Source organism: Paenibacillus sp. FSL H7-0716 (assembly GCF_038002705.1).
Taxonomy (GTDB): Bacteria; Bacillota; Bacilli; order Paenibacillales; family Paenibacillaceae; genus Paenibacillus_AQ; species Paenibacillus_AQ odorifer.
This window is the reverse complement of the sequence record NZ_JBBODA010000020.1, coordinates 57,672-115,342: the sequence shown is the minus strand read 5'-3', so window position 1 is coordinate 115,342 and position 57,671 is coordinate 57,672. Positions and strand designations below refer to the sequence as shown.

Below are 57,671 nucleotides of genomic sequence, written 5' to 3'. Positions count from 1 at the left end.
CTCAAAGTTGAACTTTGACAAGGAAAACCGGAAGGAAGATCTTGTTACCCCTGTGGATACAGAGAACATGAAGGGGATTGAGATCAGTTCACAAATAATTAGTAATTCGTATTCGGGTCAAGGTAACACGACTGGCGGAGTGGCTGGCACTGGTTCTCAAGATGTTACGGGCTATCCTTCTAATGCGGGTGCGGATACTTCTACCTCGGAGGAATCTTCAGAAACGAGGAACTTCGAAGTTAACCGAATTACTAAAGATGTTATTGCTAGTCCGTATACTGTTAAAGACTTAACCATAAATGTTGCAGTTGAACCACCTTCAGGAGAAAAAAGTTTAGATGATGCAACATCAGCTGCAATTCAAAATATTTTGGTGAATATTGTTCGCGCTTCTCTTGCAGATTCAGGTACTACATATACAGACGCTGATTTGACCAAAAAGGTTTCGGTCTACTCGCAACAATTTGGTGGCACCGATGCCAACACCGTTAAAGGTGGTCTCGCTTCTTGGATGATATGGGCTATCGGAGCAGCAGCATTGCTGGTTGGAGCAGGTGGAGGATATCTAATCTACCGGAGTCGTAAACAGACTGTGGAAGAGGAAGATGAAGACATTCCATTGCAGGTTCCTACTGAATTTCCTTCTATTAACTTGGAGAGCGTGACGAATGAAAGTCAAGTTCGTAAGCAATTGGAAAGTTTGGCCAAGAAGAAGCCAGACGAATTCGTAAATCTGCTGCGTACATGGCTTGCAGACGAACAGAGGTGAACTAATGGCAAAGGCTAGCCAGCAGGGACTTAGTGGCCGTCAAAAAGCTGCGATCCTGCTTATCACACTAGGGCCCGAGGTATCGGCGCAAATTTTTAAACATTTAAGAGACGAGGAGATTGAACAGCTGACTCTTGAAATTGCTAATGTTCGCAAAGTGGACAGCGGTGAAAAAGAGTCGATCATGTCTGAATTCCATCAGATATGCCTCGCCCAGGAATATATATCACAAGGCGGTATTAACTACGCTAAGGAAATTCTGGAGAAAGCGCTTGGGTCAACAAAAGCAATGGAGGTCATTAATCGTCTGACTGCAACATTGCAAGTAAGACCTTTCGATTTTGCACGAAAAGCGGATCCTAATCAGATTCTCAACTTTATCCAGAATGAAAATGTACAGACTATTGCACTTGTATTGTCTTATCTGCAATTTGAACAAGCTGCCGCAATCCTTTCCTCGCTTCCTCAAGAGAAACAGGCAGAGGTGGCTAGAAGAATTGCTGTGATGGACAGTACCTCTCCAGAGGTAATTACGCAAATTGAACGTGTGCTGGAGCAGAAGCTTTCCGCTACAGTAACCCAGGATTATACAAATGCTGGTGGTATCGAATCAATTGTACAAATCTTGAATGGGGTTGACCGGGGGACAGAGCGTACGATTCTGGATTCTCTCGAAATTCAAGATCCAGAGCTTGCCGAAGAGATCAAAAAACGGATGTTCGTATTTGAAGATATTGTTAATGTGGACAATCGTTCAATACAGCGCATTGTTCGTGATATCGATAATGCGGATTTACAGCTTGCACTCAAGGTTGCCAGCGAAGAAGTACGGGATGTTATTTTCAGAAATATGTCCAAGCGTATGGCAGAAACGTTCCGAGAAGAAATGGAATACATGGGTCCTGTGCGGCTGCGTGATGTTGAAGAAGCACAGACTCGTATTGTAGGCACGATCCGCAGACTCGAAGAGTCTGGTGAAATTATCATCGCTCGTGGCGGAGGAGATGACATCATTGTCTAAGCTGATCAAACACTCCCAGTATGTTCCGGTTGATGTCTTTAAAAGATTGGAACAGGCCCGGCAATATGCGGGCCTAACTGAGGAGCCCGTTCCCGAGGAGACTTTAAGCGAGACTGACTATCATGATCCCGCACGTGAAGAGGCAGAAGAGACGCGTAAGCAAATGCTTAAGGACGCTCAGGATTTTGCTGAAGAGCAGGTTCGGAATGCATCTCTTGAAGCGGAACAGATTGTAGAGTCCTCGAAAGCGGAGGCTGAAGAGTGGTGGAAACAACGGCGTGAGCAGGATGAACATCTGATCGAAGCTATCAAAGCTGAAGCTCATCAGCAAGGTTATGAGGAAGGTGTTTCTCAGGCTGAGGAAGAGATGAAGCATAAGATCGCAGAGATGATGGAAGAAGCGCGTGCTGTTTTGACTGAGGCGTATAAAGCAAGAGAAGTGATTATTCAGGAAGCGGAGCCTTTTTTAGTAGAGTTAAGCTGTGATATTGCAGAGAAAATTGTGGACAAGCAGTTAACGTTAGAACCACAATTCGCAATGGACTTAATCCGCAAAAATCTGGCTCGTAAGCGAGAACAGGGTTTGATCTCACTTTGTGTATCCCCAGCGCAGTTCGCTTTTGTGAATGCTGCCCGGGAAGAATTATCACTAGCTGTTGATTCACAGGCTGAACTGCAAATCTTGCCCGACTCAACGGTAAAAGACCAAGGATGTGTTATCCGCTCTTCCTTTGGCAGCATTGATGCTCGAATCGACACTCAGCTCGCAGAGATCAAGAAAGAGCTGGTAAGAATTGCGCTGGACACCGATGAGCAGAGAAATGGGGAAGACGATGCTTAATAGCAACCGTTATAAGGAGCAACTTCGTAATCTCGATCCGGTGAGGATCAATGGGAAAGTGACGCAGGTAATCGGTCTAATGGTTGAATCGGAAGGCCCTGACGCAAGTATAGGTGATGTATGCTACATCTACCCTTCCAAAGGAAACAAACCGCTGCAAGCTGAGGTCGTTGGTTTCCGTGATAACAAGGTACTATTGATGCCACTTGGTGAACTGCAGGCGATTGGACCTGGTTGTGATGTAGTGGGCACTGGTAAGCCGCTTAGCGTGCAAGTAGGTTCTGAATTATTAGGAAAAGTACTGGATGGTCTGGGGCAGCCGCTTGATGGCTCTCTCATTCCAGCACGAATGCCACATAGCTCTACCTTTAATATTCCTTCCAATCCACTTAATAGACCGCGGGTGCAGGAACCCATCAGTATTGGTGTGAGAGCGATTGACGGTTTGCTAACGATTGGCAAGGGACAGCGGGTCGGTATTTTTGCTGGCTCGGGGGTCGGCAAGAGTACTTTGATGGGGATGATTGCCCGGAATACATCGGCTGATGTAAATGTTATTGCTCTGATTGGTGAGCGTGGCAGAGAAGTATTGGATTTCATTGAACGAGATTTAGGACCAGAGGGCTTGCAGCGATCCGTAGTAATTGTTGCTACCTCAGACCAACCTGCTTTGATTCGCATAAAAGGTGCGCTTATCGCTACAACGATTGCCGAGTATTTCCGCGATCGTGGCCTTAATGTAATGCTGATGATGGATTCGGTCACCCGTTATGCCATGGCCCAACGTGAAGTTGGACTTGCAGTTGGAGAGCCGCCAGCCATGCGGGGATATACACCTTCGGTGTTTGCCAGCTTACCCAAACTGCTGGAACGTGCCGGTACAGGTCCTACAGGCTCTATAACAGCCTTCTACACGGTACTGGTTGATGGTGATGACATGAACGAGCCCATCGCAGATGCAGTCAGAGGAATACTTGACGGACATATCGTACTCAATCGAAATATTGCGAACAAAGGACACTTTCCAGCAATAGATGTTCTTTCCAGCATAAGCCGAGTGATGAAGGATATTGCTCCAGAAGAACAGATTGCAGCAGCGGAGAATGTGAAGCGCCTTATGGCCGTTTACAAGGATTCAGAGGATTTGATTAATATTGGAGCTTATCAGAGAGGCTCTAATGCTCAAATCGACGAGTCGATGGAATTTATCGACAGTATATGGGATTTCACCAAACAAAAGGTGAATGAAAAAGTTACGCTGGCTGAAGTTCAACAGTCTTTAATTTCACAGTTCTCAAGGAGTTGATTCGGTATTATGAGGTTTCATTATACTTTTCAAAAAGTCGTTGACTTGAAGGGCAATGAGAAGACACAGGCAGAATGGATGCTCTCAAGCGCGCTTGGAGAATTGCAGGCACAGGAAAGAAGCCTGGATGAACTCATCTTTCAGCGGAGTGCTATCATGCTATCCTTACAAAATGCCGCAGAGCAAAAGACACCTATGGTTAAGATTCGTGAAATGCAAGAGTATGTGGAATATCTGGATAAATGCATTGCCCGTAAGCATACGGACATTAGCCGTGCACATCAAGAAGTCCAGAAGAAACAAGATCAGTTAAGTACTAAGGTTTTAGATGAAAAAGTATGGTTGAAGGCAAAAGACAAGGCTGAGACATTGTTTCAGCAAAGTATGATTTTACGGGAACAAAACGAACTGGATGAGATGGCAACCGTCCGCTTCGCGATGAAATCCCTCTAACCCGGGAGGTTTCCGCTAGTGGCTAATATTGATAATGATATGGAACTTGAAAATGAAGGGTCAGCGGGGAAATTTGAGCGGTTCTTATTCTTAATGATACCGATTATCTTCACGCTAGTACTGCTTGGAGTACTGTTGACGCTTTTTAATATGGACATTCGTAATAATGTGCTTGAAGTTGCGAATAAAATTCCTATCCTGGAAAAATGGGTTCCTGATCCGCCAGCAGATCCTTCCAAACCGAAGGAAGAAAGCAAAAAGCAGGAAGTGAGCTCAGCGACAACGATTAAGGAGCTTAAGGCTCAGCTCGCCCAGCAGGAAGAAAACCTGAAGAAGGTTACAGATGAAAAAACAGCCCAGGATACCAAGGTTCAGGCGCTAGAGTCACAGATTGAGGGTATGAAGAAGGAAGCTGAGACCGCAGAGGCAAGCACAGATGAAACAGAAGATCCTTATCAGAAACAGGTTTCTGATTTGGCTAAGCTGTATGCGGGCATGAAAGCTTCGAAGGCTGCACCGATCATGGAGAATTTAACTACAGAAGAAATGGTACAGATCTTCAGTGTCATGAATAAAGCGAGTAAAACTGCAATTTTGGAAAAAATGGATCCGCAAAAGGCTGCAGATGTAACGATTAAGTTAAAAGAAACTACATCTTCGAGTGACATGGCGATCGCAGCCCTTCAATCTAGATTGAAGAAAGATGCCGGCACAACAGCAACAGCAACAACCAGTAAGAATTTGGATAAGGAAAAGTTGAATCAGACCTTCAGCACAATGACTCCTGCTAATGCAGCATCGTTACTAGGAGAAATGTACAAGATTAGCCCTGATAAGGTCGTGACGATTATGAATACCGTAAGTGATAGTGTTCGTTCATCTATTTTGGGAGAAATGACTAAAAATGATAGCGCGCAAACTGCGAAAATTGTTAATCGTCTGATGGGTGCTAAATAGATAGGGAAAGGAGGTGAAAAATAAATGAGTTTAGTCGTTCAATCGCTTGTGAGTGCAAACGCAACGGCAGTAAACGGGAGTTCATCGACTACAACTGGTACAACAACGACGGGTGCACCATTTGCTCAAACCCTGGTACAAACCATGGGAGGCAATGCCAACACCTCGTCGACTCCAGCTGAACCCCTATTGGGAAATCTAGCTTCTTTGCTGCAAGGCCTGTTAAAGGAAGTGCAGCCGACTGGAGAAGAGCAAGCAGGGCAAGACACTCAGAAGGGTGAGCTCCTTGAAAAACTTGCTGCTGATGTTGAGAAGCTGGATGAAAGTATCAGTAGTGATCCAGCTCTGTTGGTAGCCTTGCAAGCTTGGATTCTTCAGGTATCTGCACTTCTATCTGGAAGCCATGCTGCAGAGGATGGTACTACTACAACGGAAGCAGAAGTGGCTGGAAGCTTGTCACCATTGGCACAGAATGCTGATACATTAAGATTTGCAGTTCAAGATGACTTGCAAAGTTTAGTTTCTATGATTCAAGAAGCTGCAGTGAGTGGCAATGAGGAAGTTGCAACAAAGGGAATCAGTTTATTGAATAATTTCACAGCGCTTTTAGAAGAGTCCTCCTCTAACACTAATAAGGGGAAGGGAAAGACCAGCAATGTGAGTGTTAATTCTGATGCTTCCTTACAACAGCCCGTTATTACTGAAAGCAAAAATAATCAAACGGATAAAACAATTCAGAATGTAAGCAATCGTTCCGGAGAAGCTGTTGTAGTGAAAAATGATACGGTTGTAAGCTCGCCTGTGATATCAGGAACTGTGCAAGAAGCTGAAGCAGAGACTGCGAACACGCCGTTAATCAAGACAGGCGTAATCGGGGAAACGAAGACAACAGAATCTGCTCAAGATTCCACGCTGGGAATTACAGCTAACGAAGGGGATCATGAGGTTGTTACTGCGGGGCAATTATCTCTGCGCGGAGGAATTACTGCACCGCTGAAGGCTGAAGTGCCAGCAGCACCTGTTCCGGTTCAGCAATTTGCTCAGGAAATGACAGGTTTCATTACAGGCAAATTAGAGATTGTGCAAAAAGGTGGGATCGCTGAAGCGACTATATCCCTTTTTCCAGAAAATCTCGGACAAGTTGATGTTAAGATCACAATGCAAAATGGTCATTTAGTTGCCCAGTTCATGACTGAACATACCGGCGCTAAAGATATGCTGGAACAACAAATGAACCAGCTTCGCGCTGCATTGCAATCTCAAGGTCTTCAAGTGGAGAAGCTGGAAGTTACGCAAAATAATACCCCACTCAATTCGCAATGGGGGCAGGAAGGACGCCAACCTAATTCCGGAAGTGGGCAGCAGGGTAGACGTTCCAAAGAAAGCAGAGAGGAAGCCAGTGATGCTGTTCTAGCCGCAGAGCTGAATGGTGAATGGAAAGACTGGGTTTCAAATGCGGGACAAGAAGATCAGTCCCAAGGTGGATCTTTTTCTGCTAAGGCTTAACTTTAATAACAAAGGAAAGAGAGGTGAGTGGTTATGGCGACAACAGTTCCGGTCTCTACTAAAGATCAGTGGAATTATACAACTCCCGACTCTAGTGCACGGACAACAGGTAATTCTACTTTAGGTAAGGATCAGTTTTTGAAGATTTTGATTACTCAGCTGCAAAATCAAGATCCGATGCAACCGATGGAAGATAAAGAATTTATTGCGCAAATGGCCCAGTTTACATCCGTGGAGCAATTGATGAATATCTCTACTCAGCTTAATGCTATGAATCAGTCCCTTGGATCTGTATCCGGGTTGATTGGTAAAGATATTACTTGGACAGACACCGCCACAAAGCTGCCTAAGACAGGTAATGTTGAATCTATCGTTGTTAGCAATGGTATTCAATATGCGGTTGTGGGAAAAGACAGAATTGCTTTAACCGATATTACACAAATTCAGAATGCCGCAGCAACGCCAGAAAGCGGTTCTGGTACAGATAGTAATACTCCGGAGAATAGCGGAGGAAGCGGGGCGAGCATATGAGTGACAGGCTTACTATAGGCCAACTGTATCCTGCGTCCCTGCATTCTACAACGTTACAACGATCTTCGCTGCCTAAGCAGTCTGTGGCGGGGGAAGCTTCTTTTGAGAGTTTACTGCAACAGAAACTATTAAAATTCAGCAATCATGCTGCTAAGCGCCTAGAACAAAGAGGGATAGAGCTTGGAAGCGGTCAGCTGGATCAAATTTCATCTGCTGTGGACAAAGCTGCTGCTAAGGGAAGTAAAGAATCCTTGATTTTAATGAAGGATTTGGCGTTCATCGTTAGCGTTCCTAATCGCACAGTAGTTACTGCTATGGATGGTAACTCGATCAAAGATAATGTATTTACACAAATCGATAGTGCAATAGTGATTTCATAATAGGCTGGTCCTAACGGAAAGCCGAGGCGGCCGCTGACCGACTGACGCGGTCCCAATTCACTTGGAAAGTTATTAGGACTCTATAATCTGGGAGGACATTAAACATGTTAAGATCAATGTATTCAGGGGTTTCAGGAATGAGAGGCTTTCAAACTAAGCTTGATGTAATCGGTAATAATATTGCTAACGTAAACACTATCGGGTTTAAATCCGGACGTGTTATGTTCAAGGATATTATGAGCCAAACCGTTTCTGGTGTTACTGCACCGGGCGAGGATGGTCAAGGTGGGGTAAATGCGAAACAAGTTGGACTAGGTGTTAGTATTGCTTCTATAGATACCCTACATTTGGCTGGTAGTGCTCAAACCACCAACAACCCAACAGATTTACGGATCGATGGAGATGGTTTTTTCCTGGTTAAGCTAACTGAGGATCAAGAAACTGCGTTTTTGACCCGAGCCGGAGATTTCCACATTGACGCTGCGCGTAATCTTGTTACTGCTGATGGACTTCATGTTTTAGATTCCGACGGTGGGCTCATTCAATTAGGTGACGATGTAACGGCGTTTTCTATCTCTAATGATGGAACAATTGTACAGACCATGGCGGATGGAACGACTGAAGCTGGGGTGAAGATTGGTGTAGCCAAGGTTACTAACCCATCTGGTCTGGAGAAAATCGGAGGCAATCTGTATCGTATGACACTTAATGCGAATGCAGAAGGCGAGCTAGTTCCGACTACAGCGAACAATACAGAAGATGGCACCGGGGCAATCATCTCTGGACAGCTGGAAATGTCCAATGTGGATCTTACCAATGAATTTACAGAAATGATCGTATCACAGCGTGGATTCCAGGCGAATTCCCGTATCATCACAACTTCTGATGAAGTGCTGCAGGAAGTAGTAAACCTGAAGCGTTAATTTAATCAATAAATTCTATATTTTCTTAAATGGTTCATGCGGAGTCGTGGGGGAGTTACTCCTCCCCCTATTTTGTTAGGAGGCCTGTTATGATATCGGTAACAAGATTAAATGGAACACCGATGTGGATCAATGCCCTACTGGTCGAAATGGTAGAAGAAAGCCCGGATACATATATTACGCTCGTAACCGGAAAAAGACTGATCGTTCTCGAAAAAGCCGATGAGGTTATTACGAAGATCCGGGATTATAACAGGGACATAGGCACATATGCTGCCACCATTAAAATCCAGTCAATGGAGGAGCTAACATGAAAAAGATGATGCCGTGGCTCATCACGATATTACTAGCGATTACTCTGATCGTGGTCGCCGCATTTTTACTAATGGACAGGATCTTTCCGAAAGATACGAACGAGGTAAGTGCTGCTGTTCAAAATGTGGAAACAAAACATTTAACTGCAGATGAAATCGTCGAATTGACGGCAGAGATCATTGATATCAAAACAAATCTTGCTGATCCCGATTTTATCCTTCAAGTAGATTTCGCCTTCCAACTGAGTTCTGCGAAATCAAAGGAAGAATTCGAAAAAATAAAAGAGATCAAAATCAAACCAATAATTATCAAGACGCTTGCAGATACCAAACCTGAGGACCTTAATGGAGCGAATGGAAAAGATCAGCTTAGCAGTAAGCTTATTAATCTGATCAATAAGACATTGACTGAGGGCCAAATTACTCAGATCGAAATCACCAAATTCCTTTTGGCTTCTGTGTAGCTTTATTCCTGATAATTCTTTGATGGGGGGGTGATTGAATTGGTTGATGTACTATCACAAAACGAAATTGATGCTCTACTTGCTGCACTTTCTTCAGGTGAGATGGACGCCGATGAACTTAAAAAGGAAGAAACTCAGAAGAAAATCCGCTCTTATGACTTTAAACGGGCTGTCCGCTTTTCCAAAGATCATATCCGCAGTCTTACACGGATACATGACAATTTCGCCCGTTATCTTACAACGTATTTTTCAGCCCAATTGCGCACCTTCGTTCAGATTAATGTCGTTCAAGTAGAGCAGCTCCCTTATGATGAATTTATTCGCTCCATACCGAAAATGACGATATTGAACATTTTTGAAGCAGAACCTTTAGAGGGCCGCATGGTAATGGAAGTTCATCCTAACATTGCTTTTGCTATGCTGGACAGGTTGCTTGGAGGCTTTGGAACTGCACCTTCTAAGATTAATGCGCTAACTGAGATCGAAACAACGATTATGGAGCGTATCTTTAGTAGATGTTTTGAGAGTCTGCAGGAGGCTTGGAAAACGGTGCTGGATATTCATCCGCGGATGGAAGCTCTTGAGACGAACCCGCAGTTCATGCAGATTGTATCGCCCAATGAGACCATTGCATTAATCTCTCTAAGTACCAAAATTGGAGATACAACAGGCATGATCAATCTTTGTATACCGCATGTCGTTTTAGAGCCTATCATGTCCAGACTTTCTGTTCACCAATGGTTTGTGACAGAGAAGAAGACGCGGGATGAAGATGAGCTACTGGCCATTAGAGCTAGAGTTCATAAAGCGAAGCTGCCGATTGTTGCTGAACTTGGAGAATCGAGCTTATCCATATCTGAATTCCTAGGGCTTAGCGTCGGTGACGTGATTTCTCTCAACAGAAACGTAGATTCTGGACTGTCGATTAAGGTAGGGGAGAAGCTTAAGTTCATCGGAAGTCCCGGAATGGTTAAAGATCGGGTAGCCGTGCAAATAGACGAAATTGTCAATGAAGGAGTTGAAGAATTTGACGAGTAAAGATTATTTATCCCAAGAAGAAATCGACGCCCTTCTGAGACAATCTGCGGAGGGCTCATTAGCTCCTGCGGAGAAAACGGTAGATGACTATCTAACACCGTTTGAACAGGATGCTTTGGGCGAAATTGGTAATATAACGTTTGGCAGTGCAGCAACAGCACTTTCCACTTTACTAGGGAAAAAAGTAGATATTACAACCCCTCAAGTTTCGATCATTACACGCGGGGAGTTTGAAATTGCTTTTCCTAAACCGCATGTAGCTGTTCACGTTCAATATGTGGATGGGTTTCAAGGGATTAACTCACTTGTTATTAAGATTAGGGATGCACAGGTCATTGCCGATCTGATGCTTGGCGGTGCTGGCGAACCTAAGGATGAAGAGTTGAATGAAATTCATATTAGCGCTGTGCAAGAAGCTATGAATCAAATGATGGGTTCTTCTGCTACATCGATGTCTACGATTTTTAATCGTTTTGTTAATATCTCGCCTCCGGGTATAGACATTTTGAATATGTCCAGCGGAGAAGGCGTAGGCAGTCTACCAGACGATGAGACCCTAATTCGTATTTCGTTCCGGCTTAAAATTGGTGATTTGATAGATTCTACTATTATGCAGCTCTTGCCTGTTCAGTTCGCAAAAGATATGGTATCCATGCTTCTTGGTGATGTTAGTCCAGCAGAGGAGGAGGCAGCGGTCACAATGGCTGAAACACCTGCCATGACTAATTCTGCTGAGACACCACCTCCAGCACCTCCAGTGCAACAGGCGCCCTCACAGCCTGCAGGAGGAACGCAACCACCATATCCACCGCAGGGTATGCCAGCGTATCCAGGGATGCCAGAAGGCGGATATTATTACCCTCCAGCGGGTATGCCAGCATACGGAATGCCTGGGATGCCACCATACGGTATGCCACCGCAAGGGATGCCATATGGACAGACACCACCGCTTAATTCTGAGGCAAATCGCAATGTAAATGTACAGCCTGTGCAATTTGCAAATCTGAATGGTGGGGCTTTTGGTCATATTGATGAAAATAATTTAAATTTATTGATGGACATACCGCTTAGAGTAACCGTAGAATTAGGAAGGACCCAGAAGCAGATCAAAGATATTTTAGAAATGTCACAAGGCTCAATTATTGAGCTGGACAAGCTCGCAGGTGAGCCTGTAGATATTTTGGTTAACAACAAGCTTATTGCCAAAGGTGAAGTCGTTGTTATCGATGAAAACTTTGGCGTACGCGTTACGGATATCGTCAGCCAGTGGGACCGAATTCAGAAATTACAATAAGCATACTTAGGGAGGATTTTGTAAAAATGGCTAACCGAATTCTAATCGTGGACGATGCAGCATTTATGAGAATGATGATCCGTGACATTTTGTCGAAAAACGGATTTGAAGTAGTGGGCGAAGCTCAGGACGGTTCTCAAGCGATAGAAAAATTCAAGGAACTGCGTCCGGACCTCATCACGATGGATATTACTATGCCTGAGATGGACGGAATCGCCGCCCTGAAAGAAATCAAAAAAGTAGATCCGGCTGCAAAGGTTATTATGTGTTCAGCCATGGGCCAGCAGGCTATGGTTATCGATGCAATCCAAGCAGGAGCTAAAGACTTTATTGTGAAGCCTTTCCAAGCTGACCGGGTTATCGAAGCTATTAACAAAACGTTGGGCGCGTAGGATAAAGTCATGTTATATTCCGAAACGCTCGGAAGCAGTAACACCCTGCTGAATTTGTTTAAAGTTATTATTGTCCTGGCGATAATCATTGTACTTATAGTGGTGCTGATTCGTTTTCTTGGACGGCGTAATCAGACCTTTATGAGCAACCGTTCTATAAGAACGCTTGGTGCAATAGGGCTTGGACCTAATAAGTCGATGCAGGTTATCGAACTGGGAAGCAGTCTTTACTTAATCGGGATTGGTGAAAATATATCTATTTTGGATAAAGTCACCGATCCGGATGAGGTAGCATTGATCATTGCGGCATTTGAGGATCAGTCCTCTAACCAGAATAATTTCCTCGCACCGCTTATTGCCAAGGTAAAGGTAAAGCTGCGTGGGGAGGTTCCATCTCAGGAAATTGAACTTAGTGAAACATCATCTTTTTACGAGACTCTGCAATCCAAGCTTCGTTCTGCACCAGAGCGTAAAGAGAAAATGGAAGAGCTGCTTCGGGATGATGTTACTAAGGATGAGTCGAGGAATATATGAAAAAGAAGCTAATTCTTGCTATTCTGCTGTTCGGTATTATCAGTGTGGTTATGATGACGCCGATACATGCTGATCCTATACCTAATGTTAATATTCAGGTCGGTAATGAAGGTTCAAGCAGTGGTACCAGTTCCATATCAATTCTTCTTCTTGTTACGGTTCTGAGTATTGCTCCGGCGTTTCTGGTTCTTATGACTAGCTTTACTAGAATTGTAATCGTATTAGGTTTTGTGAGAACCTCGCTGGGTACTCAGGCTATGCCTCCGAACCAGGTGCTGGTAGGACTTGCTCTGTTTCTGACCCTATTCATTATGTCACCAACGCTGGCCACAGTGAATGAAAATGCGTTGCAGCCGTATATGAAGGGGACAATCACCCAGACCGAGGCTTTTGATAAAGCTGCTGATCCGATGAAAGAATTTATGTTTAAACAGACGAACACCAAAGATCTTCTGTTATTTATGAAATACACCGGTTATACCGGATCTACTAAACCGGCTACATACAGTGATATTCCACTGACGGTGATGGTGCCAGCTTTTGCAATTGGCGAATTGAAAAAAGCTTTTACAATGGGCTTCTTAATTTTCATACCATTCCTGATTATTGATATTGTTGTGGCGAGCACACTGATGGCCATGGGGATGATGATGCTTCCCCCGGTTATGATTTCATTACCTTTTAAAATAATGCTCTTTGTACTGGTAGACGGCTGGTACTTAGTCATTAAATCACTACTTCTTAGTTTTAACACCTGACCTAAAGAGGAGGCATGAGGGATGAGTACGGAGTTTATCATCGGGCTAGCAAGCCAAGCCGTATATTTAGTGCTGGAAGTCAGCGCACCCATGCTGATTCTTGGTCTGGTGGTAGGGCTAATAATCAGTATTTTTCAGGCTACGACACAGATTCAGGAACAGACGCTAGCGTTTGTTCCCAAAATCGTCGCAGTGCTGCTGGCTTTATTGCTATTTGGTCCGTGGATCATCACGAAGCTGATTGACTTTACAAGCCAAATTTTGGGTAATCTCTATATGTATATTGGTTAATCAATGAACATGGAGACCATACTGCAAAGTTTACCCGTCTTTTTGCTTATTTTTTGTCGAATAACCGCTTTTTTTGTTGTCGTTCCTGTATTTTCTTCACAAGGGGTCCCGACAACCTTTAAGATTGGCATTTCTTTTTTTGTAGCATTGGTTGTCTTTAGTGCTAATGGAACAGGGCTTACGATCCCGCAGGATTTCAGTTATATTTTGCTGATTGCCAGAGAGGTATTAATCGGATTGTTGCTAGGTTTCGTTGGATATTTGATGTTTATGGCGATTCAGACAGCAGGTTCATTTATTGATATTCAGATTGGCTTCGGTATTGCTAATGTTATCGATCCTATGACTGGAACGTCTGCACCAATTCTTGGTAATTTCAAATATATGATAGCCCTGCTAATGTTTCTGAGCATGAATGGTCATCACCATCTGCTAGATGCTATTGTGTACAGTTATAAATGGGTTCCTATGAATAATGATTTATTTCTAGGCATGATTGACGGTAGTTTGTCAGAGTTTCTGGTTCGAACATTTGCTCAGTCCTTTGTACTCGCTTTTCAAATGTCGGCTCCTTTAGTAACTGCGCTGTTTCTGACTGATGTTGGCCTTGCTTTTTTGGCGAGAACGGCTCCGCAATATAATGTATTTGTTATTGGGGTTCCGCTCAAAATCATTATAGGTCTTGCACTGCTTTTAGTGCTGATGCCTGGTCTGGCTGTGCTGTTTCAGAATCTCTTCGATATCATGTTCGAATCCATGGAGAATTTATTGAATCTCATGGGGAAGAGTCCGTAGGTGACCGTAAGGGGAGCGTATTATGCCTAAGACGAAGCGGTATAGACTGGATCTTCAACAATTCGCCGGTGAAAAGACGGAAAAAGCAACCCCGAAGAAACGGCAAGATGCTCGTAAAAAGGGTCAAGTAGCCAAAAGTGCTGAGCTATCCGGTGCAGTTGTATTGTTATCAGCAGTAGTTAGCTTGATGATGTTTGGTGGTTTTATGAAAGAGCGCTTCATGAAGCTATATATGGACGTATTTCAGAATCAGATGACACTGGAGGTTACTCCGGAGAATATAACACTGCTATTTAATCAATATGGACTACAAATACTGATTTTGCTAGCTCCATTACTTGGAATAGTTTTTGTTATGGCGCTGGTAAGCAATCTGGCGCAGGTGGGCTTTATGACCACGGGAGAAGGGATCACCCCTAAATTCAGCAAGCTTAATCCGATAAAAGGGTTCAAAAATATTTTCTCCATGCGTTCGTTTGTCGAGTTCCTGAAATCCATATTTAAGCTTCTAATTATCGCTTATCTGGTATATAGCACTTTATGGGGAGAAAAGAAGAACTTTGCATCCCTGTCGCATATCAGTGCGGAGGGGATTTTTAAATTTGCGGCCAAGCTGACGATGAGTCTTGGTTTGAAAATCGGGGCTGCCCTATTGGCTATGGCTTTTCTGGACTACATGTATCAGAAGTACGAGCATGAAAAAAGCCTGAAAATGTCCAAGCAGGATATCAAGGATGAATACAAAAAAATGGAGGGTGACCCTCTAATCAAAGGTAAGATCAGGGAACGCCAACGTAGAATGGCCATGCAGCGTATGATGCAGGAAGTTCCAAATGCGGATGTAATCATTACGAATCCTACACACTTTGCGGTTGCGCTTAAATATGACGGTACCAAGATGGAAGCACCGCAGATTATAGCAAAAGGGCAGGATTATGTAGCACTTCGCATCCGGGAGCTGGCTAAAGAGCACGGCGTCGTGACTATGGAAAACAAACCGCTGGCACGGGCATTATTCCAAAGGGCAGAGATTGGAGATGTCGTTCCAAATGATCTGTTCCAGGCTGTGGCTGAAGTGCTGGCATATGTATATAAGCTTAAAGGTAAGAGGAGATAAGGCGGGGGGGTTAGGACATTGAAAGCTAAAGATTTAACAGTTTTGCTAGGCATCATCGGGATCGTGCTTATGATGATTCTGCCTATCCCGTCCTGGCTATTGGACGTTTTGCTTGTTATTAATATCTCAATTGCATTAATTATCATTCTGGTTGCTATGAATACGAAAAATGCACTCGAATTTTCAATTTTCCCTTCATTGCTCCTAGTAACCACACTGTTTCGTCTGTCACTTAACATCTCGACTACAAAACTGATCCTGACTTACGGAGATGCCGGTTCAGTGGTATCTACTTTCGGTAGCTGGATCGCTGGCGGACAAATTGCTGTTGGGTTTATCGTGTTTCTGATCTTGGTAGTCGTTCAGTTTATTGTTATCACCAAAGGTTCAGAGCGCGTAGCTGAGGTAGGCGCTAGATTTACCTTGGATGCGATGCCCGGTAAGCAAATGAGTATTGATGCCGATCTTAACGCAGGCATGATTAACGAAACCCAGGCACGTGAGCGCCGGCGTAACGTAGAACGTGAAGCGGATTTTTTCGGAGCCATGGACGGTGCGAGTAAATTCGTTAAAGGAGACGCGATTGCGAGTATTATCATCTTGCTGATCAATCTCATCGGTGGATTTATCATCGGTATGATGGTTCACGGGATGGACTTTGCTACTGCGTTATCCACGTATTCTGTATTGACCATCGGGGACGGTCTCGTCAGTCAAATTCCAGCTTTGCTGATTTCGACAGCAGCCGGCTTGATTGTTACTAGAGCTTCTTCGGAAGGTAATCTTGCAGAAGAACTGACAGGACAATTGTTGTCCTATCCGAAATTGTTGTATATTGTCGCAGTTACGGTAGCTTTTCTTGGACTCTTTACACCCATACATATGATTACAACGCTCCCATTGGCCGGATTGCTGGCTTTTGCAGCCTACCGTATGGGACAAAATTTAAATAAGAAACAGATTGCCGAAGAGCAACTTGTTGAAGAGAAGCAGATTGAAGAGGTACGAAGTCCGGAAAGTGTCATTAATTTGCTGTCAGTTGATCCCATTGAATTCGAGTTTGGTTATGGTCTTATTCCTTTGGCGGATACAGGTCAGGGTGGCGATCTGCTAGATCGTATCATCATGATTCGACGGCAATGTGCCCTAGAAATGGGTCTTGTAGTACCTGTTATTCGCATTCGCGACAATATTCAACTAAAACCGAATGAATATGTCATAAAAATTAAAGGAAATACAGTCGGCGGTGGTGAATTATTACTTAATCATTACCTTGCAATGAGTCCAGGATATGATGATGAATCTATAAATGGTATTGAGACCATTGAACCATCCTTTGGGCTTCCAGCATTATGGATTGATGAATCGGTTAAAGAGCGGGCTGAATTGTCCGGCTATACTGTAGTAGACCCTCCATCTGTTGTCGCAACACATCTGACGGAGTTAATCAAACGTCATGGACATGAGCTGATAGGAAGACAAGAAACTAAGATGCTGGTGGACAACCTTAGGGATAATTATCCAGTGCTCGTCGACGATCTTATTCCTTCCGTATTGGCGATTGGGGATGTGCAGAAGGTTCTTGCTAAGCTGCTTCGTGAAAAAATATCGATCAGAGATTTGGTTACGATTTTTGAGACATTGGCGGATTATGGGACATACACCAAGGATCCGGATATTCTCACTGAATATGTTCGTCAGTCCTTGTCCAGACAGATTACTCAGCAATTCTCACAAGTAGGGGAGACATTGAAAGTCATCACGGTTGGACCTAATCTTGAAAAGAAAATTTCCGAGAGTGTGCAGCAATCTGAACAGGGAAGTTATTTGGCCCTAGATCCAACTTCGACACAAACGATCTATCAGCGGTTAAGTGAACAGATTAATCGATTGCTGCAGACAGGGCAACAGCCAATAGTGCTCACATCACCAACCATTCGTATGTATTTGCGGCAGGTGATTGAACGAACGATGCAGGATATTCCTGTACTGTCTTATAGCGAGCTAGAGCCTAACATTGAAATACAAAGCGTCGGAGTGGTGAATTTATGAGAGTGAAGCGTTACGTGGTCGATTCGATGCCTGACGCCATGCTTTCCATTCGCAACGAGCTTGGGAGCGAGGCCGTCATTTTAAGTACAAAGGAAATCAAAATCGGCGGATTTTTAGGGTTATTTAAGAAGAAGAAAATAGAAGTTGTAGCAGCAGTAGAAAAGGCAGAGAAGAATAATGTTCCAAAAAAGCCGGCTGCGCCAGCGATGAACATTCCACGGAGTGCAGTACCACAGGCTTATCAAAAAGCGTCATCTGCTTCAACTACATCTTCTATAGCTTCCGTACCTTCTGTTTCATTAGAAAAGCCAGAAGAGTCACGGACGTTTGCGGAGATTGCCGCAGCCTTATCGGAAGCTATCAATGTACAAGAATCGATAGCCAAGCTTCCGGAGCCAGAGCCTGAGCAAAAACTTTCTGAATTAAATCGGGAAGATGCACCTACTATATCAGCGTTGTATGAATCATTGGGATTAGAACAATCGCCAGAGGTTGCCACCGCCCTCGAAAATGATGTTCTTCGAGAGATTAGAGATATGAAGCTCTGGATGGAGCGAATTGCCAGACAATCCTCAGGTGGAAGAGAATTGCCGGACAGTCTGCAGGAGCTACGGGATCTTTTATTAGAGCAAGAAATGGATGCTGTGCTTGTTGAGGAATGGATCAGTAACATCTCGGAACGTTGGGTAGAGGAAGGGCGCACTTGGGGACCAGAGAAGTTTATGGGATCTCTTAAAGAACAGATTGACGGTTTTCTGACAGGACGAATTGCTGATGGAATTGCCCGGGATACTCAAATAGTATATATTGCCGGACCCACTGGAGTTGGAAAGACCACAACCATAGCTAAGCTTGCGGCAGAACAGCTATTTAAGCACGGACGCAAGGTAGGTTTTATCACCTCCGATACGTATAGAATCTCAGCTGTTGAACAGTTGCGAACCTACGCTGCTATCCTCAATGTTCCACTGGAGGTTGTCCAATCGCCAGGAGATTTGCAAAGAGCACTCTTTCGTTTGGAGAGTTGTGATCTAGTATTAATGGATACAGCTGGCCGAAATTATCGCAATGATATGTTAGTTGCAGAACTGCAAAGCTTGCTTGCGAAGGAATTGAGAAGTGAAACCTATCTTGTGCTTAGTTTGACCTCCAAAAGCCGTGATATGAAACTTATTGCAGAGCATTTCGGCAGATATAGACTGGATAAGGTTATTTTCACAAAGCTGGATGAGACGGGGAGTTACGGCCCGCTCTTTAATGTCCTGAATGACTTCCCACTTACCTTGTCTTATATGACCGATGGTCAAAATGTACCTGATGACCTGCTTATGGCTACCAAAGGACAGCTGAGTGAGTTGCTTCTTGGAACAGGTGAAACATGATGGATCAGGCACAATCCTTAAGACAGCTTGTATCCAGTCAGGATTCTAAAGTAGCTGTAAGAGGGGGATCATCCGCCAGGATCATTACGGTGTGTAGTGGTAAAGGGGGCGTTGGTAAGTCGAATTTTACACTTAACTTCGCTTTAACTTTAAAGGCTATGGGCAAACGGGTTTTGCTGTTCGATGCAGATATCGGCATGGCTAATATAGATGTGTTGATGGGCGTATCAGCGAGATATAATCTTTATCATTTGTTAAAAAGAGAAGCGGATATCGAGCAGATTATTCAATACGGTCCGAATTCGCTCCCTTTTATAGCAGGTGGCTCTGGAATGGATGAGCTATTTACTCTTTCAGAGTCTGATCTTGATTATTTCACAAATCAAATAGCACTTATCGCGGACAGCATGGATTATATTTTGTTCGATACTGGTGCTGGATTATCTAAGGAAACGATGAAGTTTATAACTTCTGCCGACGATTGCCTAGTCGTTACTACACCAGAACCAACAGCTATCACAGATGCATACGCATTAATGAAGGTTGTGAATCGTTCCTATCCTGAGACTTCCTTTAAATTGATTGTGAACCAGGCAGGTGATGAAAGGGAAGCCATAGCGACAAGCGACAAGATCCGAATGGCCGCCAGTCGTTTTTTGCAATTAGATATTTCTTATCTTGGTCACATAAGCTCAGATGCCCATGTAGTGCAGGCTGTCAAAAGGCAAACGCCATTCACATTGGCTTTTCCAAACAGTATTGCTGCAAAGGATATACATCGGCTTGCCCTAAGTTATTTGACCATTGATTCTCAAAAGACCACAAAAGTCCAAGGGATTAAAGGCTTTATCCATAAATGGTTAAAGCGAAGTAAATAGTTGTTCTGAATTTGGGACAGAGGTGGAAATGATATGAAGCCATATAAAGTATTGGTTGTTGATGATTCGGCATTTATGCGCAAGATCATTTCCGATTTAATTGAAAATGACGCTGACTTTCAGGTGACGGCAACAGCAAAAAACGGTCGTGAGGCTATCGAAAAAATCAATGAGCTTCGTCCTGATCTGGTTACTATGGATGTAGAAATGCCAGAAATGAACGGCCTGGAAGCGCTGAAAATAATAATGGCCTCAGACCCTCTGCCAGTGATTATGCTGTCAGGGATCAATGAAGAGGGCATGAAGGAAACCATTCTTGCACTGGAATGGGGCGCTTTTGACTTTATTCGTAAACCTTCGATTACCAACTCTCAGGATATCATGGGAGTGGGAGAATCCTTAAGGGAACAAATGAAAGAGGCTATGATGGCCCGGGAGCAGCGCGAAGCACGTGCTTCTGCATTTAAGTTGCCAGACATACCGCCAGTAGAAGTCGCACCGCCAACTGTACCGAGAGTGATAACCGGCAAACCCAAGGTAGAACCTAAAGCTTCACTCAAAAATGAAGTGACCAAAAAACCGCGGGTGAAGCAGCCGTTAGATCATACTTTTCCTAAAAGAGCAGCAAAACCATTAATCTCTACTCCACCACCTTTATCAGAAAAGAGTAATGCAAGGTCAAGAGTGGAGAATAACGCTACCCCACCAAAACCGTTGCCTAAACCTAAAGTGGAAGTGTCTTCGGACGCTCCTGCAAATCCTCAGGTCCGGAAGTATGGGAGTAATGATCTACAAAAGTTGGTTGCCGTGGGGTGCTCTACTGGTGGACCACGTGCTCTAAAGGTATTTCTGGAGAAGATTCCTGCGGATTTTCCAGCACCTATTGTTATTGTGCAACATATGCCGCCTAACTTTACCAAATCACTGGCCCAGCGACTGAATACCTTCAGCCCGCTAGAAGTGATTGAAGCTGAGCAGGGGATGATATTGCAAAAAGGTACTGCTTATATAGCACCTGGAGGCTATCATTTACAAGTTGTCCCATCCTCTAGAGGGCAATATGCGGTTGTACTCACAAAGGAGGAGGCTCGTAATGGCCATCGACCTTCTGTGGATGTTTTATTTGAATCATTGCTGCCGCTCACATCGTTAGAACGTCATTTGTTACTAATGACAGGGATGGGTAGTGATGGGGCAAGAATGATGAAATCCTTATACGACTCTGGGGTAACCTCAACCTTTGCTGAAAGCGAAGAAACTTGTGTCGTATATGGAATGCCGCGATCTGCGGTGGAATTACAGTGCGTCCAGCACGTACTGCCTTTGCAAGAAATTGCTCCAAGGCTGGTGCAAGCTGTTAAATAACAGAAAAGCGAACTCAAAGGGGAGGTGCTCACTGATGGACATGAACCAATATTTATCCATGTTTATTGATGAGTCGAACGATCATCTGCAGTCATTGAACGAGAGCATGATGGGGCTGGAAGCGAATCCTGAGGACATTAGTATTGTGCAGGTAATATTCCGCTCTGCGCATACCTTAAAAGGTATGGCAGCAACTATGGGCTTTGAAGATTTGGCTTCACTCACACACCAAATGGAAAATGTTCTTGATTTGGTACGCAACAACAAACTGCGCATGCAGGATTTCATTTTTGATACGTTGTTCAAAAGTTTGGATGCCTTGGAGTCTATGGTTGAGGATATTACGGGAGGAGGCGAGGGTAAAGCGGATGTTTCGTCTATCGTCTCCTCCTTACAGGCTATAGTCCGGGGAGAGATTCCTGTTGCGGGTGGTGAGGCAGCTTCTGGCTCAGGACCTGCTGCACAAGCGGTTGAAACCCCGATTCATTTAGATGAGTTTCAATTTTCTGTTCTAGAACAGTCGATTCAAGAAGGACATCAAGTATTATATGTGGACGTAACCATTCGCAAGGATTGTCAGCTTAAGGCAGTACGTGCATATATGGTGTTTGATCTTTTGGAGCGTTCAGGTGAAGTGGTTAAATCCTTCCCATCCGTTCAGGATATTGAACAAGAGAAATTTGATCAAAGCTTCTCTCTCTATTACATAACTCAAAAAAGTGCTGATCAAATTCAGGCTATGATACTAAATCTGTCTGAGATTGATAAGGTATCGGCAGTAGCATTGGATCAAGACTCTCTGCAACAGCTGGGTCAAGAAACAGCAGCAGCTGCCTCTGAAGTGGCTGCCACGACTACTGAGGCTCCAGCAGCAGCTGCACCTGCGGCTTCTGCCGCTAAACCCCTGCCAACCAAAGAAGAGGGCAACAAACCTGCAGTTCACAAAACAGGTGGGGCACCATCACGTACCATTCGTGTAGATATTGAACGTTTGGACGTGTTGATGAATTTATTCAGTGAACTTCTTATCGACCGTGTCCGATTGGAACAGCTGGCTTCTGAGGTTCAAAATGGTGATCTTACAGAAACGGTTGAGCATATGGGCCGGGTAAGCGGAGATCTCCAGAATATTGTAATGAAGCTGCGGATGGTTCCGGTAGATACAGTATTTAACCGATTCCCACGTATGATCCGTGATCTAGCCAAGTCACTAGATAAAAAAGTAGATCTTATCATCACAGGAGCAGAAACTGAGCTAGACCGAACGGTCATTGACGAAATCGGGGATCCGCTGGTGCATTTATTGCGTAATGCTGTTGACCATGGGATCGAATCTATTGCGGATCGTGTTGCTGCTGGTAAGCCCGAGACCGGAACGGTCTATTTGCGGGCTTTCCACAGTGGTAATCACGTCTTCATTGAGATCGAAGAAGATGGAACAGGGATTTATCCGGAAAAGGTTCTGAAATCTGCTGTGAAGAAGGGTGTTATAACACAAGAGCAGGCAGCCAGTATGTCGGACGATGAAGCTTTTCAGTTGTTATTTGCCCCAGGCTTCAGTACAGCAGAGGTCATTTCTGATGTTTCAGGCCGCGGGGTAGGGCTGGATGTAGTGAAATCTAAGATTTCTTCTTTAGGCGGCAATGTAACGATTTATTCTGCTCCAGGTAAAGGGACAAATTTCTCAGTGCAGCTGCCTCTAACTCTATCAATCATTGCTGCAATGCTTATCCGATTAGGTTCCGAGAAGTATGCCATTCCTTTGACCTCTATAGTGGAAACGGGAATCGTGAAGCAATCTCAGATCCGTACAATCCATGGCAATAAAATGGTAGAATTCCGTGATTCGCATATTCCTCTGGTTTCTCTAAGTCGCCTCTTTTCTGTACCGGATTATGATGAGAGTACTGAAGAAGAAACAGAAATCGTAGTTGTGCGCAAGGGAGAAAGATTAGTTGCCTTAGCAGTACAGGATTTTATTGGCCAGAACGAGGTTGTGATTAAGAATCTGGGTAAATATTTGCCTGATGTACAAGGAATATCTGGCGCAACCATTCTTGGTGATGGTCAAGTAGCACTTATTATTGATCCGAACGCTTTTATTAAATAACTAGGATAGAACAGGGAGGTTCATTCCATGGCTGAAGATATTAAAGTGATAGTGTTTAAATTAGGCGTAGAGGAATATGGAATTGAAGTTGAAAAGGTACAAACTATTGAGCGCATGATGCCCATTACTCGTGTACCTAAGACCTATTCATTTATTAAAGGTGTAATTAATTTACGTGGTGTTGTTATTCCTGTAATTGATCTACGGGGCCGTTTCGGCATCGAAGAGGCTGAACACACCGATCAGACAAGAATCATCATCGTGTCTGTTAATGAAATGGAAGTAGGCTTCATTGTAGACTCTGCAAATGATGTTATAGATTTGAACAGAGATTCTATTGATACACCTCCTGATGTTGTTGGCGGCATCAAGGCAAAGTATTTGGATGGGGTGGCCAAGATTGGAGACGAGCGCTTACTGATTATGCTTAACTTGTCAGAAGTGCTTAACAAAAGCGAAATCGTTCAATTAGAAAGCCTAGAGGGCTAACCTGTGGAACTATTTAAGCACTATAAGGATTTCAAAATGGATGTGCTTAAGGAAGTTGGGAACATTGGAGCTGGAAATGCAGCCACCGCATTATCACAGCTCTTGAATAAGCCGATAGATATGGCTGTTCCTAAGGTACAGCTCCTTAACTTTGAAGAAATAACAGATAAAGTTGGCGGAGCCGAAGAACTTGTATATGCGGTGTTTCTACGTGTGGAGGGTGAAGCTCCAGGTAACCTGTTTTTCATTCTGTCACCAGAAGCGGCTATGAACTTGCTTAGTCGTATTGCAGGCATTGAGCTATCGAGTGATGAAGAGCTTGGAGAAATGGAGCTTTCTGCACTAAGCGAAATTGGTAATATTTTGGCAGGATCGTATCTTTCTTCTCTAGCAGACTTCACCGCACTTTCTATGTATCCAACGGTGCCGGCCCTTGCTATGGACATGGCTGGCGCTATCCTTAGCTACGGTCTGCTGCAATTCGGGCAGATGGGGGACGATGCTTTGTTGATCGACACTACCTTCTTTGAAGGGAAAAACGAAATTGAAGGGCAATTTTTCCTTATTCCCGATCCGGAATCATTCCCGAAAATCTTCAAATCGCTAGGAGTTCCTTTTGAAAATGATTGAAGAACAAAGCATTATTAAAGTAGGGATGGCGGATCTTAACGTTGGAAGCCAAGACAGTTTAATTCGTACCACAGGTCTTGGCTCTTGCGTGGGATTAACATTGTTTGACCCTGGAAAAAAGCTCGCAGGGATGGCGCATGTGATGCTCCCATCATCTGAGATTGCTAGGGAAGGGCAGTTAAACATCGCTAAGTTTGCAGATACTGCAGTGCCGGAGCTCTTATCCCGTCTGCTAGAGCTTGGGGCGGTTCGGAGCCGGATCGTAGCCAAGATGGCCGGAGGTTCACAAATGTTTGCCTTTGCCGGGGGGAGCGACACCATGAGGATCGGGCCTCGTAATGTTGAATCTTGTAAACTAGCACTTGAAAATTTAAAAATTCCGTTAATCGCAGAAGACACAGGCGGCAATTATGGCCGTACGATAGAAATAGCCTGCAACACTGGTATATTGTTTATTCGCAGTGTGCAAAAAGGCGCTAAGGAACTATAATTATGAATATGATTGGAAACATTTTGATAAACTTGGTGTCGGGTTTGGTAGGTTTCATATTTACCTTTTTTGTAACCTACAGTAACAATGTATTGGGTACTAGTTTATTAAGAAGCCTAATTGCATTTATCATCTGGTTTCTGCTTGCTTTCCTCTTAAGATGGGTATTGGGTTTTATTATGATTCAAACATCGCCTCCAGATGAAGTGGATACTGGTGGTGAAGAACTAGGGGCGAAGCTGGACATCAGCACCCCTAATGAGGATGAAGAATTAATCAATCTACTAAAACCGAAGCCAGGACAAGGAAACGAAAATAGCGAGGGGTTTAAGCCTCTTACACCTCCTAAGCTAGTTTCGATGAAGGATCCTGAAGAATTGGCCAAGGCCGTTCGTCACCTGAAAGAAGAATAAGTGAGGGCTGAGGCGGAATCGGTGATCTTATTGGAAGGTACATTTCGCCGCGAATGCTCGCTGACTAAACTTTGGGAAGGGTGAAAGCTATTGAACGAGCGTAAAGCTTCTCAATTGGAAACTGACGAGCTATGGGAACAGTGGAAAGAACACAGAGACCCTGATGCCAAAAAGAAGCTGATAGAGAGTTATCTCCATATTGTTGATTATGTATCCAGTCGTTTGGCTGTGGGATTACCCAAGAATGTATCCAAAGATGATTTAGCCAGCAATGGGGTTATGGGACTAATTGATGCGATTGAGAAATTCGACTACAAACGAGGATTGCAATTTCAGACCTATGCGTCCTGGCGTGTGCGTGGTGCGATATTAGATTCATTACGCCAAAGTGATTGGGTACCTAGATCCGTTAGGGAAAAAGCTAAAAAAATTGAGGACGCTTATCAGCAGCTGGAGCAGAAGCACTTAAGGTCAGTTAGTGACGAGGAAATGAGCCAATACCTTAATATTAGTGAACTGGAATTTCAAAATATGTTGCAGGATGTGGCTGTGATGTCACTTTGCTCACTGGAAGACCCGATTCGTGAAGAGGAATCAGAGACCCGAATGTCCATACTGGTGGACGATAAAGCTAAGAATCCGGATAGCAAGGTAAATGAATTCTACTTGCGCGAAGCGCTCACCAAAGGTATTGAGAAATTAACGGTGAAAGAAAGGACCGTTGTGTCCCTTTTATATTATGAAGATTTATCTTTAAGTGAGATTGCTGAGGTCATGTCGTTATCTCCTTCAAGAATTTCGCAGTTGCATTCCAAAGCTATTTTGCGGCTGAGGGGAACGCTCGAGAAGAACCGTGATCTCCTTATGCAGAACGATTAACCGTTAGCGGTGACAAGGGGGAGCAAAATTTGATCGGTCAATATGCTTTGAATCAGTACTTGAGTATAACTTTTTCGGAGGACAAAGGGATCGCGTATTTGCAGTTCTCCAAAAAAGATGAGAATTTTTCCTGCTCATCTACAGAACTGGAAGCCTTCCTGCACAGTCACAATATTCGCTACGGTATCAAGAGTGATGTTGTTGAACGTATTTGTAGTCATCCTGAGGAGTTTTTTTGGAGTAAAGTTCCGATTGCTGCAGGTTATCCTGCTGTGCATGGCACGGATGGACGAGTCATGCTTACAGTTGATCTGGAAGAGGACCGCAAACCGCTTGAAAAAGCGGATGGTAAGGTCGACTATAAGGACTTGGTCCGGCTTCAGAATGTGCTTAAAGGAAAGTTAATAGCTAAAATTATCCCTGCCCAGCCTGGAAAGTTAGGGATGACTGTAACTGGCGATGAGCTTGCTTTCAAGGCTGGAAAGGAAGCTCATTTTAAAATCGGGAAAAATGTACTCATTGATAATGAGGGCACTTCAATGTACGCAGCGATTGATGGGCTGGTCACGTTAACTGATAACGGGAAAATCAATGTGTTTCCTGTATATGAAGTGAATGGTGATGTGGATTACAGCACTGGAAATATTGATTTTGTAGGTACGGTCGTCATACGTGGGAATGTCCTTTCAGGCTTCACTGTAAAGTCTGCCGGTGATATTCGGGTTGTAGGCGGCGTTGAAGGTGCAGAGTTAATCTCTGGGGGCTCCATTGAAATTACTGGTGGAATTATCGGATATAACAAAGGCCAAGTTACCGCTGGAAAAAGTGTGAAGGTTTCTTTCATTCAAGATGGAAACGTAACCGCTGGGGAAGATGTAATTGTTTCTCAGAGTATTATGCATTCCAATATACGTGCGGGTAGAGATGTTATCTGTAACGGCTCTAAAGGTTTGATTGTGGGTGGAATCGTTCAGTCTGGAGAAAGAGTTGTAGCAAGAACTATAGGTAACACCATGTCCACTGCGACTGTGATTGAGGTAGGCGTGGTTCCAGAGCTTAGAAATGAGATTAACGAGCTTCGTCAAGAGCTGCGGCAGCTGCTGGAGAACGAGGATAAAACCTCTAAAGCTTTGTATCTATTAAATCAATTGGCTACTAACGGTCAGCTCCCTGCGGATAAAGTGGCGCTTCGCGTCAAATTAAATGCTACTAAACAATCCCATCAACGTGAAGAAAAAAGAATTAAAGAACGGGTACTAGAGATAGAAAGAATGTTAGAAGATACAGGTAGAGCGAGAGTTGAGGTTATCAAAACCATTTATGGCGGTTCAAAGATCATGATTGGCAGATATACCCGATTTGTTAAGGATGCTACGGAACGGGTTGTGTTTATTTATAGTGATGGGGATATATCTTTAACGCCGTACAATTAATCGGGCGGGCAGCATTAGCGGCCGGCCATTACTTGTGAGAGAAGGGTTAAGATGAGCCTAAAACCGGTGGAACTGCAAATTGCTTTGCCTCGCACCACGGAGGCGGGCAAGCTTCAGAATGAATCTCAGCAACGTCCTGCTATCGACCAACATCAATTGGCTGGGCAAAATGTAAAACAAAGTCAGGAATTGGCCATGCGAAGCACAGAAGTGGATGAGTCTTCTGAATCTGCTTTACGTGATGGCGGTGAAAAAGGCAATCAGCATTCAGGTGGCAATTCTTCTTCAGATAAACACTCGAACACGCCTGCAACCCGTGATGCCGAGCATCCTTACAAAGGACAACGAATTGATCTAAGTCTTTAATAAGAATCTACATGAATCTACATCTGATATGTAAAAGGAGATAAGGCACTTGCAACCATGGGTTTATATTGTGCTAGTAGGTGTCGCCGCTATTCTTTATGCCCTTTTACTTCCCGCACGTGTAAAGGAAGGAAAAGCTAATCAGCAAAGCCTCAAAGAAACAGAGGCTGCGCTCGAGCTATATATGGCAGACATAGAGCGCGAGAATGAGGAACTGGTACAATTAGTTAGTAGTATTAAACAACAATCGCAAACTAATCATAATGTACTGCAGGGACGGGTTAATGAATTACAGCGTCAAGTGGTAGAGTTGCAGAACAGCTCTTTAAAGCTAGAAGCACGAGTGGCCGAGGAAGAGAAGGGTTTGAAAGAACTTGCAGTGTCAGTTGAACAAAGTTCTAAGGTTAAAGTTGGTGTTAACGAAGATCCGTCTCTCCCAGCAGAGATGAGTTCAGTGTCGCCAGATGTGAAAGCGAAACCTATTAGTTCGATAAAATTACGTTACCCAAGATTGTTTGAACTGCATGAGCAGGGCAAATCGATAGACTCCATTGCCAAGACGGCTGGACTTCAGCGAGGGGAAGTGCAACTGATTCTGCAACTTGCCAAACAGGAGGAATCGGTATGATTAAGAACCGTTCATTCTTGTTCGGGCTAGGCACAGGACTAATTACTGGCGCTTTATTACTTCAATTAATGATCTCCGGTGGAGCGGCTCCACTTACCAAAGAACAAGTTCTACAGGGTGCGGAGAAATTGAATATGAAAGTCATCGATGAAGCTGCAGAACCTTCCTCGGTGGAAGCTGAGAATGATAATAAAGAGGAAATCACAGAGACCGGGGGGCCGACCGCAGAAAGCAAGGAGAACGTCAGCCCCTCTGCGCCGGCTGCTGCAGCCTCCCCCACGCCGGCAGTGTCACCTACAACGCCTGAGAGCTCTGATAAAGCCATTGCGCCAAACAAGCCATCTACGCCTACTGACGGGAAGGTTGAGCAGCCAAAGATCACTCCAAAAGCTAGTGCCGCTCCAACCGCTGTAGCACCTGTAACGCCTAAAGTCACAGCAAATGCTAGTGTTTCTGTTCGGATTCCATCTGGCAGCACATTGACCGCAACAACAGATATTTTAGCGAAGGCTGGCGTCATTAAAGATAAGTCTACTTTTCTAGAGGCTGCAAACAAACGTAAGATTAATACCAAAATTCAATCCGGTTCTTATAGCTTTAATAAGGGAGAGAGTATTGACTCCATAATAGAGAAATTAATAACTTTAAAGTGATCGTTGCATACAATGAGATAATATGGTATAGTAATTGACGGTGTTAAAACACACGCCGGTTGATTTCGACAAGGGGTGCTTTCTTCTGAAGAAAGTCTTGCTGAAAGATGACGCATGGCGGAGGAGACACACAATAAACCAAACTTAGGAGGTGTGTGAAGATGGCAGTAATCTCCATGAAACAGCTTCTAGAAGCTGGGGTACACTTCGGTCACCAGACTCGTCGTTGGAACCCAAAGATGGATCGTTATATCTTCACTGAAAGAAACGGAATTTACATTATTGACTTGCAAAAAACAGTCAAAAAGGTAGAGGAAGCTTACAACTTTGTAAAAAGCGTCGCTGGTGACAACGGCACAATCCTATTCGTAGGAACAAAGAAACAAGCTCAAGATTCCGTAAAAGAAGAAGCAGAACGTTCCGGTATGTTCTTCATTAACCAACGTTGGTTGGGCGGAACTCTTACCAACTTCCAAACTATTCAAAAGCGTATTGATCGCTTGAAGAAATTGGAATCTTGGGAAGAAGACGGTACTTTTGAAGTACTACCTAAGAAAGAAGTTATCCTTCTTCGCAAAGAAAAAGATCGTCTTGAAAAATTCTTGGGCGGTATCAAAAACATGAAAGGTCTTCCAAGCGCGCTGTTCATCATTGACCCGCGTAAAGAGCGTATTGCAGTTGCAGAAGCTCGCAAATTGGGTATTCCAATCGTAGCTATCGTTGATACTAACTGTGATCCAGACGAAATCGACTACGTAATTCCAGGTAACGACGACGCTATCCGCGCTGTTAAATTGTTGACTGGTAAAATGGCAGACGCTGTTGTTGAAGCTCACCAAGGCGAAGACACAACTACTGCTTAAGTAGCGACTAACACATACAAGAACTTAAATGAAAAGGGTGGTTGGCAGGTGGATAACCTCTCACTGCCCTTTTTTTAGGATAAAGGCCTTGAATAATGTAAGAAAACGACAATTACCTGGAGGGAATAAACAATGGCAGTTGATGCAAAAGCAGTAAAAGAACTTCGTGAAAGAACAGGCGCTGGTATGCTTGATTGTAAAAAAGCGCTTGAAGAAGCTAATAACGATATCACAAAAGCAGCAGAATTGCTTCGTGAAAAAGGTCTGTCCGCAGCAGCAAACAAAGCAGGACGCATTGCTACTGAAGGCGTTGTAGAATCTTACATCCACGCTGGTGGCCGTATCGGTGTACTTGTAGAAATCAACTGCGAAACTGACTTTGTTGGTAAAACAGATTCCTTCAAGGAATTTGCTCGCGATATCGCTATGCAAATCGCTGCAGCAAATCCGCGTTATGTTCGTCGTGAAGAAGTTCCACAAGAAGATGTTGAGAAAGAAAAAGAAATCCTGAAAGCTCAAGCTTTGAACGAAGGTAAGCCTGAGAAAATCATTGAAAAAATGGTTGAAGGACGTATTGGTAAATATTACGAAGAATATTGCTTGCTTGAGCAAACTTTCGTTAAAGACCCTGACAAAACAATCTCCCAATTGTTGAATGAAAAAATCAGCACAATCGGAGAAAACATCTCGATCCGTCGTTTTGCTCGTTTTGAACTAGGCGAAGGTTTGGAAAAGAAAGTGGATAACTTTGTTGAAGAAGTTATGGCACAAGTTAATCAATAATAGTTTGATCATAAGTGTGAAGAATTGAATAAAGGCAAGCATCAGAAGAGCGGAACACGTACACGTAGTGTTCCGTCTTTTGCAGAAAGTGAGGGTATACATTTGGAACAGCCGGTATTTAAGAGAGTAGTCCTTAAGGTAAGTGGAGAGTCTTTGGCAGGACAAAACGGATATGGTATTGATGCCGACATGATTATTTCCATCGCTGAACAGATCAAGGAAGTTGTAGAGCTTGGCGTTCAGGTTGCGATTGTTTGTGGCGGGGGGAACATTTGGCGCGGGATCGCGGGCAGCGCAAGCGGCATAGATCGCGCTACTGCAGATTATATGGGCATGCTAGCAACAGTAATGAACTCACTTGCACTGCAGGATGCATTGGAGCAAATCGATGTGCCAACAAGAGTACAGACTTCGATCTCGATGCAGCAAATTGCTGAACCATACATTCGTCGTCGTGCGATTCGCCACTTGGAGAAGGGCCGTGTTGTTATTTTTGCAGCAGGCACAGGTAATCCATTCTTCTCAACAGATACTACTGCAGCACTTAGAGCGGCAGAGATCGAAGCAGAAGTTATTCTGATGGCGAAAAATAAGGTTGATGGAGTATATTCTGCTGATCCGTTCAAAGATAGTACAGCTGAGAAATTCGAACAGCTTACTTATATGGATGTTCTGAACAAAAACCTCGGTGTTATGGATTCAACAGCTTCATCTTTATGCATGGATAACAATATACCGCTCATTGTATTTGCCATTACAGAACAAGGCAATATCAAACGTGTCGTTCTCGGTGAGAAGATCGGAACGATTGTTAAAGGGAGTGTAGATTAATGCCACAATCGGTCAAAAAAAATGCTGAAGAGCGTATGGAAAAAGCGATTTCATCGCTAAAACGTGACTTGGCGACATTACGTGCAGGACGTGCAACAACATCACTTCTCGATCGTATTCAAGTTGAATATTACGGGGCACCTACTCCAATTAATCAGCTGGCCAACATTAGTACTCCGGATTCCCGGACACTGTTGATTCAGCCGTGGGACAAAACATCGATGTCTGATATTGAACGGGCGATCATGAAATCCGATATCGGATTGACACCTGCCAATGACGGCACCATTATTCGTCTTTCTATCCCTCCGCTGACTGAAGAGCGTCGGACGGACTTGGTTAAGCTGACTAAGAAGTTTGGTGAAGAAGCGAAAGTAGCGATCCGCAATATTCGCCGTGATGCCAACGATGATATTAAAAAGATGGAGAAAAACGGTATCTCTGAAGATGAGTCCCGTGGCCATCAGGAAGACATTCAAAAAACAACGGATAAGTTCATAGCCGAAGTTGACAAAGTGCTTGTTTCCAAAGAAAAAGAGATTATGGAAGTTTAATGATATTCAAGAGACTTAAGGCCCCTCCGTTAATGGTGGGGTTTGTCTCTTTCTGATAAGAGCTTGGAGGAAACGGAAATGATCAAACGGATTCAAGCGTGGCTGAGCCGTAAAGACAGGCAACAGTCAGTCGAGATTTCACCGGATAACATTCCCCGGCATGTGGCTGTGATAATGGATGGAAATGGACGCTGGGCTAAACGGCGCGGCTTACCGCGCGTTATGGGTCATCAGAACGGCATGAAGGCTGTCAAACGTGCTACGATCGCTGCAGACGAATTGGGTATTAAATACTTAACGATGTATGCGTTCTCGACAGAAAACTGGATACGCCCGAAAGAAGAAGTCGATTACTTGATGCGTTTGCCTGGGGAGTTTCTGGCGATTGAGCTTGATGAGCTAATCGAAAAGAATGTTCAAGTACGCATGATGGGTGACGCTGATGCTTTACCTTCATATACCCGTAAGGCTATGGAAGAGGCGGTAGCTCGAACAAAAGAGAATACTGGATTGATCTTAAATTTTGCTCTTAACTATGGTGGACGCAATGAAATAGAAGGCTGTATGCGCAGTTTAGGGAAAGATATCCAAGCTGGTATATTGTCGCCAGAAGAAATTACATCAGAGTTGATTAGCAACAGACTATTAACTGCTGGTTTACCCGATCCTGATTTGCTGATACGTACAAGCGGAGAAATTCGGCTTAGCAATTTTATGTTATGGCAGATTGCCTATAGTGAACTGTGGTTTACTGATGTGTACTGGCCTGAGTTCGACAAAGAGCATTTGCATCAGGCCGTTGCTGAATATCAACGACGAACACGCCGTTATGGTGGACTGAAGTAGCTTGTTAGGAGATGGAACCTTTGAAGCAGCGATTGATTACCGGAATTGTTGCCGGAGTATTATTTTTAGGGTTATGTGTACTGGGAAACTGGCCGTATCAGGTTCTGCTTATTGCTATGGCTCTTATAGGTTTTTATGAATTTGTCAAAATGATAGGTATTCCTACGCTTTCCGGTACTACTGTTCTGGGTTACGCAGCTATTCTAAGCTTCATGATCCCATGGAATTTGCTTGGTGTTTCTGAGCCGTTATCCTGGGAGCAAGGGATTTGGATTCTGCTGTTATTGTTCCTTCTGGTCACCGTTTTTACTAAGAATAAATTAGATATTCGAGTAACAGCGTTGCTGTTTACTGGTATAGTATACATTGGAATGGGATTTTCTTATATGGCCGTGGCTCGTGCATCGGATGACGGACATGGTTTGTTCTGGACTTTTTTGCTCCTGTTCTGCATTTGGGGCAGTGATGCGGGAGCATATTTTGTAGGCAGAAGCTTTGGTAAGAACAAGCTCTGGCCGGCCATCAGTCCTAACAAAACGGTGGAAGGTGCTGTTGGCGGGGTACTGATCTCGATGCTTATTTCTATCGTGTTTGCGCTGCTTGCTCCTGAACACTTGACGATAGGACGAGCATTGCTTATTGGGCTTTCTTGTGCGATATTAGGACAGCTTGGAGATCTTGTGCAGTCAGCTTATAAACGTGCGTATGGCATTAAAGACTCAGGTACACTTTTGCCAGGGCATGGCGGTATTCTTGATCGATGTGACAGCTGGATTATCGTATTTCCATTCGTACATATTGTAATGCTTATGCCTTACTATTAAACGAAGGGAGAGAGAGTATAACTATGAAAAAAATAAGTGTTCTAGGTTCGACGGGTTCGATCGGCACTCAGACTCTAGATGTCATCGCAATGCACCCAGACTCTTTTGAAGTAGATGGCTTGGCGGCCGGAACAAATACAGCATTATTACTGGAGCAAGTTCGTCGTTTTAACCCGCGTAGAGTCTCTGTGGCAACGAAAGAGCTGGCAGATGAGATTAGATCCAGCCTACCTTCTGGTATAGAGCTTTACAGTGGGAATGAAGGGCTTGTGGAAGTGGCGGCTGGCGGCGATGCTGAAATGGTCGTAACGGCTGTTATGGGAAGCGTAGGGCTTCAATCAACACTAGCGGCAATTGAAGCCGGCAAACATATTGGACTCGCCAATAAGGAGACATTAGTAACGGCCGGACATTTGGTCACTGATCTTGCGAATCGTAAGGGAGTTAAGCTGTTGCCGATTGATAGTGAGCATTCAGCTATTTACCAATGTCTCAATGGTGAGAATATCTCTGATATTGCCTACATCACTTTAACAGCATCCGGCGGCTCATTCCGTGACTTTACGCGTGATCAGCTTAAGGATGTGACGGTAGAAGATGCGCTTCGTCATCCGAATTGGAGCATGGGCGCGAAAATAACGATAGATTCTGCTACAATGGTGAACAAGGGCCTAGAGGTTATTGAAGCACATTGGTTATTCGGTCTTCCGTATGAACAAGTGAATGTGCTGCTGCACCCGGAGAGCATCATTCACTCTTATGTTGAATTCCGTGACAGCAGTATTATTGCCCAGCTTGGCAATCCCGATATGCGTGTCCCGATTCAATATGCACTTACTTATCCAGATCGTTGGGAATCTCCGGCACAGCGTTTATCGTTAGCTGAGATAGGACGTTTGACCTTCCGTGAAATGGACTTTGAACGTTACCCTGCACTGAAGCTAGCGATAGATTGTGGAAAAGCTGGTGGAACGGCGACTACGGCTTTCAATGCTGCAAACGAAATAGCTGTTGCTCGATTCTTGAGTCATGAGATCTCGTTTCTGCGTATTGAGGAGATTATCGGAGAAGTGCTAGATCGTCATAATAACGATCATAATCCGAATCTGGAACAAATTGAATCCTGTGATAGACGTGTTCGAGAACTGGCAGCTACGCTGTAGAACGTAGAAAGATCTCCTTTTAAAAATATAAGAAAGTATAAGTTTCACTTTATACATTATCCTTATATTTCTCGCGTAAACGCGTACCGTCTCCTTAAGGGACACCGATGGCGTTATTGCTTGACTGGAAATACTTACTTTGCCCTAAAAATAGGTTGGGACAGTTGATTCTCTTGTGCCTGATCGGAGAATAATGATAAATTAAGAGGACATACTTCGGTCTTACACCTAAAGGGGGATGATACGTTTGGAAATGGTTCAGGTCGTTTTTTTAACGGTGCTCATGTTTTTTGTACTTGTGACTGTACACGAATGGGGTCACTATTATTTTGCCAAACGCGCCGGTATTCTCGTGAGGGAATTTGCTATCGGTTTCGGTCCGAAACTGTTTTCTTATAAACGGAATGAGACTCAGTTCACTCTTCGCTTACTGCCTTTTGGCGGTTATGCCCGAATGGCTGGTGAAGATCCTGAGATTGTTGAGATTGGTTCTGGACAGACCATTGCGGTAAGGCTCGGACAAGACAATAAAGTTAAAAACATTTATCTGGATGCACTAGACACCCGTAGAAATGTTATCCGTGGTGAGGCGTTGAATACCGATCTCGAAGATAAATTGCAGATTACCTTAGATGTGGACGGAGAAGTTACTACTTATGATGTTCATCCGCAAGCGATGATGATTAAAGGGACGCAACAGACACAAATTGCACCTAAAGATCGTCAATTCGGCAGCAAGACCGTGGGTCAGCGTGCGTTGGCTATCGTTGCGGGTCCTGTGATGAACTTTCTGTTAGCCTTTGTACTCTTCGCCATCCATTTGCAAATGGTCGGTATTCAAGTTGAAAATCCTACTTTTGTTAAAATTGGCGACGTCTCCGAAGGAATGCCTGCGCAAGAAGCAGGACTCCAAAAGGGCGACATCATTGTCTCCATCAATGGTGAGAAAATCGGTGCTGATTACCAAAAAATGATTAGCTTGACCTCGGAGTCCAAAGGTAAAGAAATGAACTGGACGCTGCAACGGGGAGAGGAAACCCTTAACGTCACGCTAGTTCCTCGTAGTATGGAAGGACAAGAAGGCGGTAAAATAGGTATTACTCCTGAGCTGCCTACTCGTAAAGCTGGTTTTGGCGAGACGATAACAGGTTCAGGAAAAGCTATGGTCGATACAACAGAAGCTATCTTTTTGGGCTTTAAACAATTGATCAATAAATTCAATATGGATGATATTGGAGGTCCGGTCCGTACGTTTGAGGTAACCGGTCAAATTGCTCAACAAGGTATTCAGTATCTTACATACTGGGCCGCTATTTTGAGTCTATATCTGGGGATATTTAACCTCTTGCCGATTCCGGCACTCGATGGAAGCCGTCTGGCATTCCTAGGTGTAGAGGCACTGCGTGGCAAACCTGTGGATCCGGGTCATGAAGGCATGGTTCACTTTGTAGGTTTTGCACTGCTATTTTTATTAATGATTGCTGTTACGTATAATGATATTTTACGTTTGATCAGCGGCTAATTTTCTTCGGGAGGCATTCCATTACATGGCTAAAGATAAACAATTCGTTACGGAAATCACGCCGCAAAGCGAGGATTTCTCACGCTGGTATATTGATGTTATTAAAAAAGGAGACTTGATGGATTACTCTCCTGTTCGTGGCTGTATTGTATTTAAGCCAGAAGGCTATGAAATATGGGAGCATATTCAGGAGGAAATGAACCGTCGCCTCAAGGAAACTGGACATCGGAACGCTTATTTTCCGGTGTTCATTCCGGAGAGTTTCTTTCAGAAGGAAAAGGATCACATTGAAGGCTTTAATCCAGAGCTGCCATGGGTAACAGAAGCGGGTGGTGACGTACTTGAGGAACGTCTCGCAGTTCGTCCTACTTCAGAGACCATGTTCGGCCACATGTACTCCAAATGGATTCAATCCTATCGTGACCTTCCTGTACTTATCAATCAATGGGCGAACGTGGTTCGTTGGGAGAAACGTACATTACCATTTATCCGCACGACTGAGTTTCTTTGGCAAGAAGGGCATACCGCACATGAGAATGAAGCGGAAGCTCGTGAAGAAACTATGCGGATGCTGGATAACTACCGTGATTTTGTCGAGACCTATCTTGCCATTCCGGTAATTACCGGACAAAAGACACCTTCCGAGCGTTTTGCCGGTGCGGTAGATACGTATTCTATTGAAGCGATGATGAAGGATGGACGCGCTGTTCAGGCTGCTACTTCACATTACCTCGGCACCAAGTTTGCCACAGCTTTTGAGATTCAATATTTAAGCCGTGACAATAATTTGGAGTATGTACACACTACTTCATGGGGCTCAACGACTCGTTTGATTGGCTCCTTGATTATGGTACATGGAGATGATCGCGGTCTTGTTCTGCCGCCTAAGGTAGCTCCAACGCAAGTTATTATGATTCCTATCGGACCTCCTAAGACCCGCGAAGCTGTGATTGGGCGGACGGACGAGCTGTTCAAGGAATTGAAGAATGCTGGCGTTCGTGTACGTGTAGATGATCGCTCAGATGTTACTCCAGGCTGGAAGTTTAATGAATATGAAATGCGTGGAGTGCCAGTACGTTTGGAGCTTGGACCACGCGATATGGAGAATGGCGTCTGCGTTCTCGTCTCACGTGTCACCGGTGAGAAGAAGGTTATTCAACAGGAAAACCTCGTAGAAGAGGTTCAAACAATGCTTGAACAGGTTCACAACGAAATGTTCGAACGTGCCCTGAAATTCCGCGAGGACCACTTCTATTCTGTGGATTCCTTGGAGGAAATGAAGGCTTCGATGGATGAAAAACGTGGATTTGCTCTAGCTGGATGGTGTGGTTCCGAAGAATGCGAGTCCAAAGTTAAGGAAGAGACAGGTGCGGGTAGCCGCAATATTCCTTTTGATCCAGCGGAGACTAAGCAAGTCTGCATTTGCTGTGGCCAACCAGCCAAGCATACTGTGGTTTTTGCAAAGGCATATTAATCTTTAGGCACCGATCAACAGTCTTGTAGTATTTTAATTTAGCTTCTGGAGAGAGGAGTCGGCGGGCCGTAAGAACCCAATGCTTTTTGAACCCAGAAGCTTTTTAAAATATAAGAATTTATAGGCTTTCGCTATAAATTATCCTTATATTTTTACGAGAAACAGTTGTCGTCTTTAAAAGATGAAAACATTGTTTCTTCTTATCATATTGTACTTTCACTGTATATCATGGATAGTTTTAACTGGGTTATTAAAGGTAGGAGGAAAGCATGGAACAAAACCAGGAGAGAAGAAAAAGATTCGAGCTCTTGATGAAGCAGGGTGAAATACCGCCTGCAATCATGGATCCCTACTTTTTAGACGGGTATATAGAACGTGTTGAGATCAGTCGCGGCAACCGAGACTGGCAAATCGTTATTACGAAAGAAAGTCTGGTTCCAGCACAGGTATATCGGACATTTTGCCTTAGAATGCGCGAGAAGCTACAGCATATAGCTAAAGTAAGCTTTTTGTTCCTATATGATGAGAAGGTTAGTAGAGCGGAGCTTGTCCAAGAATATTGGGGACTGTTTCTGGAGTGGGTGCATCGGGAGATTCCATCGGTAAACGGCTGGCTGACCCGCTCCTCACAGGAGCTTAAAGAGGACACTTTAATGTTAACGATGAGTGATTCCACCTCGATGGAGCTGGCTCGCAAAAAAGGCATCGATGGAGCAATTATTAAATTTTATGATAAATATTTCGGTCTCTCCTTAAAAGTTAAATTACTAATGGCGGAGAACGAAAATAATAATGTTGAAGCATTCGAAGAATTTCAGCAAAAGCTTCAGCAAGAACAACGCGAGATTGTTGAGCAGATGATGACTGCTGTGGAAACAGAAGCTCCTGCTGATGATAGCGATCCTAATGAAGTAATTAAGCTTCAAGTGGGGTATGAAATTAAGGAACAAGCCGTGCCGATTCTTGAAATTCAAGATGAAGAGAAGAAAATTACAATTCAGGGTACCATTTTTGGTCTGGATCGTAAGGAGCTTCGCAATGGCAGTACCTTGTTCACTTTCAGTCTGACCGATTTTACGGATTCTTTACAAATGAAGATGTTCGCGAAGACTAAAGATGATCTGAAGGTTATGAGTCAGCTAGCTAATGGCAAATGGGTAAGAGCACGCGGGAAAGTTGAATATGACCGTTTTATGCAGATTCCTGAGCTCGTGATGATCCCTTCGGATTTAACGGAAGTTAAGGCACCGCCTGCGCGTAAAGATACTGCTCCTAAGAAACGGGTGGAATTCCACCTTCACACTACGATGAGTACGATGGATGCAGTCACTCCGATCACTACCTATGTCAAAACAGCTGCCCAGTGGGGTCATCCTGCGATTGCTATTTCTGATCACGGCGGCGTTCAGGCTTTTCCGGATGCAAACCATGCAGCTCATAAGCATAAGATAAAAATGATTTATGGTGTGGAAGCTAATGTTGTGAATGATTCTGTGAATATTGTCGAGAACGCTCAGCCTTTGGACTTGAAGACAGCTACCTATGTAGTGTTTGATATAGAAACCACGGGTTTATCGATTACCCGCAATAATATTACGGAGCTGGCGGCCATTAAAATGTGCGAAGGCAAAGAAGTAGACCGTTATTCTACTTTTGTGAATCCGCATGAGAAAATTCCTTATCATATTCAGCAATTGACCAATATTACGGATGAAATGGTTAAGGATGCTCCTGATCTTGAGCCAGTGCTGCGTAAGTTTGTTGAATTTGTGGGTGACAGTATCCTTGTAGCTCATAACGCCAGATTTGATATGGGTTTTATTCAGGCCTCGTTACGTAAAATAGGTGAACCTGATCTTCCGAATCCATCTCTTGATACGCTTGAGCTCGCACGGTTACTATATCCAAGCATGAAGAATCACAGGCTGAACACATTAGCCGATAAATATAAAGTTCTTCTGGAAAGCCATCACCGAGCGATTGATGATACCATAGCACTCGGCGGCATATTAACAGGATTGCTCGCAGATGCTGAAAAGATGAAGGGCATGACCCGCCTTGATCGACTAAATGATTATGTGGGTAATGATCTTTCGAACACAAGACCGTTCCACTGTAATATTTATGCACTTAATCAAATAGGCAAAAAAAATCTCTATAAGCTCATTTCCATGTCACATACAGAATATTTCAAGCGTGTACCTTGTATTCCGAAATCCAAGCTGGAAGAGCATAGAGATGGACTGCTCGTGATTTCCGGTTGTGAACGTGGAGAGTTTTTTGAAGCAGTACTCAACAAAACGACTGAGGAAGCCATGGAGGTTGCTCATTTTTATGATGTGCTGGAGATTCAGCCATTGACCATGTACATGCACTTGGTGGACAAGGGCTTTGTAGCAGGTCCTGATGAGCTTCGCGATGTAGTCCGGAAGGTTTGCGAAATAGGGGAACAGTTGAATAAACCTGTTATCGCAACTGGGAATGTGCATTATCTTGAACCCCGGGACAAGCTGTATCGTGATATTACGATTAATGGGATCACAGGCTTTAGTCCGCTTAAAGATCAACGTAAACCGGATGCACACTTCCGCACAACGGATGAAATGCTGTCTGAATTCGAATTTCTCGGTGCTGAAAAAGCGATAGAAGTCGTTGTCACAAATACAGTTGAGCTGGCGGAGCGTTTTGAAGAACTGGAGCTATTTCCAGATAAGCTATTTACACCAATTATTGACGGTGCGGACGAAGAAATTCGCGAGACCTGCTACAATACTGCCAAATCCATTTACGGTGAAGAGCTGCCTGAGGTAGTTATTGCCCGTTTGGAGAAAGAGCTTGCACCGATTATTAAATACGGATTCTCTGCCAACTATTTGATTTCTGAACGTCTCGTTAAAAAGTCAAATCAGGATGGGTATCTCGTAGGCTCGCGGGGTTCCGTAGGTTCTTCTGTAGTCGCTACATTTCTTGGGATTTCAGAAGTTAATCCTTTGCCTGCGCATTATATTTGCCTAGACCCCAAGTGTCGCCATAGTGAATGGTTCCTGGACGGTAGTGTGCGGAGCGGATTCGATTTACCAGATAAAGTCTGCCCGGATTGCGGTCAGAAGCTCAAAGGTGAAGGCCAGGATATTCCGTTCGAGACCTTCCTTGGATTTAAAGGGGATAAAGTTCCCGATATCGACTTGAACTTCTCAGGGGAATATCAGCCGAATGCACATAACTTTACTAAAGAAATGTTTGGTGAAAAAAATGTATTCCGTGCCGGAACGATTGGTACCGTAGCTGAAAAGACTGCCTTCGGATTTGCAAAAAAATACGAAGAACTGCACCAGAAACGTTGGCGTGGAGCTGAAGTTGGCCGTCTGGCGGCTGGCTGTACAGGCGTTAAACGTAGTACGGGACAGCATCCGGGTGGTATAGTCGTTGTTCCAGACTATATGGAGGTAGAAGATATTACGCCAGTACAATTCCCGGCGGATGATGTCAATGCTGAATGGAAGACCACACACTTTGATTATCACGCTTTTGACGCGAATTTGCTGAAGCTTGATATTCTGGGTCATGATGATCCGACGATGATGCGGATGCTTCAGGATTTGACAGGTGTTGATCCTACTTCTATCCCGATGAATGATCCGAAAGTAATGAGCATGTTTAACTCTACAGATGCACTTGGAGTGAGACCAGACGAGATCAGATCACTGGTTGCGACCTATGGTGTGCCCGAAATGGGTACTAAGTTCGTACGTCAAATGCTTATTGAGTCGAAGCCGTCCAGCTTTGCTGACTTACTGCAAATATCAGGTTTGTCTCATGGGACTGGAGTTTGGCTTGGTAACGCTCAAGAGCTTATAAAGAATAACACTTGTAACATTAAGACCGTTATCGGTTGTCGTGATGACATCATGCTCTTCTTAATTTATAAAGCGGGAATGGATGCGAGCTTGGCCTTTAAAATTACCGAGAGTGTTCGTAAAGGTAAAGGTTTGTCTGACGAATGGATCGAGGAAATGAAAAAGTGCAAGGTCCCACAATGGTATATTGATTCTTGTCTGAAGATTCAATACATGTTCCCGAAGGCACATGCTGCTGCATACGTAATTTCTGCAGTACGTACCGCCTACTTCAAGCTGTATCATCCTATTGAATATTATGCGACTTATTTCTCTGTACGTGCAGCGGATTTTGATATTGAATTGTGCTGTAAAGGGTATGAAGCCATCAGCCGTCAGATCGTAGAAATTGAGCAAAAAGGATTTCAAGCTTTGCCCAAGGAAAAGGCTATGTTGCCTGTCCTTGAGATGGCTTTGGAGATGACAGCACGTGGGTTTACATTCAAGAACATTGATCTTTACCGCTCAGAAGCGAATAAGTTTATTGTTGATGACAAGAGTTTGATTCCTCCGTTTTCTGCTTTAGCGGGAATTGGTGAGAATGCTGCTATCAACATAGCTGCTGCGAAAGATGCTGGCGAGTTCCTGTCTATTGAAGATTTCCAGCAGAAATCAAAGGCAAGTAAGACGGTTATTGAGCTGCTGACCGGCATGGGCTGCTTCCGCGGTTTACCGGAGAGCAATCAACTTTCCCTATTTTAAAGGCTTTAACAACCCTTATTTCATGGCTAGAAAAGAGTGCTCCAAAGGGGGAGTCAAGGGCTAGCACTTGTCAGTCCAGTTTCCCTATGGTATAATTTCTTTGGTAATAATGAGATAAGTCCGTTGTGTAAAGAGTGGGGAAACCCACTCTTTATCTTTGGTATATAGCAAAAGACAAGTTCGTGGAGGTAATTTTCTTTTGAGCACACCCAAATCTAAAATTAAACAAACGGTAGAGCAGATGCTCGGGCCCTATCTCGACGACAATGGTTTCGAACTGGTGGACGTTGAATACGTGAAGGAAGGCTCCAATTGGTTTCTGCGTATATTCGTAGATAAAGAAGGCGGCATTGATATTGATGACTGCGGGATCATTAGCGAATATTTCAGTCAGAAGTTAGATGAGAATGATCCTATTCCTGAGGCATATTTCCTTGAGGTATCCTCGCCGGGAGCAGAGCGTCCTCTCAAAAAAGCTGCGGATGTAGCTAAAGCGGTAGGTAAGGACGTGTATGTGACTGTTTATGAGCCGATTCAAGGACTCAAAGAATTTGAAGGTCGTTTGCTCTCGTTCGAGAACGAGGAACTGCTCATCTCCGCGGGCAAAAAAGAACATGTAGTACCGTACGCCAAGGTCGCAAGTGCGAGATTGGCCATTATTTTTTAACGTCTTGAAAGGGGGGCCGGAAATTCATGAGTATGGAGTTTATTGAAGCAATGAATGAGCTGGAGAGGGAGAGAGGCATCAGTAAAGATGTGCTGTTTGAAGCGATTGAAGCGGCGCTGATCTCTAGTTATAAACGTAATTTCAATGCAGCACAGAACGTGCGTGTTGACATGAATCGCAATACAGGTGTCATTAAAGTGTTTGCCCGCAAGTTAATTGTTGAGGAGGTCCTGGATACAAGGACTGAAATCTCATTGCCGGCAGCCAGAGAAATTAACCCGCATTTCCAGCTGGAAGATATCGCTGAGCTTGAAGTGACACCTCGTGATTTTGGACGTATTGCCGCACAGACTGCTAAGCAGGTTGTAACTCAACGGATTCGTGAAGCAGAGCGTGGACTTATCTATAATGCTTTTATCGACAAAGAAGATGATATCGTTACTGGACTAGTTCAACGTCAAGATATGCGGAACATTTACATTGATCTTGGTAAAATCGAAGCGGTTCTTCCGCTTAGCGAATTGATGCCAGGTGAAAAGTTCAAACAAAGCGAACGCATCAAGGCTTATATCACAAAAGTTGAGAATACAACAAAAGGTCCGCAGATTATGCTCTCCCGCAGTCATCCTGGATTACTTAAGCGTCTGTTCGAGCTTGAAGTTCCTGAAATATTTGACGGTGTAGTTGAGATTCGTTCTGTAGCTCGTGAAGCTGGCTTCCGCTCGAAGATTGCTGTGTACTCCCGCAATCCAGAAGTAGATCCCGTTGGTTCTTGCGTAGGTCCAAGAGGCACACGCGTTCAGACCATCGTTACTGAGCTTCGCGGTGAGAAGATCGATATCGTCCGTTATTCTGATCTGGTGCAGGAATATGTTGCGAATGCACTTAGCCCTTCAAAGGTTCTTGAAGTTCAAGTCTTTGAAGCGGAGAAGATGGCGAGAGTTATCGTTCCTGACTATCAATTGTCATTGGCTATCGGTATTAAAGGGCAAAATGCACGTCTTGCCGCTAAACTTACCGGCTGGAAAATTGATATCAAGAGTGAAACTCAAGCGGAGCAGGAATACGGCAGACCGAAATCTTCTATTGATGAAATGCATCAGGATTCCGTCTCCATAGATTAATTAACCTGCTTGACGGGAGGCGTTTGTTATGAAACAAAAAAAAGTGCCGCTACGTAAATGCGTTGCTACCCAAGAGATGATGCCTAAAAAAGAGCTGATTCGTGTGGTAAGAACGCCTGAAGGTGAAGTGCTGATTGATCTGACGGGTAAGAAGTCAGGCCGTGGTGCTTACATATGCGGCAAGCTTGAATGCTTTCAGCTGGCACAAAAGAACAAAGCACTTGACCGGGCATTGAAATGTCAAGTGAGTCCTGAAATCTACGCCCAGCTAGCCCGGGAGTTTACTTCCGTGGAAGAGCAGTTTCTAGCAGCAAAGGATAGTGAGGATAATGAGTAAGGCGCTTTCTTATTTAGGGCTTGCCATGAGAGCAGGCAAGATAGTCACCGGTGACGAGGCTGTACTCAAAGCTGTACGGTCTTCAGAGGCGAAGCTGGTCGTTCTGGCAGGTGACGCTTCAGATAATACCCAAAAAAAGTTCCGTGATAAATGCGGAACTTACGATATTCCACTAGTAATCGCATTTCACCGGGATGAACTCGGTGCAAGTATTGGTAAAGACCAGCGTGTAGTACTGGCCATTACGGATAAAGGATTCGCGGAAATGATCTCCAAGCAACTCGGAGATACTGTCGGAGGTGGATTTATTGACTAAAGAAGAGAACAAAGATAAATTGCGCGTGTACGAATACGCAAAGTCACTAAACATGAGCAGTAAAGAAATTATTACTATTCTGAAGCGTTTGAATGTCCCCGTGAATAATCATATGAGTGTCATGGAGAATGGATCCGTGAACAAAGTTGAACAGTTCTTTAAGGATATCAAATCAAACGCTGCAGCCAAGCGGGATACCGGCACCAGCAGCCGGCCGGTAACAACCGGTGCGGTAACAGCCGAACCTCAAAGTGCTCAGAATGCCAACAAAAATCAACAGGAAAAGCAGGTAGGTATGAACAGTAACCAAAACAACAACCAATCGACGACGTCCCCAAGGCCCCAAAGCGGACAAGATTCCCGCAGAACACAAACAGGTTCAACGCAGAATGCACGTCCGCAACAAAGCGGTGCTCCACGTACTAACAGTACTAGCAGTACTAGTAGCAGCCGCCCGCAAGGCAGCACTACTGGCGGCAATCGCCCACAAGGTAGCAACACAAGTGGCAGCCGTCCGCAAAGCAGTAATACTGGCGGCAACCGTCCACAAGGTAGCAATACCGGTGGCAGCCGTCCGCAAGGCAGCAATACTGGTGGAAGCCGTCCACAAGGCAGTAACACAAGTGGCAGCCGTCCGCAAGGACAAAGCAGTGCACCGCGCACTGACAGCCGTCCACAAGGTCAATCTGGCACAGGCGGAGGTTTCACCCGCGGTGATGACAGAGGTCCCAAAAAGAACACAACTGGTGGCAGACCGAATAATAATCAAAGACGTTTCGATGATGGTAAAGGTGGTAACTACCGCGGTCGTGGTGGTAAGAATGGTCGTGGCAAGAACCAACCAATGGTACACCGCGAGAAGATCGATAACACACCTAAGAAAATCATTGTTCGTGGCAGCATGACCGTTGGTGAAACAGCGAAATTGCTTCACAAGGATGCTTCTGAAGTAATCAAAAAGCTGATTTCGATGGGTGTTATGGCTACCATCAACCAAGAACTTGATATCGACACCATTTTGCTGCTCGCTGCTGAATTTGGCGTAGAAGTAGAAGTGAAGATTCCTGTTGACGAGGACAGCTTCGAAACAGTGGAAGAGAATGACAATGAAGAGGATCTTCAGACTCGTCCTCCAGTAGTTACTATTATGGGTCACGTTGACCATGGTAAAACTACACTGCTTGATGCTATTCGTTCGACCAATGTGACGCTAGGCGAAGCTGGCGGAATCACTCAGCACATCGGTGCTTATCAAGTCGAGATCAACCAAAAGAAAATCACGTTCCTTGATACACCTGGTCACGAAGCATTTACTGCTATGCGTGCTCGTGGTGCACAGGTTACGGATATGACAATTATCGTAGTAGCTGCTGATGACGGTGTTATGCCTCAGACCGTCGAAGCTATTGCACACGCTAAGGCTGCTGGACTTCCGATTATTGTCGCTGTTAATAAAATCGACAAACCGGGTGCAGATCCTGATAAGGTGAAGCAAGAGCTTACAAGTTATGAACTTGTTCCTGAAGAGTGGGGTGGAGATACCATCTTCGTTAACCTCTCTGCGAAACAACGTATTAACTTGGAAGAACTGCTGGAAATGATCCTGCTCGTAGCTGAAGTTAATGAGTACAAAGCGAACCCTGACAAACGGGCACGCGGTACTGTTATAGAAGCTGAGCTTGATAAATCCCGTGGACCAGTTGCTCGTATACTCGTTCAAAACGGTACGTTGAAAGTCGGCGATGCTTTTGTAGCAGGTAACTGCTTCGGACGTGTACGTGCGATGGTCAATGATAAAGGTCGTAAGATCAAAGAAGCTGGACCATCTACTCCAGTAGAAATTACTGGTTTGACTGAGGTGCCACAAGCTGGCGATCCGTTTATGGCTTTCGAAGACGAGCGTAAAGCGCGTGCGATTGCTGATAGACGTTCCACTTCCCAACGTCAATCTGAACTGAATACGAACACCCGTGTAACTTTGGATGATCTGTTCCAGCACATTAAAGATGGCGAGATCAAAGACCTTAACGTGATCATCAAGGCTGACGTTCAAGGTTCAGTCGAGGCGCTTAAAGGATCCTTGGCTAAGATCGAAGTGGAAGGCGTACGCGTGAAGATCATTCACAGCGGTGCTGGTGCGATTACTGAATCCGATATTACGCTTGCAGCAGCATCTAATGCTATCGTTATCGGCTTTAACGTTCGTCCAGACGCACAGACCAAAGCAGCTGCTGAGCAAGAAAAAGTAGATGTTCGTCTGCACAACATTATCTACAATGTAATTGAAGAAATCGAAAGTGCCATGAAAGGTATGCTCGATCCTATCTATAAAGAGAATGTTATCGGTCACGCCGAAGTTCGCAGCGTGTTCAAAATCAGCAAAGTGGGTACCATTGCAGGATGTATGGTTACTTCCGGTAAAATTACCCGTAATGCTGAAATGCGCTTGATCCGTAGCGGAATCGTAGTGTTCACAGGTAAGGTTGATACTTTGAAACGTTTCAAAGATGATGCCAAAGAAGTGGCGCAAGGTTATGAATGTGGCATAACTTTGGAACGCTATAATGACGTCCAAGAGGGCGACATTATCGAAGCGTTTCTTATGGAAACTGTAGAGCGCTAAGCGAAGAGGTGAATATAGATGTCTAAAATTAGAGCAGGACGAGTGGGCGAGCAGATCAAGAAAGAGCTTAGTCAACTTATCCAAAGCGGTCTGAAAGACCCTCGAATCGGTTTTGTAACTGTAACTGGCGTAGACGTGACTAACGATCTATCGCAAGCCAAGGTATACCTAAGCGTGTTCGGGGATGAAGAGCAGAAGTCAGACTCACTTAAAGCGATTGAGAAAGCCAATGGTTTTCTTCGCTCAGAGCTTGGCAAGGCCATTCGCCTTCGGCATACACCGGAGCTGATCTTCAAGATCGACGAATCTGTCGCTTATGGCAGTCATATTGAGAAGCTTCTTGGAGAGCTTCATAAGAACGATTAGAAATAAGTGATTAAAGTGGGGTTCAAAATAGCGTTATGCTATTTTGAACAACCTTTAAAAAGGAGACGGCGAATGCAGAGCTATGAACAAAGTCTCCAGCAGACCCGTGAGTTTCTGCTGGAACACGACGATTACCTTGTAGTGTCGCATGTTCAGCCGGACGGAGATGCAGTCAGCTCCACCCTTGCGGTGGGCTGGCTTCTCTCATGTCTGGGCAAAAAATACACTATGCTGAATGAAGGACCAATCCCGAAGCGAATGGAATACCTATGGCATTCGGATGAAATCATCAATATGGCCTCTAGTGAACCGCCCCGTCAATACAGCAACGTCATCTGTGTGGATTGTGCGGATTTTCAGCGAGTAGGGCTGACAAATCGCTATTTTGCGAATGAGGCTCTTATCCTGAATATTGATCACCATCCAACAAATAACGGTTATGGATTCGTTAATTTAATCAAACCGGATGCAGCTGCGACAGCGGAAATTTTGTTCGACCTGCTGAAGACATTCGAGATCGAATGGGATATTGATATCGCCACAGCTATATATACGGGTCTGTTAACAGATACCGGTGGTTTTCGTTATACCAACACATCACCAAAAGTAATGGCAGCTGTATCTGAGCTATTATCCCTTGGAGTTAACGGTCCTGAACTCGCTGAGACCTTGCTTGAAGAAATGACGCTGCCACAGGTTAAAATATTAAATAAAGCCTTAAATACGCTGGAATTATCTCCTGAAGGAGATATTGCCTGGCTATATGTTACACCCGAGCATATGATCGAATGTGCTGCTGCTAATGAAGATTTGGAAGGAATCGTGAACTACCCTCGTAATATTCGGGGCGTGGAAGTAGGCATTCTTTTTAAAGTTATTCACGAACATGCGGTCAAGGTTAGCCTACGTTCTGCCGGTAAAGTAGACGTGGCTGCATTGGCGCAAACGTTTGGAGGCGGCGGTCATACCCGTGCTGCAGGTGCGCGTATAGAAGCTACGCTTGAAGAGGCAATAGCTCAGGTGCTTGAGGAGGTAAGACGTCATTTATGAGTGAATTAGAAGGTGTTCTGGCGGTTTATAAACCGGCAGGCTTCACTTCACATGATGTTGTAGCCAAGGCACGTCGTATTCTCGGCATGAAACGGATTGGTCATACGGGGACACTAGATCCCCAAGTGACGGGTGTATTGCCGCTTTGTCTGGGACGTGCGACTCGCGTTGTGGAGTATATTCAGGAGCTGCCCAAAGAATATGTGGCAACACTGAGACTGGGGATGTCCAGTGATACTGAAGACTTAACTGGAACCATTACGGAAACTGTAGATGAGGTTCATGTAACTGAGGAAGAGATTCTTGCAGTGCTTGCCTCTTTTAAAGGCGTAATTTCTCAGGTTCCTCCCATGTACTCTGCGGTGAAAGTAGACGGCAAACGTCTTTATGAATTGGCTAGAGAAGGCAAAACCGTTGAACGGAAAAGTCGTGAAGTAGAGATTTATGAAATCGAAATGACGGATATGACTTGGGAAGGTAATCATCCCGACATCACTTTCCGGGTATTATGCTCCAAAGGCACGTATATTCGTACACTTTGTGTTGATATCGGTCGTGCGCTTGGGCTGCCGGGTGTAATGGTGAAGCTGGAGAGAACAATGTCGGCAGGAATTTCTGCCAGCCATTGTTTATCCCTTGAGGATATTGCCGCGCACAAGGAAGCCGGAACATTGAAAGATCATTTAATCGCTGCAGATGAGGCAATCTCGCATTTGCCAAAGCATACCGTTATGGATGAGAAGAAGAAGGCAGCACTGCAGGGTCAACGTTTGTCTTCGCGGTTCATTGCTCCAGAAGTGAAGACAGCAGGTCAAATTCGGCTATACGATCTTCAGGGATTGTTTCTTGGCATTTATGAGCTGGAAGAGACAGGTGCTATTGCCCCAGTAAAAGTGTTTGCACAAGCTTAAATCAATTTTACCAAGTGAATTGTAGGTGAGAAACAGCGTGAGAACCGTAACGTTAACCTATCCGATGTCGCCGGAGACTGCTGCCGAATGGGCACAACCTCAAGTGGCTGCTCTAGGGCAGTTTGACGGCCTGCATCGTGGACATGCCAGCGTCATTACATCCGCTGTGGCCTTAGCCCGTAAACAAGGTGTGCCGGCTGCAGTCCTTACATTTCATCCTCATCCCAAAGATGTTATGGGTAAGGGGGATTATGAAGGGTACTTGACGCCACCCTTTGAAAAGCAAGAGATTCTTGCCAGCATGGGTGTAGATATCCTGTATGTTATTGAATTTAATGAGCAGCTTTCCCGGGTTAGTCCACAGAATTTTGTCTCTGTTATGCTTTTGCCGCTACATATTGTAACTGCAGTTGTTGGCTTTGACTTTCGCTTTGGCTACCAAGGTGAAGGTGATGTTGAGATGCTTCGCAAGCTGGGTGAAGGTGTTATGAATGTGGAAGTTGCTCCTCCTTTTCTGCTTGAAGGTGAAAAGGTTAGCAGCTCCGGCATTCGCAAAAGTCTCCAAAATGGAGATCTGGGACTGGCAAACTCCTGGTTCGGACGTTGCTATCATCTGCGTGGTGAAGTGGGGCATGGTGAGAAGAGAGGCCGCACAATTGGTTTTCCAACTGCCAATTTGAAGCTCAGTGATCATTTTGTCATTCCAACCAAAGGTGTATATGCGGTCCGAGTCTTTTATAAGGATAAAGTTCTGTACGGGGTTATGAATGTGGGTGTTAAACCAACCTTTCATGAGGGTGTGTTGACTCCGAGCTTTGAGGTTCATCTGTTTGACTTCGAGGGTGACCTGTATGATCAAGAGCTTAAGGTAGAATTGGTATCTTACATTCGTCCAGAACGGAAGTTTGACTCCATTGGGGCATTGATTACTCAGATTGGCGAGGATGCAGAAACTGCAAAGAAGATTCTGGAGTATAATTTATAGTCATCCCGGACAAGCCGTTTACTTTTGTTAATGGAGATGCTATACTAAGTAACGTTGCTGGCTTACAGCATCATAACCTTAGCTTGGTTGCATGTTCTCACCGACGGTGACGAGGCTAGTGGCGATTATATTGAAGGAGGTGAACAGGATGGCATTAACTCAAGAACGTAAACATCAATTGATCGACGAGCACAAAACTCACGAATCCGATACTGGATCCCCTGAGGTGCAAGTTGCTATCCTAACGGAGAACATCGTTAATTTGACTGACCACTTGCGTACGCACAAGAAAGATCATCACTCCCGTCGTGGATTGTTGAAAATGGTTGGACAACGTCGTAAACTTCTGGCGTATTTGAAAAACAAAGACATCAGACGTTACAGCGCCCTGATCGAAAGACTGGGATTGCGTCGTTAATTTTCCATAAGATTACTCTTAAAGCAGCCTGGTTGTATACCGTATGTCCTTCTCGGAGCGACAGCGGGACAGCTGGGTTGCTTTTTGAAAATTTAGGGAAAACTAAATATTAGGATCGATGAGATTATTCGCAAAAACGGCGACTTTACTTTTCAGTAAGGCCCAGCCGTTTCTTCTTATATGCATACAGAATAGGCAGACTCCCATTGGGACAAGCCTTTCCGATTCATTTAGATCGATATGTGAACCTGCTATTTTAGACTGCGGGTCTACTACTATTCAAGGAGGTATTTATGGAAAAACGTGTAGAAATGCAGCTGGGTGGAAGACGCCTTGTGCTGGAAACGGGCCGCCTGGCTAAACAAGCAAACGCAGCCGTTATGGTTCGTTACGGAGATACAGCGGTGCTATGTACAGTTACAGCTTCAACTGAGCCGAAGGATTTGGATTTTTTCCCACTAACAGTCAACTACGAGGAAAGATTATATGCAGTAGGTAAAATTCCTGGTGGTTTCATTAAACGTGAAGGCAGACCTAGTGAAAAAGCAATTCTGTCCAGCCGTTTGACTGACCGTCCAATTCGCCCGCTGTTCCCGGAAGGATTCCGTAATGATGTACAAGTACTTAATCTGGTAATGAGTGTGGATCAAGATTGCACACCGGAAATTGCCGCTATGATTGGTACCTCGGCAGCACTTAGTATTTCTGATGTGCCGTTTGACGGCCCTATCGGAGGCGTGAATGTAGGCCGGATCAACGGTGAATTTATCATTAACCCTGATATTGCACAGCAGGCTATAAGTGATATTTTTCTGACAGTTGCTGGTACTAAGGACGCTATTATGATGGTTGAAGCGGAAGCTAATGAAGTTCCGGAAGAAGTTATGCTGGAAGCGATCATGTTCGGGCATGCAGAAATCCGCAATATCGTAGCTACGATTGAAGAATTGGTTGCAATCGCTGGTAAAGAAAAAATGGCAGTGAAGCTGCATGCAGTTAATGCTGAAGTGAACACTGAGGTTCGTGCATTTGCACAAGCCCGTTTGGTAGATGCAGTTAAGATTGCTGAGAAGCATGCTCGCCAAGAAGCTATTGATGAAGTTAATAATGAGACAGTTACGTATTTCGCTGAGAAATACATAGAAACACCAGAACTTCTGAAGGATGTTAAGGAAGTATTACACGATATCGTGAAGGAAGAAGTTAGACGTCTGATTACGCATGACAAGGTGCGTCCGGATGGTCGTAAGCTGGATGAAATTCGTCCGATCGATTGTGATACAAACCTGTTGCCACGTACGCATGGATCTGGATTGTTTACTCGTGGACAAACGCAAGCACTTAGCGTATGTACGCTTGGCGCACTCGGCGATGTACAAATTCTTGACGGTATTGATCTAACTGAAACTAAACGGTTTATGCACCATTACAATTTCCCTCCGTTCAGCGTAGGTGAAGCACGTCCGCTAAGAGCACCAGGTCGTCGTGAGATTGGTCACGGAGCATTGGGTGAACGCGCATTGTCTAAGGTTATCCCAAGTGAAACAGAATTCCCGTACACTATTCGTCTTGTGTCTGAGGTGATTGAGTCTAACGGTTCGACTTCACAAGCAAGTATCTGTGCAAGTACACTGGCTATGATGGATGCTGGGGTTCCGATCAAAGCGCCAGTAGCAGGTGTGGCTATGGGTCTGATCAAAGATGGCGACCATGTGTCTATTTTGACAGATATTCAAGGCATGGAAGATCATCTTGGCGATATGGACTTTAAAGTAGCAGGTACAGCAGCTGGTGTAACTGCGATCCAAATGGACATCAAGATCGATGGTATTAGCCGTCAAATTCTTCATGAAGCGCTACAACAGGCTAAGGAAGGCCGGATGCACATCTTGGGTAAAATGATGGAAGCTATCTCTGAGCCTAGAGCTAACCTGTCCAAATATGCTCCAAAAATTATTATCATCAACATCAATCCGGACAAAATCCGTGATGTTATTGGTGCTGGCGGTAAAATCATCAACAAAATTATCGAAGAAACCGGCGTAAAAATCGACATCGAACAAGATGGACGTGTCTTTATCGGCTCTTCGGATGAAGAAATGATCCAAAAAGCTCGTTCGATCATCGAAGGCATTGTGCGTGAAGTACAAGTCGGCGAAATCTACGTAGGTACAGTTAGACGGATTGAGAAATTCGGAGCATTTGTTGAACTTATTCCGGGTAAAGACGGATTGGTACACATTTCCCAATTGTCCACTGAGCGTGTGGCTAAGGTTGAAGATGTTGTAGCTGTCGGGGATACAATTACCGTTAAAGTTACCGAAATCGACCAACAAGGCCGGGTTAACCTGTCGCGTAAAGCGGTATTGACTTCGGAAACTGGAGCTAAAGCTTAAGTTTCGATTGTAGAGGTACCTTTTCTTAGGTACCTAATAGCATAATAAAAGGAGACAGAAGCGATTGCGTTCTGGCTCTTTTTTTATATGAATGGAAATAGACAAATACTATCACGCCTCTTGCCTCTGTTCTTATGACATAAATTCCTCTCTTGTCTCATAGATTGGGACAAAGTGTCTTTGTATTCGTGTGGAACGGACTACAAGTCGTTTCTACCGGGGAGGAAGTCGTCATGAAGACGGAAAAAGTGGCTTTAGTGGTTGCTTGTATTGCGATCGTGATAGGAATTGGCAGCACTCAGGGACCGGTAAAGGACATGCTTGCGCAATTGAAGCCGCAGGATGACCTAGCTGTGTGGAAGGATATTTCTAAGGCGGAGAACAATGATCTTCGGACACGGATTGAGACCGCCGCAGCCAAGCTAAATGCCCCTCCAGTGAATGCTGTGGTTGATCGGGTATGGAAGGCGATTCCGGGTTATAACGGGCTTGAAATTGATGTAGAGAGTACATATCGGAATGCTCTTTTGGCACCAAAAGAACCTATAAAATTTGTGTATCGGCAGATCGAACCACAGATATCCCTGAATCAACTGGGAGCTGAACCCATATATCGTGGGAATCCGGCTAAGCCGATGGTATCGCTGATGATTAATGTGGCGTGGGGAAATGAGTACATTGTGCCAATGTTGGATATTTTGGACGAAGAGAACGTTAAAGTTACGTTTTTTCTGGATGGGAGCTGGCTGAGTAAAAACCCGGAGCTGGCTAAAGAAATGCTAAAACGCGGTCATGAGATGGAGAATCATGCTTATACTCACCCTAATATGAGTACTTTAAGTCGTGCACGAGCTACTGTAGAAATTGAAAAGACACAAAAGCTGTTAAAGGAATCGCTTGGAGTCACTAATAAATGGTTCGCCCCCCCTTCTGGTGATTTCGATCAGGAGACAGTAGAAATTGCAGGCAGTTTAGGGCTCAAAACCGTACTATGGACCGTGGATACCGTAGATTGGCGTAATCCGTCTCCTGATTCTGTGGTTGCCAAAATCACAAGCAAAGCGGAACCAGGCACTTTAGTTCTAATGCATCCCACAGCCGCATCCTCCAAAGCTCTGAAGGCCATGATACGTGGAATCAAAGCAAAAGGGTTACAGCTAGGCACAGTTAGTCAAACGCTCTCAGCAGAGCGGCTAATCCCCTCTAATGTTGAGTGAGAGATGTATTTCTGGTAGGATTATAGGCACGTGTAATTAAATTAGATAGAACATGGCTATTTGCCAGGAGGACTTGAAGTGGAAAAAATAGTGTTATCCAATGGTTTACGAGTGGTAATGGAAAAAATCCCGACCGGTCGGTCTGTTTCTTTCGGAATCTGGGTAAAGACAGGCTCTCGGAATGAACATCCTGGAAACAACGGGATATCCCATTTTGTAGAACATATGCTTTTTAAAGGTACGGATCGGTACAGCGCCAAGGATATTGCTGAGCAGTTTGACGCTATCGGCGGCAATGTAAATGCGTTTACCTCAAAGGAATATACATGTTATTATGCTAAAGTATTGGATGAGCATCTGCCCATCGCTGTAGATGTGTTAGCGGATATGTTCTTCCGTTCACGTATGGATGCTGAAGAGCTGGAGAAAGAAAAGAATGTCATCCTTGAGGAAATTTCCATGTGCGAGGACACGCCGGATGATCTTGTGCATGATTTGATGTGTGCTGCTGCCTACAAGGACCATCCGCTTGCGTATTCCATCCTTGGCTTGAAGGAACGGTTAATGGAGATGAAGCCGGATGATCTTCGGGCGTATATGAAGGAACAATACACGATTGAGAATACGGTTATAAGCGTTGCCGGCAACATTAGTGATGGATTGATTGAACTGCTGGAACAGCATTTTGGTTCTTTTGATAATCACGGTACAAGTGCGTCGCTGACTCCACCAGATTACTATGGAGAGCTCTTATTTCACCGCAAGAAAACAGAGCAGAATCACATCTGTCTTTCCTTACCAGGTGTCCGTTCTGGCGATCCCCTGCAGTATGCTATGGTGCTGATTAATAATGCCGTAGGCGGAGGGATGAGCTCCCGCATGTTCCAGGAAATTCGTGAAAAGCGCGGATTAGCTTATTCGGTGTATTCCTATCACAGCTCCCAGGCAGATTCTGGTCTGTTTACGGTGTATGCTGGAACAGCGCCCAAGCAAACAAAGGATGTCATGGAGTTAATCAAGGAAATGATGTACGAACTTGCTACCAACGGCCTCAGTGAAGATGAGCTGAGAAAAGGTAAGGAGCAGCTTAAAGGCAGCCTCATTCTTAGTCTCGAAAGCACTAGCAGCCGAATGAACCGTATCGGAAAAAATGAACTTATGCTCGGAAGACATAATACATTGGACGATATGATCGCCAAAATTCAGCTAGTGACGATGGACAATATCAACAGTGTGCTGGACCATATGTTCGCGGAGCCGCTTTCTTTAGCGATGGTAGGCTCATCAGATAAAGCTATTGCAAATGTTAGGAGAGATGATCTTGTCTTATTACGTACAAATCAATAAACTTGCTGGAAACGAGGATGTAAATCTTCCTTGTAAAATGTCGGAGCAAGCTTCCGGTTATGATCTTTATGCTGCCGTTGCGGGTGAAATTGTACTTGCACCAGGAGAGCGGGCATTAATTCCAACAGGGATCTCACTGGCTATGCCAGAGGGGCTTGAAGCGCAGATCCGTCCGCGTAGTGGACTGGCCTTGAAGCACGGGATTACCTGCTTGAATACACCTGGAACTATAGACGCTGATTACCGCGGAGAGATCAAAGTGCTCTTGATCAATCTGGGGCAGGAGCCTTTTGCTATCGCTCGCAATGAGCGGATTGCCCAAATGGTATTTCAAGCCGTTCCAGTGGTTAATTTGGTGGAAGTGGAAGAGTTGTCCGAAACTCAACGCGGAGCCGGAGGCTTTGGCCATACTGGCAAATAAGATTGTTGATACAATTCGTTTAAAAAGCTTACGAATTTATGCCCAAGGCATGATTCGTGAGCTTTTTTGTTATGCAGAGTTAATTATCCAACAAAATTTTAATTTCTTCGATTGTTAAGCAGATAGCATTTTATAAAGTGCTATCTGCTACTCCGACTAACTCCGATTTCCCCATCGAAAAAACTGAGCATTTTCATTGGCTCTCTGCCACAACTCTAACCCTACCGTCAAAGTAAAGACGAAGCCCCTATCGGACCCCAGCGCTCTTATTTATATCAATGCTACTTAATTCGGCTGTTTTCGGACCCCAGTGTCACTATTTGATCAAAAACACCTGATATCGAACCTGTTTATATCGAATAAGAGCTCCCCAGTCCGAAACTCCTCCTAAAAGGCAAAAAATACACAAATAGTTGCATCTCGGTCCGTAACTCATCAGCCGCAAGCCTTAAGCCATTAGTTCATCAGTCATCTGCTCATCAGCCATACGTACCGGGGATTTCATTTCCGCTCTTCACCCATTAACAATGCCCAGCATAAGATGCTTTATAGTCGATAGTGTATGTTGAAAGGAGCGTCATCC

At 44.4% G+C, this 57,671-nt stretch carries 58 protein-coding genes (1 of these 58 only partly in view); all 58 read left to right on the top strand.

The genetic code is table 11. The annotated features are described in order from the left end of the window. A protein-coding gene (gene fliF / locus MHH60_RS22470; protein ID WP_076127802.1) for a flagellar basal-body MS-ring/collar protein FliF crosses the window boundary here: on the top strand, positions 1-769 show its 3' portion. 818 nt of this gene lie to the left of the window's left edge; 769 of the gene's 1,587 nt are visible here — the last part of the coding sequence; its start codon lies off the left edge, out of view; its stop codon occupies positions 767-769. Positions 770-773: 4 nt separating this feature from the next. Further along, positions 774-1,790 carry a flagellar motor switch protein FliG gene (gene fliG / locus MHH60_RS22465; protein ID WP_036688550.1) on the top strand — a complete coding sequence of 339 codons (1,017 nt, stop codon included), beginning with the start codon at positions 774-776 and terminating at the stop codon, positions 1,788-1,790. Then, a complete protein-coding gene (locus MHH60_RS22460) occupies positions 1,783-2,631 on the top strand; it encodes a FliH/SctL family protein (RefSeq protein ID WP_076136391.1) in 849 nt (282 codons plus the stop codon). The genes fliG and MHH60_RS22460 overlap by 8 nt, the downstream gene beginning before the upstream one ends. Then, positions 2,624-3,937 (top strand): flagellar protein export ATPase FliI, encoded by a 1,314-nt coding sequence (gene fliI / locus MHH60_RS22455; protein WP_036688546.1) that lies wholly within the window; start codon positions 2,624-2,626, stop codon positions 3,935-3,937. Before MHH60_RS22460 ends, fliI begins: the two co-directional genes overlap by 8 nt. A gap of 9 nt (positions 3,938-3,946) precedes the next feature. Continuing rightward, positions 3,947-4,390: a flagellar export protein FliJ gene (gene fliJ / locus MHH60_RS22450; protein ID WP_038571963.1), complete on the top strand. Its 444-nt coding sequence runs from the start codon at positions 3,947-3,949 to the stop codon at positions 4,388-4,390. A 39-nt stretch (positions 4,391-4,429) separates the two neighbouring features. Then, positions 4,430-5,347 carry a MotE family protein gene (locus MHH60_RS22445; RefSeq protein ID WP_076136473.1) on the top strand — a complete coding sequence of 306 codons (918 nt, stop codon included), beginning with the start codon at positions 4,430-4,432 and terminating at the stop codon, positions 5,345-5,347. Positions 5,348-5,371: 24 nt separating this feature from the next. Further along, positions 5,372-6,853 (top strand): flagellar hook-length control protein FliK, encoded by a 1,482-nt coding sequence (locus tag MHH60_RS22440; protein WP_076136393.1) that lies wholly within the window; start codon positions 5,372-5,374, stop codon positions 6,851-6,853. A gap of 33 nt (positions 6,854-6,886) precedes the next feature. Continuing rightward, a complete protein-coding gene (locus MHH60_RS22435) occupies positions 6,887-7,384 on the top strand; it encodes a flagellar hook capping FlgD N-terminal domain-containing protein (RefSeq protein WP_036688543.1) in 498 nt (165 codons plus the stop codon). After that, positions 7,381-7,764, top strand: a complete 384-nt coding sequence (locus MHH60_RS22430) for a TIGR02530 family flagellar biosynthesis protein (protein WP_036688541.1) — start codon at positions 7,381-7,383, stop codon at positions 7,762-7,764. Before MHH60_RS22435 ends, MHH60_RS22430 begins: the two co-directional genes overlap by 4 nt. A gap of 104 nt (positions 7,765-7,868) precedes the next feature. Then, positions 7,869-8,687, top strand: coding sequence for a flagellar basal body rod protein FlgG (gene flgG / locus MHH60_RS22425; protein ID WP_076127808.1), 819 nt, complete (start codon positions 7,869-7,871; stop codon positions 8,685-8,687). A gap of 89 nt (positions 8,688-8,776) precedes the next feature. Further along, positions 8,777-9,001, top strand: coding sequence for a flagellar FlbD family protein (locus MHH60_RS22420; RefSeq protein ID WP_036688535.1), 225 nt, complete (start codon positions 8,777-8,779; stop codon positions 8,999-9,001). Next, positions 8,998-9,465: a flagellar basal body-associated FliL family protein gene (locus MHH60_RS22415; RefSeq protein ID WP_076100380.1), complete on the top strand. Its 468-nt coding sequence runs from the start codon at positions 8,998-9,000 to the stop codon at positions 9,463-9,465. Before MHH60_RS22420 ends, MHH60_RS22415 begins: the two co-directional genes overlap by 4 nt. A 39-nt stretch (positions 9,466-9,504) precedes the next feature. Continuing rightward, complete coding sequence (fliM, locus tag MHH60_RS22410; RefSeq protein ID WP_036688529.1) at positions 9,505-10,503, top strand: flagellar motor switch protein FliM; 999 nt, start codon at positions 9,505-9,507, stop codon at positions 10,501-10,503. After that, the gene (gene fliY, locus MHH60_RS22405) at positions 10,493-11,797 is read left to right on the top strand and encodes a flagellar motor switch phosphatase FliY (RefSeq protein WP_076136395.1); all 1,305 of its coding nucleotides are present in this window, start codon (positions 10,493-10,495) and stop codon (positions 11,795-11,797) included. Before fliM ends, fliY begins: the two co-directional genes overlap by 11 nt. Positions 11,798-11,823: 26 nt before the next feature. Then, on the top strand, positions 11,824-12,189 hold the full coding sequence (locus tag MHH60_RS22400) for a response regulator (protein ID WP_076127811.1): 366 nt from the start codon (positions 11,824-11,826) through the stop codon (positions 12,187-12,189). A gap of 9 nt (positions 12,190-12,198) precedes the next feature. Beyond that, positions 12,199-12,723 carry a flagellar biosynthetic protein FliO gene (locus tag MHH60_RS22395; RefSeq protein WP_036688521.1) on the top strand — a complete coding sequence of 175 codons (525 nt, stop codon included), beginning with the start codon at positions 12,199-12,201 and terminating at the stop codon, positions 12,721-12,723. Then, on the top strand, positions 12,720-13,481 hold the full coding sequence (fliP, locus tag MHH60_RS22390) for a flagellar type III secretion system pore protein FliP (RefSeq protein WP_036688518.1): 762 nt from the start codon (positions 12,720-12,722) through the stop codon (positions 13,479-13,481). The genes MHH60_RS22395 and fliP overlap by 4 nt, the downstream gene beginning before the upstream one ends. A gap of 21 nt (positions 13,482-13,502) precedes the next feature. Continuing rightward, the gene (fliQ, locus tag MHH60_RS22385; protein ID WP_036688516.1) at positions 13,503-13,772 is read left to right on the top strand and encodes a flagellar biosynthesis protein FliQ; all 270 of its coding nucleotides are present in this window, start codon (positions 13,503-13,505) and stop codon (positions 13,770-13,772) included. 9 nt (positions 13,773-13,781) lie between these two features. Then, positions 13,782-14,567 carry a flagellar biosynthetic protein FliR gene (gene fliR, locus MHH60_RS22380; protein WP_036688514.1) on the top strand — a complete coding sequence of 262 codons (786 nt, stop codon included), beginning with the start codon at positions 13,782-13,784 and terminating at the stop codon, positions 14,565-14,567. 22 nt (positions 14,568-14,589) lie between these two features. Beyond that, positions 14,590-15,684, top strand: coding sequence for a flagellar biosynthesis protein FlhB (gene flhB, locus MHH60_RS22375; protein ID WP_036688512.1), 1,095 nt, complete (start codon positions 14,590-14,592; stop codon positions 15,682-15,684). Positions 15,685-15,702: 18 nt separating this feature from the next. After that, positions 15,703-17,736 carry a flagellar biosynthesis protein FlhA gene (gene flhA, locus MHH60_RS22370; RefSeq protein WP_036688509.1) on the top strand — a complete coding sequence of 678 codons (2,034 nt, stop codon included), beginning with the start codon at positions 15,703-15,705 and terminating at the stop codon, positions 17,734-17,736. Continuing rightward, positions 17,733-19,118, top strand: coding sequence for a flagellar biosynthesis protein FlhF (gene flhF / locus MHH60_RS22365; protein ID WP_076136396.1), 1,386 nt, complete (start codon positions 17,733-17,735; stop codon positions 19,116-19,118). Before flhA ends, flhF begins: the two co-directional genes overlap by 4 nt. Further along, positions 19,115-19,996 carry a MinD/ParA family protein gene (locus MHH60_RS22360; RefSeq protein ID WP_076136398.1) on the top strand — a complete coding sequence of 294 codons (882 nt, stop codon included), beginning with the start codon at positions 19,115-19,117 and terminating at the stop codon, positions 19,994-19,996. The genes flhF and MHH60_RS22360 overlap by 4 nt, the downstream gene beginning before the upstream one ends. Positions 19,997-20,029: 33 nt before the next feature. Next, positions 20,030-21,361, top strand: a complete 1,332-nt coding sequence (locus MHH60_RS22355; RefSeq protein WP_076136399.1) for a protein-glutamate methylesterase/protein-glutamine glutaminase — start codon at positions 20,030-20,032, stop codon at positions 21,359-21,361. A 34-nt stretch (positions 21,362-21,395) separates the two neighbouring features. Next, complete coding sequence (locus MHH60_RS22350) at positions 21,396-23,471, top strand: chemotaxis protein CheA (RefSeq protein ID WP_076136401.1); 2,076 nt, start codon at positions 21,396-21,398, stop codon at positions 23,469-23,471. A gap of 27 nt (positions 23,472-23,498) precedes the next feature. Continuing rightward, a complete protein-coding gene (locus tag MHH60_RS22345; protein WP_036688501.1) occupies positions 23,499-23,960 on the top strand; it encodes a chemotaxis protein CheW in 462 nt (153 codons plus the stop codon). 36 nt (positions 23,961-23,996) lie between these two features. Further along, positions 23,997-24,590 carry a chemotaxis protein CheC gene (locus MHH60_RS22340; protein ID WP_370511156.1) on the top strand — a complete coding sequence of 198 codons (594 nt, stop codon included), beginning with the start codon at positions 23,997-23,999 and terminating at the stop codon, positions 24,588-24,590. Then, a complete protein-coding gene (locus MHH60_RS22335) occupies positions 24,583-25,080 on the top strand; it encodes a chemotaxis protein CheD (protein ID WP_036688499.1) in 498 nt (165 codons plus the stop codon). The genes MHH60_RS22340 and MHH60_RS22335 overlap by 8 nt, the downstream gene beginning before the upstream one ends. A 2-nt stretch (positions 25,081-25,082) precedes the next feature. Next, positions 25,083-25,493 (top strand): hypothetical protein, encoded by a 411-nt coding sequence (locus tag MHH60_RS22330; protein ID WP_370510564.1) that lies wholly within the window; start codon positions 25,083-25,085, stop codon positions 25,491-25,493. A 90-nt stretch (positions 25,494-25,583) separates the two neighbouring features. Further along, positions 25,584-26,372, top strand: a complete 789-nt coding sequence (locus MHH60_RS22325; protein ID WP_076127824.1) for a FliA/WhiG family RNA polymerase sigma factor — start codon at positions 25,584-25,586, stop codon at positions 26,370-26,372. Between the two features lie 29 nt (positions 26,373-26,401). Beyond that, positions 26,402-27,805 (top strand): DUF342 domain-containing protein, encoded by a 1,404-nt coding sequence (locus tag MHH60_RS22320; RefSeq protein WP_076136402.1) that lies wholly within the window; start codon positions 26,402-26,404, stop codon positions 27,803-27,805. A 51-nt stretch (positions 27,806-27,856) separates the two neighbouring features. After that, a complete protein-coding gene (locus tag MHH60_RS22315; protein WP_076136404.1) occupies positions 27,857-28,171 on the top strand; it encodes a hypothetical protein in 315 nt (104 codons plus the stop codon). A 49-nt stretch (positions 28,172-28,220) separates the two neighbouring features. Continuing rightward, positions 28,221-28,799 carry a hypothetical protein gene (locus MHH60_RS22310; protein WP_076136406.1) on the top strand — a complete coding sequence of 193 codons (579 nt, stop codon included), beginning with the start codon at positions 28,221-28,223 and terminating at the stop codon, positions 28,797-28,799. After that, the gene (locus tag MHH60_RS22305; RefSeq protein ID WP_076136407.1) at positions 28,796-29,452 is read left to right on the top strand and encodes an endolytic transglycosylase MltG; all 657 of its coding nucleotides are present in this window, start codon (positions 28,796-28,798) and stop codon (positions 29,450-29,452) included. Before MHH60_RS22310 ends, MHH60_RS22305 begins: the two co-directional genes overlap by 4 nt. 161 nt (positions 29,453-29,613) lie before the next feature. Then, on the top strand, positions 29,614-30,315 hold the full coding sequence (gene rpsB / locus MHH60_RS22300) for a 30S ribosomal protein S2 (protein WP_036688493.1): 702 nt from the start codon (positions 29,614-29,616) through the stop codon (positions 30,313-30,315). A 132-nt stretch (positions 30,316-30,447) separates the two neighbouring features. Continuing rightward, the gene (gene tsf, locus MHH60_RS22295) at positions 30,448-31,098 is read left to right on the top strand and encodes a translation elongation factor Ts (protein ID WP_036688492.1); all 651 of its coding nucleotides are present in this window, start codon (positions 30,448-30,450) and stop codon (positions 31,096-31,098) included. Between the two features lie 102 nt (positions 31,099-31,200). Next, entirely contained in the window at positions 31,201-31,929 is a 729-nt protein-coding gene (gene pyrH / locus MHH60_RS22290) for a UMP kinase (RefSeq protein ID WP_036688491.1), read from the top strand. Next, positions 31,929-32,483 carry a ribosome recycling factor gene (frr, locus tag MHH60_RS22285; RefSeq protein WP_076127832.1) on the top strand — a complete coding sequence of 185 codons (555 nt, stop codon included), beginning with the start codon at positions 31,929-31,931 and terminating at the stop codon, positions 32,481-32,483. Before pyrH ends, frr begins: the two co-directional genes overlap by 1 nt. Positions 32,484-32,561: 78 nt before the next feature. Next, positions 32,562-33,329: an isoprenyl transferase gene (locus MHH60_RS22280; RefSeq protein WP_076136409.1), complete on the top strand. Its 768-nt coding sequence runs from the start codon at positions 32,562-32,564 to the stop codon at positions 33,327-33,329. A 20-nt stretch (positions 33,330-33,349) separates the two neighbouring features. After that, complete coding sequence (locus MHH60_RS22275) at positions 33,350-34,153, top strand: phosphatidate cytidylyltransferase (RefSeq protein WP_076136410.1); 804 nt, start codon at positions 33,350-33,352, stop codon at positions 34,151-34,153. Between the two features lie 23 nt (positions 34,154-34,176). Continuing rightward, entirely contained in the window at positions 34,177-35,316 is a 1,140-nt protein-coding gene (locus tag MHH60_RS22270) for a 1-deoxy-D-xylulose-5-phosphate reductoisomerase (RefSeq protein ID WP_076136412.1), read from the top strand. 247 nt (positions 35,317-35,563) lie between these two features. After that, on the top strand, positions 35,564-36,838 hold the full coding sequence (gene rseP / locus MHH60_RS22265) for an RIP metalloprotease RseP (RefSeq protein WP_076127839.1): 1,275 nt from the start codon (positions 35,564-35,566) through the stop codon (positions 36,836-36,838). Between the two features lie 25 nt (positions 36,839-36,863). After that, a complete protein-coding gene (proS, locus tag MHH60_RS22260; RefSeq protein WP_036688477.1) occupies positions 36,864-38,312 on the top strand; it encodes a proline--tRNA ligase in 1,449 nt (482 codons plus the stop codon). Positions 38,313-38,581: 269 nt separating this feature from the next. Continuing rightward, complete coding sequence (locus MHH60_RS22255) at positions 38,582-42,910, top strand: PolC-type DNA polymerase III (RefSeq protein WP_076136414.1); 4,329 nt, start codon at positions 38,582-38,584, stop codon at positions 42,908-42,910. Positions 42,911-43,109: 199 nt separating this feature from the next. Further along, entirely contained in the window at positions 43,110-43,577 is a 468-nt protein-coding gene (rimP, locus tag MHH60_RS22250) for a ribosome maturation factor RimP (protein WP_076127842.1), read from the top strand. Between the two features lie 26 nt (positions 43,578-43,603). Further along, the gene (gene nusA / locus MHH60_RS22245; RefSeq protein ID WP_036688470.1) at positions 43,604-44,701 is read left to right on the top strand and encodes a transcription termination factor NusA; all 1,098 of its coding nucleotides are present in this window, start codon (positions 43,604-43,606) and stop codon (positions 44,699-44,701) included. Between the two features lie 28 nt (positions 44,702-44,729). Beyond that, positions 44,730-45,038, top strand: a complete 309-nt coding sequence (gene rnpM / locus MHH60_RS22240) for an RNase P modulator RnpM (protein ID WP_036688467.1) — start codon at positions 44,730-44,732, stop codon at positions 45,036-45,038. Between the two features lie 25 nt (positions 45,039-45,063). Beyond that, the gene (locus tag MHH60_RS22235; RefSeq protein ID WP_370511500.1) at positions 45,064-45,354 is read left to right on the top strand and encodes a L7Ae/L30e/S12e/Gadd45 family ribosomal protein; all 291 of its coding nucleotides are present in this window, start codon (positions 45,064-45,066) and stop codon (positions 45,352-45,354) included. Then, on the top strand, positions 45,347-47,977 hold the full coding sequence (gene infB, locus MHH60_RS22230; RefSeq protein ID WP_076136415.1) for a translation initiation factor IF-2: 2,631 nt from the start codon (positions 45,347-45,349) through the stop codon (positions 47,975-47,977). The genes MHH60_RS22235 and infB overlap by 8 nt, the downstream gene beginning before the upstream one ends. 18 nt (positions 47,978-47,995) lie before the next feature. After that, positions 47,996-48,343 (top strand): 30S ribosome-binding factor RbfA, encoded by a 348-nt coding sequence (gene rbfA / locus MHH60_RS22225; protein WP_076136417.1) that lies wholly within the window; start codon positions 47,996-47,998, stop codon positions 48,341-48,343. A gap of 72 nt (positions 48,344-48,415) precedes the next feature. Beyond that, complete coding sequence (locus tag MHH60_RS22220; RefSeq protein ID WP_076106341.1) at positions 48,416-49,393, top strand: DHH family phosphoesterase; 978 nt, start codon at positions 48,416-48,418, stop codon at positions 49,391-49,393. Beyond that, positions 49,390-50,304 (top strand): tRNA pseudouridine(55) synthase TruB, encoded by a 915-nt coding sequence (gene truB / locus MHH60_RS22215; protein ID WP_076136419.1) that lies wholly within the window; start codon positions 49,390-49,392, stop codon positions 50,302-50,304. The genes MHH60_RS22220 and truB overlap by 4 nt, the downstream gene beginning before the upstream one ends. Before the next feature lie 37 nt (positions 50,305-50,341). Further along, positions 50,342-51,289: a bifunctional riboflavin kinase/FAD synthetase gene (locus tag MHH60_RS22210; RefSeq protein ID WP_038571921.1), complete on the top strand. Its 948-nt coding sequence runs from the start codon at positions 50,342-50,344 to the stop codon at positions 51,287-51,289. Between the two features lie 148 nt (positions 51,290-51,437). Further along, positions 51,438-51,707, top strand: a complete 270-nt coding sequence (gene rpsO, locus MHH60_RS22205; RefSeq protein WP_036656390.1) for a 30S ribosomal protein S15 — start codon at positions 51,438-51,440, stop codon at positions 51,705-51,707. A gap of 293 nt (positions 51,708-52,000) precedes the next feature. Continuing rightward, entirely contained in the window at positions 52,001-54,103 is a 2,103-nt protein-coding gene (pnp, locus tag MHH60_RS22200; protein WP_076136420.1) for a polyribonucleotide nucleotidyltransferase, read from the top strand. Between the two features lie 233 nt (positions 54,104-54,336). Then, the gene (locus MHH60_RS22195) at positions 54,337-55,320 is read left to right on the top strand and encodes a polysaccharide deacetylase family protein (RefSeq protein WP_076136422.1); all 984 of its coding nucleotides are present in this window, start codon (positions 54,337-54,339) and stop codon (positions 55,318-55,320) included. A gap of 78 nt (positions 55,321-55,398) precedes the next feature. Then, positions 55,399-56,667 carry a M16 family metallopeptidase gene (locus tag MHH60_RS22190; RefSeq protein WP_076136423.1) on the top strand — a complete coding sequence of 423 codons (1,269 nt, stop codon included), beginning with the start codon at positions 55,399-55,401 and terminating at the stop codon, positions 56,665-56,667. Next, positions 56,642-57,088, top strand: coding sequence for a dUTP diphosphatase (gene dut, locus MHH60_RS22185; protein WP_172628834.1), 447 nt, complete (start codon positions 56,642-56,644; stop codon positions 57,086-57,088). The genes MHH60_RS22190 and dut overlap by 26 nt, the downstream gene beginning before the upstream one ends. The last annotated feature ends 583 nt before the right edge of the window (positions 57,089-57,671 follow it).

What these genes read in the sequence shown, in the direction of transcription:
- MHH60_RS22440 (WP_076136393.1), top strand. Translation starts at nt 5,372, where the DNA reads ATGAGTTTAGTCGTTCAATCGCTTGTGAGTGCAAACGCAACGGCAGTA.
- MHH60_RS22315 (WP_076136404.1), top strand. Translation starts at nt 27,857, where the DNA reads ATGAGCCTAAAACCGGTGGAACTGCAAATTGCTTTGCCTCGCACCACG.
- truB (WP_076136419.1), top strand. Translation starts at nt 49,390, where the DNA reads ATGAGTGAATTAGAAGGTGTTCTGGCGGTTTATAAACCGGCAGGCTTC.
- flhF (WP_076136396.1), top strand. Translation starts at nt 17,733, where the DNA reads ATGAGAGTGAAGCGTTACGTGGTCGATTCGATGCCTGACGCCATGCTT.
- MHH60_RS22395 (WP_036688521.1), top strand. Translation starts at nt 12,199, where the DNA reads ATGTTATATTCCGAAACGCTCGGAAGCAGTAACACCCTGCTGAATTTG.
- rnpM (WP_036688467.1), top strand. Translation starts at nt 44,730, where the DNA reads ATGAAACAAAAAAAAGTGCCGCTACGTAAATGCGTTGCTACCCAAGAG.
- pnp (WP_076136420.1), top strand. Translation starts at nt 52,001, where the DNA reads ATGGAAAAACGTGTAGAAATGCAGCTGGGTGGAAGACGCCTTGTGCTG.
- fliQ (WP_036688516.1), top strand. Translation starts at nt 13,503, where the DNA reads ATGAGTACGGAGTTTATCATCGGGCTAGCAAGCCAAGCCGTATATTTA.
- MHH60_RS22305 (WP_076136407.1), top strand. Translation starts at nt 28,796, where the DNA reads ATGATTAAGAACCGTTCATTCTTGTTCGGGCTAGGCACAGGACTAATT.
- MHH60_RS22330 (WP_370510564.1), top strand. Translation starts at nt 25,083, where the DNA reads ATGAATATGATTGGAAACATTTTGATAAACTTGGTGTCGGGTTTGGTA.
- frr (WP_076127832.1), top strand. Translation starts at nt 31,929, where the DNA reads ATGCCACAATCGGTCAAAAAAAATGCTGAAGAGCGTATGGAAAAAGCG.
- MHH60_RS22335 (WP_036688499.1), top strand. Translation starts at nt 24,583, where the DNA reads ATGATTGAAGAACAAAGCATTATTAAAGTAGGGATGGCGGATCTTAAC.
- rpsB (WP_036688493.1), top strand. Translation starts at nt 29,614, where the DNA reads ATGGCAGTAATCTCCATGAAACAGCTTCTAGAAGCTGGGGTACACTTC.
- MHH60_RS22445 (WP_076136473.1), top strand. Translation starts at nt 4,430, where the DNA reads ATGGAACTTGAAAATGAAGGGTCAGCGGGGAAATTTGAGCGGTTCTTA.
- flhB (WP_036688512.1), top strand. Translation starts at nt 14,590, where the DNA reads ATGCCTAAGACGAAGCGGTATAGACTGGATCTTCAACAATTCGCCGGT.
- MHH60_RS22430 (WP_036688541.1), top strand. Translation starts at nt 7,381, where the DNA reads ATGAGTGACAGGCTTACTATAGGCCAACTGTATCCTGCGTCCCTGCAT.
- flgG (WP_076127808.1), top strand. Translation starts at nt 7,869, where the DNA reads ATGTTAAGATCAATGTATTCAGGGGTTTCAGGAATGAGAGGCTTTCAA.
- MHH60_RS22270 (WP_076136412.1), top strand. Translation starts at nt 34,177, where the DNA reads ATGAAAAAAATAAGTGTTCTAGGTTCGACGGGTTCGATCGGCACTCAG.
- MHH60_RS22195 (WP_076136422.1), top strand. Translation starts at nt 54,337, where the DNA reads ATGAAGACGGAAAAAGTGGCTTTAGTGGTTGCTTGTATTGCGATCGTG.
- fliJ (WP_038571963.1), top strand. Translation starts at nt 3,947, where the DNA reads ATGAGGTTTCATTATACTTTTCAAAAAGTCGTTGACTTGAAGGGCAAT.
- MHH60_RS22340 (WP_370511156.1), top strand. Translation starts at nt 23,997, where the DNA reads ATGGATGTGCTTAAGGAAGTTGGGAACATTGGAGCTGGAAATGCAGCC.
- MHH60_RS22415 (WP_076100380.1), top strand. Translation starts at nt 8,998, where the DNA reads ATGAAAAAGATGATGCCGTGGCTCATCACGATATTACTAGCGATTACT.
- rbfA (WP_076136417.1), top strand. Translation starts at nt 47,996, where the DNA reads ATGTCTAAAATTAGAGCAGGACGAGTGGGCGAGCAGATCAAGAAAGAG.
- fliI (WP_036688546.1), top strand. Translation starts at nt 2,624, where the DNA reads ATGCTTAATAGCAACCGTTATAAGGAGCAACTTCGTAATCTCGATCCG.
- MHH60_RS22220 (WP_076106341.1), top strand. Translation starts at nt 48,416, where the DNA reads ATGCAGAGCTATGAACAAAGTCTCCAGCAGACCCGTGAGTTTCTGCTG.
- MHH60_RS22435 (WP_036688543.1), top strand. Translation starts at nt 6,887, where the DNA reads ATGGCGACAACAGTTCCGGTCTCTACTAAAGATCAGTGGAATTATACA.
- MHH60_RS22280 (WP_076136409.1), top strand. Translation starts at nt 32,562, where the DNA reads ATGATCAAACGGATTCAAGCGTGGCTGAGCCGTAAAGACAGGCAACAG.
- MHH60_RS22360 (WP_076136398.1), top strand. Translation starts at nt 19,115, where the DNA reads ATGATGGATCAGGCACAATCCTTAAGACAGCTTGTATCCAGTCAGGAT.
- MHH60_RS22420 (WP_036688535.1), top strand. Translation starts at nt 8,777, where the DNA reads ATGATATCGGTAACAAGATTAAATGGAACACCGATGTGGATCAATGCC.
- MHH60_RS22400 (WP_076127811.1), top strand. Translation starts at nt 11,824, where the DNA reads ATGGCTAACCGAATTCTAATCGTGGACGATGCAGCATTTATGAGAATG.
- MHH60_RS22235 (WP_370511500.1), top strand. Translation starts at nt 45,064, where the DNA reads ATGAGAGCAGGCAAGATAGTCACCGGTGACGAGGCTGTACTCAAAGCT.
- MHH60_RS22350 (WP_076136401.1), top strand. Translation starts at nt 21,396, where the DNA reads ATGGACATGAACCAATATTTATCCATGTTTATTGATGAGTCGAACGAT.
- tsf (WP_036688492.1), top strand. Translation starts at nt 30,448, where the DNA reads ATGGCAGTTGATGCAAAAGCAGTAAAAGAACTTCGTGAAAGAACAGGC.
- MHH60_RS22355 (WP_076136399.1), top strand. Translation starts at nt 20,030, where the DNA reads ATGAAGCCATATAAAGTATTGGTTGTTGATGATTCGGCATTTATGCGC.
- nusA (WP_036688470.1), top strand. Translation starts at nt 43,604, where the DNA reads ATGAGTATGGAGTTTATTGAAGCAATGAATGAGCTGGAGAGGGAGAGA.
- rpsO (WP_036656390.1), top strand. Translation starts at nt 51,438, where the DNA reads ATGGCATTAACTCAAGAACGTAAACATCAATTGATCGACGAGCACAAA.
- fliP (WP_036688518.1), top strand. Translation starts at nt 12,720, where the DNA reads ATGAAAAAGAAGCTAATTCTTGCTATTCTGCTGTTCGGTATTATCAGT.
- fliG (WP_036688550.1), top strand. Translation starts at nt 774, where the DNA reads ATGGCAAAGGCTAGCCAGCAGGGACTTAGTGGCCGTCAAAAAGCTGCG.
- proS (WP_036688477.1), top strand. Translation starts at nt 36,864, where the DNA reads ATGGCTAAAGATAAACAATTCGTTACGGAAATCACGCCGCAAAGCGAG.
- fliR (WP_036688514.1), top strand. Translation starts at nt 13,782, where the DNA reads ATGGAGACCATACTGCAAAGTTTACCCGTCTTTTTGCTTATTTTTTGT.
- MHH60_RS22345 (WP_036688501.1), top strand. Translation starts at nt 23,499, where the DNA reads ATGGCTGAAGATATTAAAGTGATAGTGTTTAAATTAGGCGTAGAGGAA.
- MHH60_RS22255 (WP_076136414.1), top strand. Translation starts at nt 38,582, where the DNA reads ATGGAACAAAACCAGGAGAGAAGAAAAAGATTCGAGCTCTTGATGAAG.